At 72.6% G+C, this 42,221-nt stretch carries 34 protein-coding genes and 2 pseudogenes (1 of these 36 only partly in view); 23 read left to right on the forward strand and 13 right to left on the reverse strand.

Translation table 11 applies throughout. The features are described from left to right. The 3 genes from IE273_RS28470 to IE273_RS28480 form a co-directional block, all read right to left on the reverse strand. Positions 1-1,316: the 5' portion of a cytochrome ubiquinol oxidase subunit I gene (locus IE273_RS28470; RefSeq protein WP_189818028.1), read on the reverse strand. It extends 52 nt beyond the left edge of the window; only the first 1,316 of its 1,368 coding nucleotides appear in the window; the start codon lies at positions 1,314-1,316; its stop codon lies beyond the left edge, outside the window. A 120-nt stretch (positions 1,317-1,436) separates the two neighbouring features. Then, on the reverse strand, positions 1,437-2,012 hold the full coding sequence (locus tag IE273_RS28475) for a Dps family protein (RefSeq protein WP_189818029.1): 576 nt from the start codon (positions 2,010-2,012) through the stop codon (positions 1,437-1,439). A gap of 125 nt (positions 2,013-2,137) precedes the next feature. After that, positions 2,138-2,581, reverse strand: a complete 444-nt coding sequence (locus IE273_RS28480; RefSeq protein WP_189818030.1) for an SsgA family sporulation/cell division regulator — start codon at positions 2,579-2,581, stop codon at positions 2,138-2,140. 270 nt (positions 2,582-2,851) lie between these two features. Between IE273_RS28480 and IE273_RS28485 the strand changes: the two genes are divergently transcribed. The 8 genes from IE273_RS28485 (at position 2,852) to IE273_RS28520 (ending at position 12,285) form a co-directional block, all read left to right on the forward strand. After that, positions 2,852-3,841, forward strand: a complete 990-nt coding sequence (locus IE273_RS28485; protein ID WP_189818031.1) for a pirin family protein — start codon at positions 2,852-2,854, stop codon at positions 3,839-3,841. 20 nt (positions 3,842-3,861) lie between these two features. Next, complete coding sequence (locus IE273_RS28490) at positions 3,862-4,200, forward strand: GNAT family N-acetyltransferase (protein ID WP_189818032.1); 339 nt, start codon at positions 3,862-3,864, stop codon at positions 4,198-4,200. 264 nt (positions 4,201-4,464) lie between these two features. Then, positions 4,465-6,741 carry a xanthine dehydrogenase family protein molybdopterin-binding subunit gene (locus IE273_RS28495; RefSeq protein WP_189818033.1) on the forward strand — a complete coding sequence of 759 codons (2,277 nt, stop codon included), beginning with the start codon at positions 4,465-4,467 and terminating at the stop codon, positions 6,739-6,741. Then, a complete protein-coding gene (locus IE273_RS28500; RefSeq protein WP_189818034.1) occupies positions 6,738-7,670 on the forward strand; it encodes an FAD binding domain-containing protein in 933 nt (310 codons plus the stop codon). Before IE273_RS28495 ends, IE273_RS28500 begins: the two co-directional genes overlap by 4 nt. After that, the gene (locus IE273_RS28505) at positions 7,667-8,149 is read left to right on the forward strand and encodes a (2Fe-2S)-binding protein (RefSeq protein WP_014676904.1); all 483 of its coding nucleotides are present in this window, start codon (positions 7,667-7,669) and stop codon (positions 8,147-8,149) included. The genes IE273_RS28500 and IE273_RS28505 overlap by 4 nt, the downstream gene beginning before the upstream one ends. A gap of 66 nt (positions 8,150-8,215) precedes the next feature. Next, the gene (locus tag IE273_RS28510; protein WP_189818035.1) at positions 8,216-9,205 is read left to right on the forward strand and encodes an amidohydrolase family protein; all 990 of its coding nucleotides are present in this window, start codon (positions 8,216-8,218) and stop codon (positions 9,203-9,205) included. A gap of 20 nt (positions 9,206-9,225) precedes the next feature. Further along, the gene (locus IE273_RS28515; protein WP_189818036.1) at positions 9,226-10,464 is read left to right on the forward strand and encodes an XdhC family protein; all 1,239 of its coding nucleotides are present in this window, start codon (positions 9,226-9,228) and stop codon (positions 10,462-10,464) included. Between the two features lie 78 nt (positions 10,465-10,542). Further along, complete coding sequence (locus IE273_RS28520) at positions 10,543-12,285, forward strand: pyruvate dehydrogenase (RefSeq protein ID WP_189818037.1); 1,743 nt, start codon at positions 10,543-10,545, stop codon at positions 12,283-12,285. Positions 12,286-12,295: 10 nt separating this feature from the next. Here the strand turns inward: IE273_RS28520 and IE273_RS28525 are convergent, their stop codons facing one another. Further along, complete coding sequence (locus tag IE273_RS28525; RefSeq protein ID WP_189818038.1) at positions 12,296-13,948, reverse strand: MFS transporter; 1,653 nt, start codon at positions 13,946-13,948, stop codon at positions 12,296-12,298. Between the two features lie 288 nt (positions 13,949-14,236). On the opposite strand from IE273_RS28525, the gene IE273_RS28530 reads away from it, so the two are divergent. Next, on the forward strand, positions 14,237-15,133 hold the full coding sequence (locus tag IE273_RS28530; protein ID WP_229887638.1) for an AraC family transcriptional regulator: 897 nt from the start codon (positions 14,237-14,239) through the stop codon (positions 15,131-15,133). A gap of 8 nt (positions 15,134-15,141) precedes the next feature. On the opposite strand, the gene IE273_RS28535 is transcribed toward IE273_RS28530, so the two are convergent. The 4 genes from IE273_RS28535 to IE273_RS28550 all read right to left on the reverse strand — a co-directional run bounded on the left by IE273_RS28535 (position 15,142) and on the right by IE273_RS28550 (position 19,071). Beyond that, positions 15,142-15,879, reverse strand: coding sequence for a YoaK family protein (locus IE273_RS28535; protein WP_189818040.1), 738 nt, complete (start codon positions 15,877-15,879; stop codon positions 15,142-15,144). Further along, positions 15,860-16,384: a DoxX family protein gene (locus tag IE273_RS28540; RefSeq protein ID WP_189818041.1), complete on the reverse strand. Its 525-nt coding sequence runs from the start codon at positions 16,382-16,384 to the stop codon at positions 15,860-15,862. Before IE273_RS28540 ends, IE273_RS28535 begins: the two co-directional genes overlap by 20 nt. Before the next feature lie 52 nt (positions 16,385-16,436). Further along, entirely contained in the window at positions 16,437-17,099 is a 663-nt protein-coding gene (locus IE273_RS28545; RefSeq protein ID WP_189818042.1) for a hydrolase, read from the reverse strand. 103 nt (positions 17,100-17,202) lie between these two features. Further along, entirely contained in the window at positions 17,203-19,071 is a 1,869-nt protein-coding gene (locus IE273_RS28550; RefSeq protein ID WP_229887644.1) for an amidohydrolase, read from the reverse strand. 432 nt (positions 19,072-19,503) lie between these two features. On the opposite strand from IE273_RS28550, the gene IE273_RS28555 reads away from it, so the two are divergent. The 8 genes and pseudogenes from IE273_RS28555 to IE273_RS28590 all read left to right on the forward strand — a co-directional run bounded on the left by IE273_RS28555 (position 19,504) and on the right by IE273_RS28590 (position 26,792). Next, positions 19,504-20,475, forward strand: a complete 972-nt coding sequence (locus IE273_RS28555; RefSeq protein WP_189818044.1) for an alpha/beta hydrolase — start codon at positions 19,504-19,506, stop codon at positions 20,473-20,475. 20 nt (positions 20,476-20,495) lie between these two features. Continuing rightward, positions 20,496-21,212, forward strand: a complete 717-nt coding sequence (locus tag IE273_RS28560; protein WP_189818045.1) for an alpha/beta fold hydrolase — start codon at positions 20,496-20,498, stop codon at positions 21,210-21,212. A 77-nt stretch (positions 21,213-21,289) separates the two neighbouring features. Beyond that, positions 21,290-21,658, forward strand: a pseudogene (locus IE273_RS28565) (4-hydroxy-2-oxovalerate aldolase family protein); the annotation flags it as partial. Positions 21,659-21,920: 262 nt separating this feature from the next. After that, positions 21,921-22,859, forward strand: coding sequence for a chlorinating enzyme (locus IE273_RS28570; protein ID WP_189818046.1), 939 nt, complete (start codon positions 21,921-21,923; stop codon positions 22,857-22,859). A 14-nt stretch (positions 22,860-22,873) separates the two neighbouring features. Continuing rightward, on the forward strand, positions 22,874-24,520 hold the full coding sequence (locus IE273_RS28575) for an amino acid adenylation domain-containing protein (RefSeq protein WP_189818047.1): 1,647 nt from the start codon (positions 22,874-22,876) through the stop codon (positions 24,518-24,520). A 31-nt stretch (positions 24,521-24,551) separates the two neighbouring features. Further along, positions 24,552-24,827, forward strand: coding sequence for a phosphopantetheine-binding protein (locus IE273_RS28580; protein WP_189818048.1), 276 nt, complete (start codon positions 24,552-24,554; stop codon positions 24,825-24,827). Between the two features lie 4 nt (positions 24,828-24,831). After that, entirely contained in the window at positions 24,832-25,605 is a 774-nt protein-coding gene (locus IE273_RS28585) for a thioesterase II family protein (protein ID WP_189818049.1), read from the forward strand. After that, on the forward strand, positions 25,602-26,792 hold the full coding sequence (locus IE273_RS28590; protein ID WP_189818050.1) for an acyl-CoA dehydrogenase family protein: 1,191 nt from the start codon (positions 25,602-25,604) through the stop codon (positions 26,790-26,792). The genes IE273_RS28585 and IE273_RS28590 overlap by 4 nt, the downstream gene beginning before the upstream one ends. A gap of 24 nt (positions 26,793-26,816) precedes the next feature. Here IE273_RS28590 and IE273_RS28595 read toward each other — a convergent pair whose 3' ends face one another. Next, positions 26,817-27,995: an aromatic ring-hydroxylating oxygenase subunit alpha gene (locus IE273_RS28595; protein WP_189818051.1), complete on the reverse strand. Its 1,179-nt coding sequence runs from the start codon at positions 27,993-27,995 to the stop codon at positions 26,817-26,819. 289 nt (positions 27,996-28,284) lie between these two features. Here IE273_RS28595 and IE273_RS28600 point away from each other — a divergent pair, with 289 nt between their 5' ends. From IE273_RS28600 to IE273_RS28625, 6 genes and pseudogenes are all read left to right on the forward strand, one after another. Further along, a complete protein-coding gene (locus tag IE273_RS28600) occupies positions 28,285-29,793 on the forward strand; it encodes a peptide ligase PGM1-related protein (RefSeq protein ID WP_189818052.1) in 1,509 nt (502 codons plus the stop codon). 420 nt (positions 29,794-30,213) lie between these two features. Further along, entirely contained in the window at positions 30,214-30,642 is a 429-nt protein-coding gene (locus IE273_RS28605) for a hypothetical protein (RefSeq protein ID WP_189818053.1), read from the forward strand. A gap of 112 nt (positions 30,643-30,754) precedes the next feature. Then, positions 30,755-31,894, forward strand: coding sequence for a pyridoxal-phosphate dependent enzyme (locus tag IE273_RS28610; protein ID WP_189818054.1), 1,140 nt, complete (start codon positions 30,755-30,757; stop codon positions 31,892-31,894). Beyond that, positions 31,891-33,132, forward strand: a complete 1,242-nt coding sequence (locus tag IE273_RS28615; protein ID WP_189818055.1) for an MFS transporter — start codon at positions 31,891-31,893, stop codon at positions 33,130-33,132. Before IE273_RS28610 ends, IE273_RS28615 begins: the two co-directional genes overlap by 4 nt. Before the next feature lie 54 nt (positions 33,133-33,186). Then, positions 33,187-34,353 carry a MalY/PatB family protein gene (locus tag IE273_RS28620; RefSeq protein WP_229887640.1) on the forward strand — a complete coding sequence of 389 codons (1,167 nt, stop codon included), beginning with the start codon at positions 33,187-33,189 and terminating at the stop codon, positions 34,351-34,353. A 16-nt stretch (positions 34,354-34,369) separates the two neighbouring features. Then, positions 34,370-35,156: pseudogene (locus IE273_RS28625) on the forward strand (DUF6807 domain-containing protein); the annotation flags it as partial. Positions 35,157-35,259: 103 nt separating this feature from the next. Here the strand turns inward: IE273_RS28625 and IE273_RS28630 are convergent. The 4 genes from IE273_RS28630 to IE273_RS28645 all read right to left on the reverse strand — a co-directional run. Beyond that, positions 35,260-37,185 (reverse strand): glycoside hydrolase family 5 protein, encoded by a 1,926-nt coding sequence (locus tag IE273_RS28630; protein WP_189818056.1) that lies wholly within the window; start codon positions 37,183-37,185, stop codon positions 35,260-35,262. A gap of 136 nt (positions 37,186-37,321) precedes the next feature. Further along, the gene (locus IE273_RS28635; protein WP_189818057.1) at positions 37,322-39,241 is read right to left on the reverse strand and encodes a glycoside hydrolase family 97 protein; all 1,920 of its coding nucleotides are present in this window, start codon (positions 39,239-39,241) and stop codon (positions 37,322-37,324) included. A gap of 218 nt (positions 39,242-39,459) precedes the next feature. Then, positions 39,460-41,781, reverse strand: coding sequence for a glycosyl hydrolase family 95 catalytic domain-containing protein (locus IE273_RS28640; RefSeq protein WP_189818058.1), 2,322 nt, complete (start codon positions 41,779-41,781; stop codon positions 39,460-39,462). A gap of 279 nt (positions 41,782-42,060) precedes the next feature. Next, on the reverse strand, positions 42,061-42,221 hold a 161-nt coding region (locus tag IE273_RS28645; protein WP_308437065.1), incomplete at its 5' end, for a glycoside hydrolase family 19 protein.

The raw sequence follows: 42,221 nt of genomic DNA on the forward strand, positions 1-42,221 counted from the left end.
GGCTCGGGGCCGGCCTTGACCGTGCGGACGATGTAGCGGACCCAGATGGCCAGCAGGGTGACGTAGAGCAGGACGAAACCGGCCAGGGTGGTGGCGACTTCGAACACGCTGAGGTGGGAGACCGCGTCGGCGGTGCGCAACTGGCCGTAGACGACCCAGGGTTGGCGGCCGGTCTCGGCGACGATCCAGCCGCCGGTGATGGCGATGATCCCGGCCGGGGTCATCCACACCATCCAGCGCAGGAAGCGGGGTGAGTCGAACAGGCGCCGCCGCAGGCGCAGGACGACGCCGGCGAAGGCCGTGGCGAACATGAGCAGCGCGGTGAAGTACATCGCGCGGAAGCCGTAGAACGTGGTCCACATGTTGGGGCGTTCGTCGGGCGGGGTCTGGAGCAGTCCGGGCGTGTTCGTCTTCCCGCTGAGGTCCTGGGCGATGACCGAGCCGAGGTAGGGGACCTCGACGTGCAGCCGGTTCTCGCCCCGCTCGGTGTCGGGCACGACGAGCAGGTTGTAGCCGTTGTTGTCGCTCTTCCAGTTGCCCTCGAACGCCTCCAGCTTCGGTAGCTGGTGCTGACCCATGAAGACCGCGGTGCCGTCTCCGACGTAGAGCTGGATCGGCATCAGCACCCCGAGCACCCCGAGGGCGATGGACAGGCAGCGGCGCGCCATGGGCTGCGCGGTGACCCGGTTCTTGACCAGGTACCAGGCGGAGATCCCGCCGACGAACCAGGCGGCGCTGATCAGCACGGCCAGCAGCATGTGCGGGAAGCGGTGGGCGAAGGCCGGGTTGAGCAGCACGCTCACCCAGTCCTCGGCGTGGAACTGGCCGTCCACCTTCCGGTAGCCGACCGGGTCCTGCATCCAGCTGTTGGCCGACAGGATCCAGGTGGTGGACAGCAGGGTGCCGAAGGCGACCATCCAGCAGGCCAGGGCCATGGTGCGGGGGCGGATCCGCCCGTCGCCGTAGAGCATCAGGCCGATGAAGCCGGCCTCCAGGAAGAAGGCCGTGATCACTTCCATGCCGATGGTGACCCCGATGACCGGTCCGACCGCGTGGGCGTACGTCCCCCAGTTGAGGCCGAACTCGAAGGTCATGACCGTACCGGCGACGACGCCCAGGCCGAAGCCGACGGCGAAGATCTTCTTCCAGAACCGGAAGATCTGGAGGTACAGCGGGTTTCCCGTGCGGACGTACACCGTGTACACGACGGCGAGGAGCACGGACAGGCCGACGGTGAGCGCCGGGAAGGTCATGTGGAAGACCGCGGTGATCGCGAACTGCCAGCGGGACAGCTCGACGACGGCGGGCGAGGCCATGGGTACTCCGGGAGCGGGGCTGACGAGGGTGTGGGGCGGGCGGGGGCGCGCGGCCAGCGGGGTCAGGTCCGTGCTGACGGACGCCCCCGCCCGTTCCGCCGTGGGCGGTCCCCGCCAGGCTCAGGAACGGACGAGCGGGGTGTCCACCAGGTGCTCGGCCAGGAACCAGGCCTGGAGTTCGCCGGTGCGGATGATCTGCGACACCAGCAGGTCGTTGGTGCCGTCGTCACCGAGCTCGACGGTGCGGGCAGCCGCGTCGTGGGCCTCGGTCAGGATGGTCTCGTGGGCCTCCAGCAGCCGCGAGAGCATCGCCGGGACCTCTTCGACACCGTCCGGCGGGCGCGGGATCGACGTGATCTCGGCGACGTGCCGGGGGTCGCCCACCGCGACGCCGCCCAGGGTCTGGACGCGCTCGGCGATGGTGTCGACCAGTTCCAGCTGCTCGCCGGCGTGCTTGTCCAGGAGCAGGTGCAGCTGGTAGAAGGTCGCGCCCCGCATGATCCAGTGGTGCTTCTTGTAGAGGCCGTAGAGGATCTGGGTGTCGGCCAGCACCTTGTTCAGGCGCTGGCAGGAGTACATGCGCGCCTCGTAGGACAGGGCGATGGGGAACTGCTTGACAGTGCCGAACTCCTGGATGACCGCGCCCTTCTGGTGCAGCCAGGGCTGGCTGCTCGGGGGCTGGGTTCCGGTGGTCATGACGTGCCTCCTGCGGATGGCGTGCTTGCGTACGTGGTCGACGCTAGGTGCCGAACCGGGGGGCGCGTTGCCCGGGAGTGCACGCATTGGTGCTCGTCAGCGCACCGGGCGCTACATCGGGCGGGTCACTCGCTGCCGGCCGTGAGCTGCTCCACGACACGGTCGAGATCGATGTGGCGGTGTTCGGTGCCCGGCGGCACCAGTACCTCGGTACGGTGCAGGAAGGCCGTGACGGAGGCGCTCGCCAGGTCCAGGAGCGCCGATCCGGCCCGCGTCCTGAGCAGGACGCGGATCGATCCGGGCCGGCCCTGGTGCCGCGGGTAGACCACCACGTCCCCGGACCCAGTGGGCCGGCGCAGCCCCTGGGCGAGGAGGGAGCGGGCGAAGACCCACTCGACGCAGAGCGCGGAGGGCGCGCCCAGGGCCAGGCACACGGCGTAGGGATCCGCCGCGGAGTACCTCAGTTCGGCCGGGACCGGTATCGGCAGTTCGTCGGCCACGGTGACGCGGACGCTGGTCTTGCATACGATCGGGTCCTCGTCCGCGGCCCCGGCAGGATCGTGTCTCATGCCGTCCCCCTGTCTGCGACGGTTCGGTTCGGTGTGTCGGCCCGCGCTCTGACGGGCCGGGGTGCTGACGACGGTACGGCGGGTCCGGGGGAGTGGCTTGCCGACGAGCGCACGGGTTGTTGTCCGAAGAAGAAGCGCCTCGGCGCGGCCTGTGCGTCCGGCGCGCGGACGGTTCGCGGGGATCCTGGAGCCCTGTCCGCCTGGCTATCGGGCCGGTCCGGCCGGATGATGGTTGAATGTAGAACAATTACTGGTGGAGAGGTGATCCCGATGAGCAATGTCGAGACGGAGCCCGTCGAAGTACGCTGCGGCACCGAGGCGGACGGCGGGCCGTCGGCCGGGACGCCACGGGTCGACGTGCTGACCCCGCGTGACGTACCCCTGGGCGGCCCGCGCGCGATGACCGTGCGGCGCACCCTGCCGCAGCGCGCCCGGACCCTGATCGGCGCCTGGTGCTTCGCCGACCACTACGGCCCCGACGACGTCGCCGAGACCGGCGGGATGGACGTCGCCCCGCACCCCCACACCGGGCTCCAGACCGTGAGCTGGCTCTTCAGCGGGGAGATCGAGCACCGCGACAGCCTGGGCAGCCACGCCCTCGTACGGCCCGGCGAACTGAACCTCATGACCGGCGGGTACGGCATCAGCCACTCCGAGGTCTCCACCCCGCGCACCACCGTCCTGCACGGCGTCCAGCTCTGGGTGGCGCTGCCCGAGGAGCACCGCGCCACCGCCCGGGACTTCCGGCACCACGTCCCCGAGCCCGTACGGACCGACGGCGCCGAGATCCGGGTCTTCCTCGGCTCCCTCGCCGGCAGCACCTCCCCGGTGCCGGCCTTCACCCCCCTGCTCGGCGCCGAGATCGTCCTTGAGCCGCACGCGTCGGTCACGCTCGCCGTGGACCCCGGGTTCGAGCACGGTCTCCTGGTCGACCAGGGCGCCGTCCGCCTCGCCGACGTCCTGCTGAAGCCGGCCGAGCTGGGCTACGTCCACCCGGGCCCCGGCACGCTGACCCTGACCAACGAGTCGGACGACATCGCGCGGACGGTCCTCCTCGGCGGAACTCCCTTCGAGGAGGAGATCGTCATGTGGTGGAATTTCATCGGCCGGAGTCACGAGGATATTGTCAGGGCCCGCGAGGAATGGCAGAACTCCTCCGATCGCTTCGGCGCCGTCGAAGGATATCCGGGAGACCGTCTTCCCGCCCCCGTCCTGCCGAATGCCACCATCACTCCGCGCAGGAATCCGCCGCGTCACTGACGCCAATCGAAAGGCACCCCATGAGCCAGCCTTCCGCCACCCCGGTCGTCGAGCGTGTGGACGCCAGGAATCGCTACGAGATACTCGTCGACGGCAAGCGTGCCGGGCTGACCGCCTACCGCGACCGCGACGCGCAGCGCGTCTTCTACCACACCGAGGTCGACGACGCCTTCGCCGGACAGGGCCTGGCCTCCCAGCTCGTCCAGGAGGCACTCACCGACGTACGGGAATCCGGGAAGCGGATCGTGCCCGTCTGCCCGTACGTGGCGAAGTTCCTCAAGCGGCACGAGGAGTTCGCCGACCTCGTCGACCCCGTGACGCCCGACGTCCTGCGGTGGCTGGAGACCGAACTGGGCTGACCGCCACCCTCCGGCCGCCGGCCCTCCAGGGCCGGCGGCCGGCTGTCCGCGCAGCGCACCACCTCTGGCCCCACAGCGCACACTGCCCGTGTTCCTCTCGCCCCGCGACGCCTCCGCGGTTAGTGTCCGAGTAGTCGAATTCCACCGGCGTGGTGTTCCCCGTGAACCGCCACGCAGCGACGGGCCGAATATCCCGCACGCGTTCGCTGCCGGGTCAGGCCGTCGCCTGGTCAATTCCCGCCCCCACGCGAACGAGGTGTTGTTGTGGAGCGATGGACAAGGCGCGAGGACGAACGGCTGCTCACCGGCAAAGGCCGGTACGTCGCCGATATTCACGTGCCGGGATGCCTGGACGCCGCATTTGTGAGAAGCAAGGTCGCCCACGGCTCGCTGCGGAGCGTGGACTGTGCCGCGGCGCGTGACGTGCCCGGTGTCGTGGGCGCCTGGTCGGCCGCGGACCTGCCGGACCTGCCGCCGGTTCCGTACACCCTGCTCGCCCGGCTGTCGACGGAGGAAGCGGTCGCCGGCCGGGAGTGGCCGGCGCTGGTCAAGGACCGGGTGCGCTATCCGGGCGAGGCGCTGGCGGTCGTCCTCGGCGAGGACCGCTACCGGGCCGAGGACGGGGCCGCCGAGGTCACCGCCGTGGTCGATCCGCTGCCCGCCGTGGTCACACCGTCCGCGGCCCTGGACGACTCCGTCCGCCTGTTCGACGGCCTCAGTAACACCGCCCTGCGGGGCGAGGCCGGCGCGCCCATCGACCCGGCCGTCTGGCAGGACGCCGCCGCCGTGGTCGAGGCCACCTACCGGCAGCAACTGCTCATGCCCAGCCCCATGGAGTGCCGCACGATCCTCGCCGTACCCGAGGGGGACCGGCTGACCGTGTGGTCGGGGCACCAGATGCCGCACCGGCTGCGCCGCGAACTCGCCGCGCTGCTCGGCTGGTCCGCCGACCGCATCCGGGTCGTCGTCCCGGACACCGGAGGCGCCTTCGGCTCCAAGAGCGCCGCCTTCCCCGAGTTCGTGGTCGTCGCCTACCTGGCCGTCACGCTCGGCCGGCCGGTGCGCTGGATCGAGGACCGCCTGGAGTCCATGCTCGTCGCCACCCGCGGCCGGGGCCAGGACCAGACCGTCCGGCTCGCCGCCGACGCCGAAGGGCGCCTGCTGGCCTACGAGTTGACGATCAACGCGGACGTCGGCGCCTATCCGCACCTCGGCGTGGGACTGCCCATGCAGACGGCCTGGATGGCGCCCGGCGCGTACACCACCCCGCACGTCCACGCGACCCTGCGCTCGGTGCTCACCAACACCATGGTGACCTACCCCTACCGCGGTGCCGGACGCCCCGAGGCCGCCATCGCCATCGAACGCACCATGGACCTGCTCGCCCGGCGGCTCGGCGTCGACCCGATCGAACTGCGGCGGCGCAACTTCATCCCGCCCGACGCCTTCCCGTACGACACCCCCACCGGCCGCCGCTACGACAGCGGGAACTACGCCGCCGCACTGGACCTCGCGCTGGAGACGGTCGGCTACACGGAGTGGCGCGCGGAACAGGCCCGCCGCCGCAGCGACCCGGACGCGCTGCCGCTCGGCATCGGCGTCTCCTGCTACGTGGAACGCTCGGGCGGCGAACCCGGCGGACTGCACGAGTTCGGCAGCCTGGAGGTCCACGAGGACGGCACCGTCACCGCCCGCTGCGGCGCCGCCCCCAGCGGCCAGGGGCACGAGACGGTCTTCCCGGCGCTCGTCGCCAAGACCCTCGGCATCCCCGAGGCGCAGGTCCGTCTCGTCGAGGGCGACACGGACGAACAGCCCGAAGGACTGGGCTCCTTCGCCAGCCGGTCGGCACAGGTCGACGGCGCGATGTTCCAGCAGACGGCCGGCCTCCTGATCGAGCAGGCGCGCGAGCGGGCGGCGCGGCTGTGGGACCTGCCGGTCGACAAGGTCGCGTGGGCCGACGGCTCCGTCCACACGACCTCCGGCGATTCGGCCGTCCTGGGCCTGGCCGAACTCGTCAAGGCGACCGGGCCGCTTCGCGTCGAGAGCCGCTACGAGGCCGGCATGGCCTTCCCCTTCGGCGCGCACGTCGCCGTGACCGAGGTGGACCCCGACCTCGGCACCGTGAACGTCCTGCGGCTCGTCGCCGTGGACGACTGCGGTGTCGTCCTCAACCCCACCGTGGTGCACGGACAGGCGTACGGATCCGCCGTCCAGGGCATCGGCCAGGCCCTCTACGAAGGCATGACGTTCGACGCGGACGGCGTGCCGCACCTGGCGAGCGGATTCCTGGACTACCTGCTGCCCACGTACACGGAGATCCCGCCCATCGAGATCAAGGACACCTGCACCCCCAGCCCCAGCACCCCGCTGGGCGCCAAGGGAGCGGGGGAGTCGGGCTGCATCGGCACCCCGGCCGCCATTGTCAACGCCGTGGCCGACGCCCTGCGGATCGCCGATCCCGACCTGCTCCAGATGCCGCTCACGCCGGACAGCGTCTGGCGGGCGGCCCGCGCCCCGAAGCACGAGGAAGGTGTCCGGTGAAACCCGCGTCCTTCGACTACGCCGTCCCCCGCACGGTCGCCGAGGCCGTCCAGGCGCTCGGCGACACCGACCGCACGGCCCAGGTGCTCGCCGGCGGGCAGAGCCTGATCCTGGAGATGCACCTGCAACGCATCCGGCCGCAGCTCGTCGTCGACATCAACCGCATCCCGGAACTCGACGGCATGCGCGTCGACGGTGACGAACTGCGCGTCGGCGCCCTCGTCCGGCACGCGACCTTCGAGTCGGCCGACGCCGTCCCCGGCCCGCTCGGCACCCTGCTGTCCCGGGCCGTCGTCAACATCGCCCACCCGCCCATCCGTTCCCGGGGAACCATGGCCGGCAGCTTCGGCTGGGCCCACCCCGCCTCGGAGTGGTGCGCCATCGGCGTCGCCCTCGACGCCACCGTCGAGGTCACCGGTCCCGACGGCGCCCGCTCCATCCCGGCGCGGGACTACTTCCTCGGGCCGTACCGCACCGCGCGCCGGCCGCAGGAGCTGATCACCGCCGTACGCCTGCCGCTGCTCGGCGAGAACACCGGCGTCGGCTTCATCGAGCACCGCCGCACGCACTTCTGCTTCGCCCAGGTCGCGGTCGCGGCGGCCCTCACCGTGACCGACGGCGTGATCAGCGACGCACGCATCGGACTGGTCAACTCCGCCGACCGCCCCCTGCGGGCCCGCGCCGCCGAACAGGCCCTGATCGGCGCCGACTTCGCACCGCTCCCCGAGGGGCCCCGGCTCCCCGACGACCATCCGTTCGCCCGCGCCGGCCGGGCCGCGGCCCAGGAGGACGCCGCACCGCTCGCCGAACCGTACGCCGACGTGGAGTACAAGCGGCAGGCCATCGCCGTCCTGGTCGGCAGGACACTCACCGAGGCGGCGACCGACCTGCGCTCGCGTCTCGCCCCACGACAGGGAGGCCCCCGATGAAGATCACGCTCACCGTGAACGGCACCGCGCACGCCCTCGACGTCGAACCCCGCCGCCTGCTCGCCGACGTCCTCCGCGACGACCTGGGCCTCACGGGCACCCACCTGGGCTGCGAGCACGGCATCTGCGGGGCGTGCAGCGTGCTCATGGACGGCGAGGCGGTCCGCGCCTGTCTGGTACTGGCCGTACAGTGCGACGGCCGCTCGATCCGCACGGTCGAGGGCCTCGCCGGGCCCGACGGCGAACCCCACCCGCTGCAACGGGCGTTCTCCGCCGAGCACGCGCTCCAGTGCGGCTTCTGCACCCCCGGCTTCCTCATGGTGGCCGCCGGAGCGCTCGACGCCGACCCCGACCTCGCCGACAAGCCCGACGCCATCGAAGGCGTCGTCGGCTCCAACATCTGCCGGTGCACCGGCTACGAACCCATCCGGCGCGCCATCGCCCGCGCGGCCCGGGAAAAGCGGGAGACCACCGCCTGACACGCGCCGGCCCCGCGCGGACCGCCCCTCACCCGGGGCGGTCCCGGACCGACCGAGGAGACACACATGAACGGTGACATCCGTGCCGGAGTGATCGACGTGCACGCCCACTGGCTGCCCCGCGATCTGCTCCCCCTGCCGCCCGGGAACCCGCTCGGCGGCATGAACGACCGCGACGGCGAACTCTTCCTGGGCGACGTCCCGCTGTCGTTCCCGACCACCGCGATGACCGACATCGACACCATCGTCGCCGACACCCTGAAGGCCGGACTCGGCGCGCGCGTCATCTCCGCACCCCCCTTCGCCTTCCCCGTGCACGCCCCCGCCGAGGCCGACGACTACATCGCCGCCTACAACGAACAACTCGCCCACGCCGTCTCCCGCACGGAGGGCACCCTCGTCGGACTCGGACTGGTCCGGCTGGACGACGCCGACGCCGCCCGCAGGGAACTGACCCGGCTCGCCGCCGCCGACGGCATCGCGGGCATCGCGGTCCCGCCCGTGGTCGACGGCCGCTCCTACGACCGGGGCGTCCCCCGGCAGATCCTCGGCATCGCCGCCGAACTGGGCCTGTCCGTCCTCGTCCACCCGATGCAACTGCCGCGCGCCGAATGGGACCACCACTACCTCGTCAACCTCATCGGCAACCCGGTGGAGAGCACGACCGCCGTGGCCGGGGTCCTGCTCGGCGGCGTCCTGGAGGAGTTCCCCGGCCTGCGGATCTGCTTCGTCCACGGCGGCGGCTGCGCGCCCGCGCTGCTGGGCCGGTGGGGACACGGCTGGCGCACCCGCGACGACGTGCGCCGCGGCAGCAGCCGCCCCCCGGCCGAGTCCTTCGGCCTGCTCTACTTCGACACGATCACCCACGACCCCGAGGCCCTCGCGCTGCTGCGGGCCCACGCCTCGCCCGACCGGATCGTGTGCGGCAGCGACTACCCCTTCGACATGGCACAACCCGACCCGGTCGGCTTCCCGCTGGCGCACGGCATCGACGCCGCGACGCTCGAAGCGAACGGCCGCCGGTTCCTCGGGCTGACCACGGCGAACCACGGCTGACGGCAGATCGGAGAGATCCCATGCGAGACCTGGCACCCCGCCTGCTGGAGTGGCAGGCCGCCGGAGCCCGCTGCGCCCTCGCGAGCGTCGTCGCCGTCCGGGGCAGCGCACCGCTGCGCCCCGGAGCGGCGCTGTGCGTCCACGAGGACGGCACGGCCCTCGGCAGTGTGTCGGGAGGCTGCGTCGAAGGCTCCGTCTACGACCTGGCCCGTGAGGTGCTGGACTCGGGCGAGGCGCGGTGCGTGTCCTTCGGGTACGCCGACGACGACGCGTTCGCGGTGGGGCTGATGTGCGGAGGCGAGATCGACGTCTTCGTCCAGGCCGTCGACGACGCCACGGCACGGGTCCTCGGCGCCGCCGCACTGGCCGCGGCGGCGCGGCGCCCGGTCGTCGTGGCGCGCGTACTGCCGGGACCCGACGCGGACGCCGGCTCCCTCGCCGTGTGGCGGGACGGCCACCTGGGCAGCACCGGCGACCCCGCCCTGGACCTCGCCGTCCTCGCCGACGCCCGCCGCATGCTCGACCGGGACGGCACCGCCGTACGGACGTACCAGGCCGGTGCGTCACGGACGTACGAGGCCGGCGTGTCCCGTTCCCCCGAGGCCGGCGCGCCGAGCGAGTCGCGGGCCCCGCGCGTGCTGTTCGAGGCATGGACCCCGTCGCCCCGGCTGCTGGTGTTCGGCGCCAACGCCCACGCCGCCGCGGTGAGCCGGATCGGTGCCCTCCTCGGCTACCACGTCACGGTCTGCGACGCCCGGGCCACCTTCACCACACCCGAGCGCTTCCCGGACGCCGACGAGGTCGTGGTCGACTGGCCCCACCGGTACCTGGCGGCCACGGAGACCGACCACCGGACCGTGGTGTGCGTGATGACGCACGACCCGAAGTTCGACGTCCCCGTCCTCGCCGAAGCCCTCGGCCGCCCCCTGGCCTACGTCGGAGCGCTCGGCTCCCGCCGCGTCCAGGCACGCAGGCGGGAGGACCTCGTCGCGGCCGGCGTGGCCCCCGACGCCCTCGCGCGGTTGCACGCGCCCCTCGGTCTCGACCTGGGCGCGTCGACCCCCGAGGAGACCGCCGTGTCCTTCGCCGCGGAGCTCATCGCCGTCCGCTCCGGCCGCACCGCCCACCCGCTCTCCCTGCTGGACGGGCCCATCCACCCGACCGCCGCCAAGGAGCGCCCCGGCGTCGCCGAGGCCCGGTGCGCTGCCGGAACCGATCCGGTGCGCGGACGGACAACCACGGCGCTCCGCGCTCGCTAGCGTGGGCCGGGCGTGAGGCAGGCCCTCCGTGCCCCCGCCCGGAGGGTCGTGCCGCAAGGCCCGAACCCGAGGAGTCCCATGGCCAAGCAGACCATCGCCGAACAGTACGTCGACCTCATGGCGCGCGCCGGTGTGCGCCGCATGTACGGCGTGGTCGGAGACAGCCTGAACCCCGTCGTCGACGCGGTCCGGCGGCACGCCGACGTCGAGTGGATCCAGGTCCGCCACGAGGAGGTCGCGGCGTTCGCCGCCGGAGCGGAGGCCCAGCTCACCGGCCGGCTCGCCGCGTGCGCGGGATCGTGCGGGCCGGGCAACCTCCACCTGATCAACGGCCTGTACGACGCCCACCGCTCGATGGCGCCCGTGCTCGCGCTGGCCGCCCACATACCCAGCGGCGAGATCGGCACCGGTTACTTCCAGGAGACCCACCCCGACCGGCTGTTCGCCGAGTGCAGCCACTACTCCGAGCTGATCTCCTCACCGCGCCAGATGCCCCGCGTGGTGCAGACGGCCATCCAGCACGCCGTCGGCCGGCGCGGGGTCTCGGTCGTGGCCCTGTCCGGTGACACCGCCGCCGAGGACTCCCCGGACGCGGCACCCGAACTCGCCATGCCCCTGGACCTGCCGGCCATCCGCCCCAGCGACCAGGAGATCGCCCGGCTCACCGAGCTGGTGGACGGCGCCGAACGCGTCATGGTGTTCTGCGGCCGGGGCGTCGCCGGAGCCCACGCCGAGGTGATGGAGTTCGCCGGGAAGGTCAAGGCCCCGGTCGGCCACGCCCTGCGCGGCAAGGAACACATCCAGTACGACAACCCGTACGACGTCGGCATGTCCGGACTGCTCGGCTACGGCGCCGCGTACGAGGCCATGCACGAGTGCGACCTGCTGATCCTCCTCGGCACCGACTTCCCGTACACCGACTTCCTGCCCCGCCATGTGCGCACCGTGCAGGTCGACGTGCAGCCCGAGCGGCTCGGCCGGCGCACCCAACTCGACTTCGCCGTCTGGGGAGACGTCCGCGAGACCCTGCGCTGCCTGACGCCCGCGGTGCGGGAGAAGCAGTCGCGCCGGTTCCTCGACCGGATGCTGGAGCGGCACGCGCACGCCCTCGAAGGCGCCGTCAGCGCCTACACGCGCGACGTCGAGCGGCACACCCCCATCCACCCCGAGTACGTGGCCTCGGTGCTCGACGAGGAGGCCGCCGACGACGCCGTGTTCACCGTCGACACCGGCATGTGCTGCGTGTGGGCGGCGCGTTACCTCACGCCCAACGGCCGCCGCCGCATCCTCGGCTCCTTCGTGCACGGCTCCATGGCCAACGCGCTGCCCCAGGCCATCGGCGCCCAGTTCCTCGACCGTGGCCGGCAGGTCGTCTCGCTCTCCGGCGACGGCGGGTTCTCCATGCTCATGGGCGACTTCCTCACCCTCGTCCAGTACGACCTGCCGGTCAAGGTGGTCGTCTTCAACAACTCCTCCCTGGGCATGGTCGACCTGGAGATGATGGTCGACGGCCTGCCCCCGCACGGCACGACCTACCCGCACGCCGACTACGCCGCCATCGCCACGGCCGCCGGAGCGCGCGGCATCCGGGTGGAGCAGCCCGGTCAGGTCCGGGACGCGCTGCGAGAGGCGTTCGCCCATGACGGGCCCGCGCTGGTGGACGTCGTCACCGACCCCGCCGCGCTGGCCGTGCCCCCGAAGATCACCACCGAGCAGCTCACCGGCTTCGCCCTGTCCGCGAGCCGGACCGTCCTGAGCGGAGGCGTCGGCCGCATGCTCCACCTGGCCCGGACCAACCTCCGCAACATTCCCCGCCCCTGACCCGGCGCCCCTACGGGGCGGGCGCGGGGCCGGACCCGGCCGGTACGGCCGGCCCCGCCACGGTGTCGAAGGCATGGGTCACCTCGGGCACCGTCCCCGGCGCGAGCAGCTCACGGGCCTCCTCCTCGCGCCGGCGGTCGGTGTCCGTCCACCGGACGTGGTGCTGGGCGCGGTGTTCCGCCCAGGTACTGACCAGGTAGTTCTCGACGAAGCGCGCCGGGTCGTTGCCGTCCTGGTAGAGGCCCCAGGACAGGGCCCCCGTACGGCGCCGGGAGCGGGCGACCTGGCGCATGCGGACCGTGAACGCGGCCCGGTTCTCGGCGGGGACGCGGTAGACGACGGAGACCAGGACCGGGCCGTCGGCCTGCCCGGGCTCGAACACCAGGGGCGGAGCCGGCCAGTGGTCGGACGGCGTGGGGTTGATGCCCTCGGCGTCGTACAGCGGCCACCGGCGCACACTGGCCGCGCTGAGCAGCATCACCGCACCGGCGATCAGCAGGCACGCGCTGAGCCCGACCCAGTCGGCGACCGCGCCCCACAGCGGTGCCGCGAGCGCCTGACCGCCCTGGAACACCAGCAGGTACACGGCGAGGCCACGCGCCCTGACCCAGCCGGGCAGCCGCGTCTGCACGGCCGCGTTGAGCGTGGACAGCACCCCGATCCAGGCGAGTCCCGCCGGCAGCAGGGCGACCGCGACCACCCAGGGTGTGCGGACCGTCGCCAGCACGGCGAGCACGCCGGCGAACACCACGGCCCCGGCGGCGAGCGTGCCGTTGATGCCCAGCAGGGCGCGGACGCGCGGCAGCGCGAACGCCCCCGCCACGGCCCCCACGCCCACCGCCGCCAGCAGGACCCCGTACCCGGCCGAGCCGAGGCCGAGGGAACTGCTCGCGGTCAGCGGCAGCAGCGCCCACAGCGCGGCACCGCCGGGGATGAACAGGACCGTGCGCAGCAGCACCCGGCGGACGCCGGGCGCGTTCCACACATAGCGGCGGCCGGCGTACAGGGCCGCCAGCAGCCCTTCGTTCCCGGGGAGGGTCGCGGTCGCCGGCTCCGGGCGCCGCCATGCCATGAGGACGGCCGCGATGCCCAGGTAGGAGGCCGCATTGAAGGCGAAGACCCAGCCCGCGCCCGCCGCCGCGACCACCGCCCCGCCGAGCGCCGGGCCGACGGCACGGGCCAGGTTCACGTTCACCGCGCCCAGCGCCGCCGCCTGACCGAGCCGCCGGCGCTCCACCAGTTCCGGCTGGATCGCCTGCCACGCCGGGCCCATCAGCGCGGTGCCGCAGCCCAGCAGGAACGTGAGCACGAGCAGCACCGCCGGCGTCAGGGCGTCCAGGAACGCCAGCACGGCCAGCACACCGGACACGGCGAGCATCGCGAACTGCGCGGCCAGCAGCACCGAGCGCCGGTCGAAGCGGTCGGCGACCACCCCGGCGGGCAGGGCCAGCAGGACCACGGGAAGGCCGGCGGCGGTCTGTACGAGCGTCACCAGCGCGGCACCGTGCCCGACCAGCAGCCACTGCGCGCCCACGGTCTGCATCCAGCTACCGACGTTCGAGACCAGCTGTGCGATCCACAGGGCCCGGAAGACGCGCGCCGCGAGCGGCGCCCAGGGGGAATCGGTCGCGGCGGGTGCGGGGGCTGAAGGGGGGCTGCTCATGTCCGCGACAGTAGGGGCCGCCGCCCCGCGGCTCTTGACCATGAGCGCATGGGCTGTGATCCGGCAGCGCAGCCCCGGTCACTGTCTTGTCACTCTTTTCGCACATCCACCGGCCTACGCTCCCGGCGAGGCGGAGCCGACTGCGGATTCCCCGGCACGGCCGCTTCAAACACAGCAACGGTTCAGAGGCAAGGGCGGTTCATGTCCCGCACAGGCACATCCCTCATCGGCAGGCGCACGGTCGGCCCATCCACGGCCGGCACGTCACCGGGCAGCAGGATGCGGCGGATGCCCATGGGCCTGGACATCGTGATCAGGGACGCGGTACCCGCAGGCCTGCCCCGGGAGAGGCCGCCGAGCGCGCCGCCGGCTCCCGCCGCGGGTCCCCGGCGGCTCATCGCCCGGGAAGGCGGCGAGTACCTCTTCGTGGGGCTGCGCGGCGCCGGCGGCGTCTTACTCGGGCGGCAGTCCGCCACGGACACGGCCCTCGGCCCCGGCGACATCTGCTTCTACGACGTGCACCAGCCCCCGGTGCTGGACTTCCCCCGGCACGCCCGCCTGAAGGTCTTCCTGCTCTCGCGCCACCTGCTCGGGCTGGCCCGGTCGGACGTGCCCCGCCTCACACACGCCCCGGTCACCCCGACGTCCCGGCTGGGCGCCCTGTTCTCGCCGTTCCTGTCCGACTTCGCCGACACGGCGGCGGCCCGGTCCGCGGTCGGCGACATGCTCGCCTGGAACGCCGTGAGCCTGCTGTCCACCCTGGCCGGCGAACATCTGGCCGACCAGGCGCGGGGGCGGGAGCCGGACACCCGGGCGCCGCTGATGTCGGACATCCTGGACTTCATCGACCTGCGGCTCAGCGACACCGGCCTGTCCCCGAAGACGATCGCCCGCGCGCACCACATCTCCGTCCGCTACCTGCACAAGCTGTTCCGGGAGGAGGGCACGACGGTCGGCCGGCTCATCCAGCGCCGGCGGCTGGCCGAGTGCCGGCGCGTCCTCACCCTGCGTTCCGCGGAGAACCTGACCATCGCGGCTGTCGCGCACCGCTGGGGCTTCGCGAGCCCCACCCACTTCAGCCGTGTGTTCCGCGCCACCTACGGGATGTCGCCCAGTGAATGGCGGGAGTTGGCCGGGCGGGGCGACCGGGAGGCCGGGGGAATGCCCCGGCCTCCCGGTCCGTGACTCCTCCGTCAGGACGTCGGCTTGGTCCAGGCGGCACCGTCGGCGGACAGACGGTGGGTCATCACGGAGGTGACCGCCAGGAGCAGCAGGCACAGGCCCAGGGTGAACACGAGGTGCCCGTGCAGGACGAGTTCCGCGCCGACGAGGGCGCCGAGCAGCATGGCCACCACGGACAGGATCCGCCGGCCGGGCCTCGGCGCCGCACCGCCCGCCGCCGGCGAGTCCGCGGCCAGACCCGTGAGGGTCAGCGTCAGTACGGTCGTGGTGAGGTCCGGCACGCCGAGGCGCCGGGCGACCGCGTTCTGCAACCCCATGGCGAGCCCGAGGCACACGATGAGCGTGTACTCGACGCCGGTGGTGACCCGGCCGTCGGCGACCGCCGTGACGACGACGGTGACGGCGACCAGCACCGTCTGCGCGGCGGTGGCCGTCTTCAGCAGGTTCCCGCGGTGCCCCGCGAACCGGGTTCCCAGCCGGCCGCCGGTCAGCGCGCCGGCGAGGAAGGCCGCCAGCGCGACGACGGAGGCGAGCACGGACAGGGTCTGGGCACCTGCCAGGGCGAAGCCGAGGAACACCACGTTGCCCGTCATGTTGGCGACGAAGACGTGGCCCAGTGCCAGATAGCTCACCGCGTCGACCAGACCGGTCACCACGGTCAGGGTGAGCATCAGGGGAGGCAGCGGGCCGTGCCGGTCGCCCTTGGGCGGGACGAGCGTGTGGGCCGCGTCAGTCAGCAGGCTGCGCATAGGTCTTTCCTTCCGGTACCAGGGGCGGGCGGTGCAGCACGAGCCGGGTCAGCAGCCCGCTCGCCGGGCCGATCACGATCGCGGCGACCGCGACCCACACCCTCCACGGTGTGATGCCCAGCGCGTGGTCGAGGGACCACGCGCCGGGCCCCGTGAGGGCCAGCGCCGCGGAGACGACCACGAGGACCAGCGGGTACTCGTAGCCGTCGTTCTGCACCCACAGGCCCTTGGGCCGCTTGACGGTGCCCGCGACCGTCATCACGCCCATGGCGGCCATCGCCGCCAGGGGCGTGAGCAGACCGGCGGTCAGGAACAGGCCGGCCCCGATCTGGCTGACGCCCGCGACGACCGCGGTCAGCCGGCCCCCACGGAACCCGTCGTGCCGGAACTCCTCGGTTCCGCCTGCCAAGCCGTGGCCCCCGAGCCGGAAGCTCACCTTCTGCACCCCGTGGCCGGCGATGAGGAGTCCCGCCACCACCCGGAGGACCAGCAGTCCCGCGTCCATCTCTTCCTGCCTGTTCCTGACTCGGTCCTTGATCGCTGTGCTGGGGAGGGGATCAGCCGGCCGCGTGGCCACCGATGAAGGTCTGGGCGTACACCAGGCCGAGGCCGTAGGCGCCGCCGTGCTCCTTCACGACCTCCGTCACCGGCACGTACGTCTCGCCGCGGGCCCAGTCACGCTGGAGCTCCAGCAGCACCTGCACCCAGGTGACCGGCACGGCGCCGCCCTGGATCATGCGCTGGACGGCGTGCTCGTGGGCCTGCGGGCTGACACCGCCGGACGCGTCGGTGACGACGTACACCTCGTAGCCCTGGGCGATGGCGGAGAGCACCGGCAGCACGACGCAGACCTCGGTCCACAGACCGGCGATGACGAGCTTCTTGCGGCCGGTCGCCTTGACGGCCTCGACGAACGCGGCGTCCTCCCAGGCGTTCATCGTGGTGCGGTCGACGATCTTCTGGTCCGGGAACACGTCCGCGAGCTGCGGCAGGATCGGACCGGAGAAGGACTCGGCGGCCACGGTGCTCAGCACGACGGGCACGTCGAACACCTTGGCGGCCTTGGCCAGACCCAGGGTGGAGTTGATGATCGCGGTGCGGTCGCCGCTGCCGGTGCCGAAGAACATCTGCGGCTGGTGGTCCACGAACAGGACCGCGCAGTTGTCCGGGGTCAGCAGGTCGGGGCTGGGGGACGCGGTGACCTGGGCGATGTCGACCATGAGAGTGCCTTTCCATTCTTGAGTAACGGCGCGGACGGCGTCCGCGCCGGGCAACGACCGTCCTGGGGACGGGGTCTGTGGGTGTGGACGGAGCGGGGACCGCTCAGAGGACGAAGCAGGGATCGAACGGCATGTCGGCGGCGCCGGGGGCCAGACCGCGCCGTGCGCGCCAGGCGCGGTGCTGCTCCGACTCCGCGACGGCCTCGCCGAGGGCCTCGGCCTGGCGCACACCGGCCGGCCTGGACGCCTGGTAGCCGCCGAAGTGCGCCACCGGGCTCCACGCGGGGGTGACGGGCGGCAGTTCCTCGTCCAGGCCCTCGTACTCGCGGGCGGCGTAGACGATCCGGCCGCCGGTGACCGTGAGCAGGGACTCGATGTTCGCGATCTCCGGCTCCGGCACGGTGAAGTAGTCGTCGGACAGCACCGCGAGGTCCGCGTAGCACCCCGGCCGCAGCACGCCCTTGACCTGCTCCTCGCCGGTCAGTTCGGCGCCGGCGACGGTGAACATCCGCAGTGCGGTCTCCCGGTCGACGCGGTTGCCGGGGGAGCGGAGCACCAGGTCGCCGATGTCCCGTCCGCTCACCAGCCAGTGCAGGGCGACCCAGGGGTTGTAGGTGGAGACCCGGGTGGCGTCCGTACCGGCGGCCACGGTCAGTCCGCGGTCCAGCATGGCCCGGATGGGCGGGGCGTCCGCGGCGGCTCCGGGGCCGTAGCGGCGCAGGAACGCCTCGCCCTGGAAGTACAGCCGGTTCTGGACGGACATGGCACCGCCGAGCGCGGCGACACGGTCGAGGCTCTGCGTGGACACGGTCTCCGCGTGGTCGAACAACCACCGGTTCCCCGCCGGGAAGAGCCCCTCGGCGGCCAGCTTCTCGAAGACCGCGAGATCCCGGCGGATCGTCTCGTCGTACGTGGCGTGCAGCCGGAACCCCCAGCCGTTCTCCATGAGAAGACGCACGGCCTTCTCGAACTCGCCCTCGTAGTCGCCGAGTTCCGGGCGCGGCTGGCTGAAGTTCTCGAAGTCCGCCGCCGCCCAGGTGAGGTTCTCGCCCGCGCCGTTGAGACGCAGCCACGCGTCCCCGTCCTCCGGGCGGGCCATCTCGATCCAGCGCGTCAGGTCGGCTATCTCCTGGCCCGCGGTCTGCGGGAAGAGGTGGTACGCGATGCGCAGCGACAGCTGACCGGCCTTCGCCAGCTCGATGACGGTGCTGTAGTTCTCGGGGAAGTTCTGGAAGCCGCCGGCGGCGTCGATCGCCGAGGTCAGGCCGAACCGGTTGAGCTCGCGCAGGAAGTGACGGGTCGACACCTTCTTGTCCTCGCCCTCCAGGACCGGCGCCTTGGCCAGCGTCGAGTAGAGGATGAGGGCGCTCGGCGCGGCCAGCAGCATGCCGGTCGGCTCGCCGTCCCGGCCGCGGACGATCTGCCCGCCCTTCGGGTCGGGCGTGTCCTTGGCGAACCCGGCGGCCCGCAGCGCCGCCCGGTTGAGGACGGCCGACTGGTACAGGTGCAGCACGAACACCGGGGTGTCGGGGGCGGCGGCGTTCAGCTCGGCCACCGTCGGCAGCCGCCGCTCGGCGAACTGGTCGGCCGACCAGCCTCCGACCACCCGCACCCACTGGCCCTTCGGCGTCCGCGCGGCCTGTTCCCGCAGCATCGCCAGGGCCTGGCGGAGCGTCCGGACCCCGTCCCAGCGAAGCTCCAGGACGTAGTTGAGACCGCCCCGGATCACGTGCAGATGGGCGTCGTTGAGCCCCGGGATCATCCGTCGGCCGAGCGCGTCCACCACCTTCGTGGCGGGCCCGACGTGCGGGGCGACGTCCTTGTCGTCGCCTACGACCGTGATGACACCGTCTCGCACCGCGAGCGCCTCGGCACGCGGGCGGCGCGGGTCCCCCGTATGGATGCTGGCGTTGCGGACGACCAGCTCCGCGGCGTCGTCGATGGCCTGGGGAACAAGCCCGCCGACCGGCATGACAGACACGTGTGCGAGACCTCCTGCGTGGTGGGCGTCCTGGATGTCCGCCGCGCCCGCGCTCGGTGGCCGGGAACAGCGACGAGCGGGGCGACGGGAAACGCGATCAAAGACGCGGGCGAGAACAGCGGCGATGGCGTGGGAGTCCGCCGTCGTACCCGATGGGCGAAGCGCAACCGCTGTGCCCTCACGCTAGGGCCGGGGAACACCGCCGTGTATCCCCTCCGTGCACTGACCCGTACCCCACAGTGCACTCGGCGCGCGGCGGGCGGCATGCGTGCACTTTGAGGACGCCACGCGTGCACGGACGGGCAATCGCCCCGCCGGCAGCGGCTCTACTGTTGCCCTCAGCGGCGCCGGAGTGCCCAGCACGTCGTTCCGGCTCGTATGCCGGAACGACCGGTGCCCCCTATGCATGTCCAGGAGATTCACATGTCTGACGCCCAGGCCCCGGTGACCCCGGTGCTGGAGCCCGCCGCGGCCGAGTTCGTGGCGGCGACCGCCAACCCGCCCTACCTCTTCGACCTGGCCCCCGCCGAGGGTCGCAAGGCCGTCGACGAGGTCCAGTCCGGCGAGATCGACAAGCCCGCCGTCGACGAGGAGTGGATCACCGTCCAGGGCGGCCCCACCGGCAGCGTCCGGGCACGGATCGTCAAGCCCGCCGGCGCCACCGGCACCCTCCCCGTCATCTTCTACATCCACGGCGCCGGCTGGGTCTTCGGCAACGCCCACACCCACGACCGCCTGGTGCGCGAACTCGCCGTCGGCGCCGACGCGGCCGTGGTCTTCCCCGAGTACGACCTCTCTCCCGAGGTCCGCTACCCGGTCGCCATCGAGCAGAACTTCACCGTCGCCAAGTGGGTCGTGGAGGAGGGTGCCTCCAAGGGCCTGGACGGCTCCCGCCTCGCCGTGGCCGGTGACTCCGTCGGCGGCAACATGACCGCCGCGCTGACCCTGATGGCCAAGGAACGCGGCGGCATCCCGCTCGTGCAGCAGGTGCTGTTCTACCCGGTCACCGACGCGAACTTCGACACGCCGTCGTACCACCAGTTCGCCACCGGCTACTTCCTGCGCCGCGACGGCATGCAGTGGTTCTGGGACCAGTACACCACCGACGAGTCCGAGCGGGCCCAGATCACCGCCTCCCCGCTGCGCGCCACCACCGAGCAGCTCACCGGTCTGCCCCCGGCCCTGGTCATCACCGGCGAGGCCGACGTGCTGCGCGACGAGGGCGAGGCGTACGCCAACAAGCTCCGCGAGGCCGGTGTGCCCGTCACCTCCGTCCGCTTCCAGGGCATCATCCACGACTTCGTGATGCTCAACGCGCTGCGCGGCACGCACGCCGCCGAGGCCGCCATCACCATGGCGGTCCGCACGCTGCACGCGGCCCTGCACACCGCCTGACCGCGAGGAGACACACGGACATGAGCACCACTCCCACCGTCGTCCTGGTGCACGGCGCCTTCGCCGACGCGGCGAGCTGGTCCGGGGTCATCGAGGAACTCCAGAGCCACGGCGTTCCCGTGATCGCGCCGCCGAACCCGCTGCGTGGCCTCGCGTCCGACGCCGCGTACGTCGCCTCCGTCGCCTCCCAGATCGACGGTCCGGTCGTGCTGGTCGGCCACTCGTACGGCGGTGCGCTGATCACCGTGGCCGGCACCACCGAGAACGTCGTCGGCCTCGTCTACGTCGCCGCCTACGCCCTCGAAGAGGGCGAGAGCCTCGGCGAGCTCCAGGGCCGCTTCCCGCTCTCGCCGCTGGTGAGCAACCTCAAGCAGTGGACGTACCCCGTCCCGGGCGGCGAGCCCGCCGTCGAGGTCACCATCGCCGAGGACGCCTTCCCGTCGGTCTTCGCCGCCGACGTGCCCGCGGAGGTCACCAGGATCCTCGCGGCCGCGCAGCGTCCGCTGGCCGCCGCGGCCTTCGAGGAGACGGCATCCGCCGCCGCCTGGAAGACCAAGCCGTCCTGGGCCCTGGTGGCCGGCGCGGACAACGCCATCAACCCGGAGGTGGAGCGCTTCGGCGCGAAGCGGGCCGGGGCGACGATCGTCGAGATCGAGGGCGCCTCGCACGCCGTGGCCGTCTCCCAGCCGAAGGCCGTCGCCGAGCTGATCCGCGACGCGGTCCGCGCGACCGGCTGACCCGGCTCCACGAACGACCGCGCGGACGCCTCCCCCGTATCGCGTCCGCGCGGTCTCGCGTGCCCGCGCCGCACGTGGACGGCGTCCGCGCCTACCGCGACGTCCTCTCCGCGCGGACGGGTGTGCGCCACGCCCACCACGATCTCGGCCTGGGCGTGGCCCGTTCTGTCGTCGCCGTCGAGAACGGCGTCACCCGCGTCGACGTCTCGCCGGCCGGGCAGGGCGCCGGGGCGGGCAACGAGGTGCGGGCGGACCGCGAGACCCTCACCCTCGGCCACGCCGGCGTGTACTCCAGCTTCCTCCGCCGCGCCGGGGCCGCCGCCCGCCGGTACGGCGTCGACACCCGCGGGATCCTCGTCGAGACCGGCCGGCGCCAACTGGTCGGCGGCCAGGAGGACGTGATCACCGGCATCGCACTCGACCTCGCACACCCGGCCGTCGGGTGAACACAGGTGCATGAGGCCCTGAATGGAAGCGGTATCGGGAATTCCAGGATTCCGGGGCCCGGCGAAAAGGCGCCCCTTGATGGCGCGTTAGCGACTAGGCGAAACAGCACGAGAGCTGTCTCGCAGGTCAAAGGCACGCACGCGATCGTGACTCCGGCCGACGCGCCCTTCACAAGCGGGCTCGCCGCTGTTTACAGTCGGCGAGAGCGGGCTCGGGTGTTCTTCCACTGTGCAGAAGAGATGGCCGAAAGTCAGGTGACGCATGGTCGACTTCCAGCTCAGCCAGCAAGAGATCGAGCAGTTCCACCGCGACGGTTACATCGGCCCGTTCGACCTCTACGAGCCCGAGGAGATGGCGAAGAACCTCCAGGCCCTGCGGCCCAGGCTCCTGAACACCAAGCGGGCGATCTACGGGCGGGGCAGGGGGATATCGGGAGTCACCAATCTCGCCAACTACGACCGCCACCTGGACGTCGACTTCCTGGCCGAGCACATCACCCGCCCGGAGATCGTCCACCGGGTCTCCAGCCTGCTGGGCCCCGACGTCCTGTGCTGGCGCACCGAGTTCTTCCCGAAGTACCCGGGGGACGAGGGAACCGACTGGCACCAGGCCGACAACTTCTCCAATGTGGCCGGATCCAAGCACCCGCAGATCGTCTGGCCGGAGGACTCCGAGTTCGGCGGCACGATCACGGTCTGGTCCGCATTCACCGAGGCGAGCGTGGAGATGGGCTGCCTCCAGTTCATTCCGGGCTCGCACAGGACCATGAACTACGACGAGTCCAAGGTCATGGAGTACAACGCCGATTCCATCGGCAAGGTGGAGAAGGACGGCGTTCGACGGGGGTTTTTCGGCTACGACTACCGCCAGTTGCAAAAGGATCCGGACTGGAGCCCCGACGAGTCCAAGGCGCAGTCCATGGTCATGCGTCAGGGCCAGTTCATCATCTTCTGGTCGACGCTCATGCACGCCTCGCACCCGCACGCCGGGCTCACCCAGGACATGCGCCTGGGCTACGCCGCGCGATACCTGCCGACCCAGGTGAGGGTCTACCCGTACTCCGACGCGCTCTCCGAGTTCGGCGGCGAGGCCAGCCTGGAGAAGTTCGGGTGTGTGCTGGTCTCCGGCAAGGACGAGTACCAGCACAACCGGTTCGTCGACCGGACGGTCAACGGCACGCCCTTCCAGGTCGCCGGCTGAGCGGGCGGGAGCCGATGCCCCCGTCGTCACGGCCGCCGGTCCCGCCGGGTGCCGCGCCGCCGGGCGGCGTCCCGGAGACCGCCCGGCCCGCCCGGATCACCGGATCCCCGGCCGCCCTGGCCGTCCACCGCGACGTGAACCGCACCGCCGTCGCCTACCCGCGTGACCGCAGCGTCCCCGAGCTGTTCGAGGCCTGCGCCGCCCGGTGGCCCGACGCAACCGCGGTCGTCCACGGCGGGCTCACCCTGACCTACCGCGAACTGGACCGGCGGGCCAACGCGCTCGCCCGGCGTCTCGCGGAGCGGGGGGTGAAGCCCGGGGCCGTCGTCGGCGTCTGCGTGGCCCGCTCACCGGAGTTGATCGTCACGCTGCTGGCGGTGCTCAAGTGCGGGGGCGCCTACCTGCCCGTCGACGCCGCCTGGCCCGACGAGCGTCTGCGCCAGCTGCTCACCGGCGCCGAGTGCGCCTGGATGGTGACCGACCGGGCGCCCGAGCTGGCCCGCCGGCTGAGCGGCGGCTGCCGCGTGGTGGCCGTGACCGGTGACGACCCGGCCGGCCGGGACACGGGGCCCGGAGCGGCCGTACCGGCCGACGCCCTCGCGTACGTCAACTTCACCTCGGGCTCCACCGGACGGCCCAAAGGCGTCGCCATCCGTCACCGCAGCATCGCCCGGCTGGTGTACGGAGCACGGTACGCGCCCCTCGACCGCACCAGCCGGCTGCTGCAACTGGCCCCCGTCACGTTCGACGCGGCCACGTTCGAGATATGGGGCGCCCTGCTGCACGGCGGCACCTGTGTGCTGTACCCGCACGACTTCGTGCGCCTGTCGCGGCTCGGACAGGAGCTGCGCCGGCACCGGGTGACCGTCCTCTTCCTCACGACGGCGCTGTTCAACACCGTGCTGGACGAGGCGCCCGACGCGCTGGCCGAGGTGGGCACCCTCCTCACCGGCGGCGAGACGCACTCCGTACGTCATCTCGCCGCCGCGCTGGACCGCTTCGGCCCCGGACGGCTGGTGCACGTCTACGGCCCCACCGAAGCCACCACGTTCGCCACCTACCACCGCGTCGACAGCATCAGCGAGGACTCCGCGGTGGTGCCGATCGGCCGGCCGATCCAGAACACCCGGCTCTACGTCGTCGCCGGTGGCGAACTGTGCGCACCGGGCGCCGTCGGCGAGATCTGCCTCGCGGGTGACGGCCTCGCCGCCGGCTACCTCGGCATGCCGGAGCCGACCGCCGAGAAGTTCGTCGACGCGGTGGTGGACTCCGTTCCCGAACGGCTCTACCGCACCGGGGACTTCGGCTACCTCCTGGCCGACGGACGTCTGGTCTTCCACGGCCGGGAGGACGACCAGGTCAAGATCAACGGGTTCCGCATCGAACTGGGCGAGATCACGCACCAGCTCGACCGGCACCCGGCGGTGCGACGGAGCTACGTCACCGTGACCACCCGCGGCGAGAAGGCGCTGGTCGCCTTCGTCGTCCCGGACGCCCCCGTCACGGAGGCGGAACTGCGCGCTCATCTGCGGGCCCGGCTGCCCGGCTACATGGTGCCCCACCGCATCCACACCCGGGACCGACTGCCCCTGACCCCCACGGGCAAGACCGACCGTCACGCGCTGCTCGCCACCCACGAAGCGGCGCCACGGCCGTGCTGACGCCGCACCACGACACTCCCAGGAGAGCACGATGACGTCCCAGGAACCCACCGCCCCGGAGCCCGGCGCCCCGGCGCTCACCAGCACGGAGAAGGCGCTCGCCGACATCTGGCGCAGTCTGTTCGGCATCGACGAGGTGAGCGCGGACGACAACTTCTTCGCCCTCGGCGGCAACTCGCTGACGGCCATACGGTTCCTCGCGCGGGTCGAGGAACAGTTCGCGGAAGACGTCCTGCCGCCCGAGACCCTGTACGAGGATCCCCGCCTCGCGAGCCTGGCCCAGGCCATCGACACGGCGATGGCCTAGGACGGTGCACCTGTTCGCACCGTTCGGCGGTGCCACCGCGGTCAGCCGGGACGGCCGTGGCGGGACGGGCGCCGCCGACGTGCGGCTGTACTGCTTCCCGTACGCCGGAGGCGGCACCCAGGTCTTCCGCGGCTGGCAGTCCCGGCTCACCTCGCGCGTCCCGGTCGTCGGAGTACGGCTGCCGGGCCGCGAACAGCGCTTCCGTGAACCGGCCCACACCTCGTGGGACACGGCGCTGGCGGAACTGACCGCCGCCTTCGCACCGCTGAGCGATCAGGGGCCGTACGCGTTCTTCGGGCACAGCCTCGGCGCCCGACTGGCGTACGAACTGGCGCACCGGCTGGTCGACGACGGCCGCCGCCCTCCGGAGCTGCTCGTCGTCTCCGCCTGCCGGGGTCCCGGCAGACCCCCGCGCCACCCGGACATGCACTCCCTGGACGGCCCGGCACTGCGGGCCCGGCTGCGCGCGATGAACGGGGTGCCGCCCGAGGTCCTGGACAACCAGCCGCTCATGGATCTGCTGGAACCGATGCTCCGCTCCGACCTGCGGCTGGCCGAGACCTGGCGGCCGACCCCCGGCCGCCTCCCGGTCCCGGTCCTCGCCCTGTGCGGTGACCACGACGACGTCGACCCGTACGAGGACATGCTCGACTGGCAGCACCACACCTGGAAGGGGTTCGCCATCCACTCGTTCCCTGCCGGCCACTTCTTCCTGCGGGAGCAGGAAGGCGCCGTCGTCGAGGTCATAGCCGAGCGGCTGGGGGGAGGCACCCGATGACCACGCAGGCGGCGCCGTCGCCCGTCCGGTCCCCGTACCTCACCCCGGAGCACGACGCGTTCCGGCACTCCGCGCGCACCTTCCTCCAGCAGCGGATCGCCCCCCACGCGGCGGAGTGGGAACGCGGGCGGACCATGCCGCGCTCGGCCTGGCGCGCCCTCGGGGCGGAAGGACTCCTCGGCCTCAATCACCCCGTGTCGGCGGGAGGTTCCGGCAAGGACATCTTCCACTCGGTGGTCTTCCTGGAGGAGCTGGGCCGGCTGGGCTTCGGCGGGGTGCGATTCGCCGTCGCCCTCCACTCCTACATGGCCACGAGCTACCTGGCCGCCGACGGCTCGGCCGAACTGCGGGAACGGTTCCTGCGCCCGGCCGTGGCCGGCGAACTGGTCGCCGCCCTGGCGATCACCGAACCGCAGGCGGGCTCCGACCTGGCACGGCTGGCCTCGACCGCGCGCGAGGAAGGCGACGACCTCGTGGTCGACGGCGAGAAACGCTTCGTCGTCAACGGCGGGTTCGCCGACTTCTTCGTGACCGCGGTGCGGACCGGATCACCCGCCGCCGGCCGGTCCGCCCACCAGGACCTGAGCCTGCTGGTCGTCGAGCGGGACCGCGCGGGAGTGACCGTGCGCCCCAACGACTGCGCGGCCTGGCGGGCCTCGGCCGTGGCGGACGTCGGCCTCCGCGGCGTGCGCGTCCCCCGCACCCGCCTCATCGGCCGGCGCAACAGCGGCTTCATACAGATCATGAAGAACATGCAGCTGGAGCGCCTCGCCGCGGGCATCACGGCTGTCGGCGCCGCGCAGGAGTGCCTGGAAGCCACCTGGCGGCACCTCAAGGGGCGCGAGGCCTTCGAGTCGACCCTCAGCGGCAAGCAGGCGGTCCGGCATCGGATGGCCGACCTGCTGACCGAGCTGGAGGCGACCCGCCAGCTCGTGCACCACGCGGCCTGGAGCTACGCCCGGGACCCGCTGTCGATAACCGCGTGCTCGATGGCGAAGCTCAAGGCGACCGAGCTGTCCCGGACCGTCGCCGAGGAGTGCCAGCGTCTGTACGGGGCGGAGGGCTTCTGCGAGGACGCGGCCGTCGCCCGCGCCGTGCAGGACGCGCGCGCCGCCACCGTCGCCGCCGGGGCGAGCGAGGTCATGCGCGACATCATCGCGCAGGCGGGATACGACGAGCGGGGCTGAGCCCGGCGCCCACGCGGGACCTCCTCAACAGCCCGGCGGCTCCCCGGGCGCCCCGGGCTCTCCCGGGCCGAGGAGGTACCTCTCGATCGTGTCGTTGTACGTGCGCAGCGCGAACTCCTGCGTGCCGAAACAGTGTTCCTCGTTGGCTCCGGACGCCAGGCCCCGCTGGATCTCGCGGTAGATCTCCAGGTCCTCGTACTGCACCTGGTACGTCAGCTTCCGGTTCTCCTCCCAGCGCTCGGCGTCCTCTCCGGTCGCCGAACCGGGAGGCACCAGAAGACGGAGTTTCACCAGGGTCCGGGTCGGACCGAGCGGGTGCGAGGTGATCCAGAGGAAATGGTCCGACTGGTGCAGGACCGTCTCGTTCGGGAATACGGTGTGGATGACATTGGCCACCGACAGCAGTCGTCGCTCACCGCGTTCCGTTTCGGTGATGAAGTTGATGGAACGTTTCGGGAGGATGGACCGCAGGTGGGGCCCGAAGGAGTCGAAGAAGAAGGTGTGGGGCTCGAAGAGCGGATTGGCGCTCTTGGTGTGGAGGAAGGGGAAATGGTATCCCTCCAGCGTACCCTCGACGACCAGCTTCCAGTTGATGTCCCACTCGTGACTCTCGGCCCCGTACACGTCGAAGTCCGCCAGATCCAGGTCCGCGATGTCGCGTCGGAAGTCCCCGAGGAATTCGTCGAGATCCTTGAGCTCCGACCTGCCCTCCGGCATCAGCCACACGAACCCGTACGCCTCGACCGAGGGACACTCCCGCAGATTCCTCGTGCCCGGCCCGACCCCGGGAAAGCAGTGCGGGCTCGGGATGGCGCTCAGGGTGCCGTCCAGCTCGTAGCGCCAGGCGTGGTACCCGCAGGTGAAGTGGCGGCGCTGCCCGGACGCGTCCGGTTCCACCCGCGCACCGCGGTGGCGGCAGGCGTTGAGGAGGACCCGGGCCGTGCCGTCGTGGTCGCGGGTGACGATCAACGGCCGCCCGAAGTGCTCGAACGTGACGAAGCTGCCCGGCTCCGGGATCTCGGAGGTGTGGACGAGCATCGAAGGAAGACGGGTGAAGACGCGTTCGATCTCCGCCCGGTACCAATCGGGCGACCGATAACGCTCCACGCCGACCCGGGTGTCGCTGTCGGTGAGTTGTCTGCGCTTGTCGCGCAGGTGCTCCAAGGCCCGGTCCAGCAGGCGGAGTTCTTCCTTGCGATCCATGCGGCGGGCTCCCTCGAAGCGATGCTCACCTCAACCGGGCATGATGATGTGCAGCCGGCCCTGATGGACGGGAAACAAGACTGACAGACGGGTGAAGTCCGTGGCAGAGGGGATTTCGGCCAGACATCAGTGGATCTCGGCTTGTTCCGGGAGGGCCGGTCGGCGGGGCGGAGGACTCGGCGTCGGCAACGCCCGGACACGTCGGTGGCCGACTTGAGGTGCCTCGGGATTGGGCCGCGAGAACAGCGGGGAATGCTGACGTCGTACTCCACCGGGAAAGGCAGATTTCGTGGCGGGTAACGCAGACCTGAACACCGATTTCGACAGGCTCCAGAAGAACCTGGTCTCTCCCCTCGACGGCACGGGACGGCCGCGGGTCGTCGTGGTGCTCCCCAGCTTCACCCTGGACCAGGCGGGTATGACCAAGATCCCGGGCATCATGTACTACGAGGAGCGGTTGCTGTCCTTCCTGCATCTGCTGCGCCACCCCGACCGGCACCTCGTCTACGTCACCAGCATGCCGATGCCGGACCACGTGGTGGACTACGCGCTCGGCCTGGTGCGCTCGCTGCCGGCCGAGGACGCCCGCCGCCGGCTCACCCTGGTGGACTGCGCGGACCCCGGCCCCGAGCCGCTGACGCGGAAGATCCTGCGACGCCCTGAGGTGATCGAGCGGTTGCAGCGGTCCCTCACCGGCCCCGAGGACGCCTGCCTCCTCGCCTTCAACGGAACGCCGTTCGAGCGGGAGCTCGCCGTCCGGCTCGGCGTGCCCCTGTTCGCCTGCGATCCGGAACTGGCCCCCCTCGGTTCCAAGAGCGGGGCCCGGCGCGTGTTCGCGGAGGCGGGGGTGCCGACACCGGCCGGGGCGGAGGATCTCCGGGACGAGGACGACCTCGTCCAGGCCCTGGCCCGGCTGCACGCCACCCGGCCCGCTTCCGGGCGCGCCGTCATCAAGCTCAACGAGAGCTTCGGAGCCGGCGGCAACGCTCTCTTCGACTTCCGGGGGGCGCCCGGTCCGGGAGGCGTCGAGGCGTGGATCCGGCGGGTGCTGCCCGACCGCGTCGAGTTCGCCACCCCGCCCGACACGTGGGACCACTACGCGGCCAAGTTCGCCGAGATGGGCGGGGTCGTGGAGGAGTTCGTCACGGGCGCCGAGGTCAGGTCGCCGTCGGCCCAGGTGGGAGTCTCCCCCTCGGGTGACGTCCGGGTGCTGTCCACCCAGGACCAGTTCTTCGTGGGTGCCGCGGGGCAGACCTACGCCGGCGCCACCGCCCCCGCCCTGGAGGACTACCGACTCGAACTGCACGCCCTCGCGTCACGGACGGGACGCGCGCTGGCCGCCAAGGGCGTGGTCGGCATCTCGAGCGTCGACTTCGTCTCGGCGCGCGAGGAGGGCGGCGGCTGGCGGCACCACGCCCTGGAGATCAACCTCCGGATGGGCGGCGGAACGGCGCCGCTCAACTTCCTGGAGGGCGTCGCGCAGGCGCGGCTCGACCCCGCCACCGGCAGCTACCTCACCCCGGACGACGTATCGCTGTGCTACGTCGCCACCGACCGGCTCCAGCACGAGCGGTACCGGACGCTGACGGCGCAGCAGGTCCTCGACATCGCGTCCCGGGAAGGTCTCCTCTACCGCGACCGGGACCGTCGCGGCGTCGTCTTCTCCATGCTGGGCGCCCTGCCGGAGTTCGGGAAGATGGGCGCCGTGGTCATCGACCGCAGCCACGGCGCCGCCCGGGAGCGGTACCGCGCGGTGGTGGCCGCGCTCGACGCGGCGTGCGGAGCGGAGCGCGGCTAGCCGGGCACCGGGGGAGCGGTGAGGCCCGGAGCGCGGGGCCACCGGGCGCGTCGTAGACGCCGGCCAGGCTCTACCTAGGCCGCGGACCAGGTGCCGTCGGCGGCGCGCGCCGGGTGCGACCGGTGCTCGGGTGCTCGTCGGACGGGGCCCCGCCCCCGGCATAGGCGGCGGTGGGTGTCGGGGCCGTCGCGGGCGTGGGTGTGGGTGGGTGTCGGGGCCGTCGCGGGCGTGGGTGTGGGTGGGTGTCGGGGCCGTCGCGGGCGTGGGTGTGGGTGGGTGTCGGAGCCCTCGCGGGCGGAGTGGCGGCGGGCGTCGAAGCCCTCGCGGGCGTCGGCAGCGGGAGGCGCCGAAGCCCCCCTCGCGGGCGAATCGCGCCCCCGTCGATGTGACATGCAGTCACCGCGTGATTACTGTGGGGCTGTGATCAGGTCGTGGGGCAGCGGTGGCGGACGCGCGGGGCGCTCCCGTCGTGCCGCCCTGCTGGTCGGGCTGGTCCTGGTGATCGCCGCCCACCTCTCCGGCGCGGTGCACGCCTGCTCCTTCGCCGGACCGGACCCGAGTGCCCTGGTGACACAGGGCGTCCGGCAGATCGCGGACGGAGCCGACGAGACGGGTTCGAACGGACCGCCCCAGCACCGGCACGCGGCGGACGGGCACGTCGACCACACGGCGGACCGGCCGCGTGCAGCCCTGGACGACACCGCCCTCGACGGCGAGACGCACCAGCCGCTCCTTCCCGCCGGGCTCCGCGGACCCCTCACACACACCGCTCGGCACAGACCGCCCGGTGTCTCCCCCTCCTGTGCGCACGGCTCCTCGCTCGCGCTCGTCCGCGTGCTACGGCAGTAGGCCCGCGCCCGCACGCCCCCACCCCCGCGCGGACCGGGGCGTGCCTCGCGCGCCACCCCCCACCCGCACAGCGCCCGCCGCACGGCCGCCGGGCGTGAAGGAGCCGTACGCCATGCACCCCTCCCTGCCCGGATTCCTCCCCGAAGCCCTGCCCGAACCCTTCCGGACCCGCACCACCCGCCTCCGGACCGCCCGACGCCCCGCCCACCTCGTCGGCGACACCCCGGTCCTGTGGGTGGACGAACCCTTCGCCCCGCCCGGCCGCGGCTTCCACGCCAAGCTGGAGGGCGCCAACCCGGGCGGCCTCAAGGACCGGCCCGCCCTGCACATGGTCCGCGAGGCCCGCCGGCGCGGCGACCTCGCGCCGGGTGCGCCGATCATCGAGTCCTCCAGCGGCACGCTCGGCCTCGGCCTCGCCCTGGCCGGGCTGACCTACGGCCACCCGGTGACCGTCGTGACCGACCCCGGCATGGAACCGGCCATGGCTCGCCTGCTCACCGCGCGGGGCGCACGCGTCCTCCAGGTCGCCGCGCCGCACCCCGAAGGCGGCTGGCAGGAGGCGCGCCGCGCCTGCGTGACCGAACTGCTGGCCCGCACCCCGGGCGCCTACTGCCCGGACCAGTACCGCAACCCCGACAACGCCGCCGCCTACCGCCCCCTCGCGGCCGAGCTGATCGCTCAACTCGGCTGGGTGGACGTGCTGGTGACGGCGGTCGGCACGGGCGGACACTCCGCCGGCGTCTCCGCCGTACTGGGTGAGGCCTTCCCGCGCCTGACGCTCATCGGGGTGGACTCGGTCGGCTCGGCGATCTTCGGCCAGCCGGCGGGACCCCGGCTGATGCGCGGCCTCGGTTCCAGCATCCACCCGGACAACGTCGCCTACGCCGCCTTCGCCGAGGTCCACTGGGTGGCCCCGGCCGAGGCGGTCTGGGCCTGCCGCCAACTCGCCCGGCGGCACTACGCCTCCGGCGGCTGGAGCGTCGGAGCGGTGGCGCTGGTGGCCGGATGGGCGGCGCGGACGTACCCCGCCGGGACGAGTATCGCCGCGATCTTCCCCGACGGCCCGCACCGCTACCTGCACACGGTCTACGACGACGGCTGGTGCCGCGAGCACGGCCTCCCCGGGCGGACACCGCAGCCGGAGCCCGACGACATCGCCGAGCCGGACGCGCGCGTCGTGACCCGGTGGACACGCTGCGACCGGGTCCGCGACCCGCTCGCGCGCGACCTGACGAAGGCGGGTGCCCGGTGAAGCGGCTACGGCTCCCGCCGGCCTCCTTCGACCGGCCGGCCCGGCTGCTGATGGTGAACCAGTTCGCCATCAACCTGGGCTTCTACATGCTCATGCCCTACCTCGCCGACCACCTGGCCCACGGCCTCGGCCTCGCCGCCTGGGCGGTCGGCCTGGTGCTGGGGGTGCGCACCTTCTCCCAGCAGGGCATGTTCCTCGTCGGCGGCACCCTCGCCGACCGCTACGGCTGCAAGCCGATGATCCTCGCGGGGTGCGCCCTGCGCGTGGTCGCCTTCGGGCTGCTGGCGGTCGCCGACTCGCTCCCCGCCCTGGTGGCGGCGTCGGCGCTGACCGGCCTGGCGGGCGCGCTGTTCAACCCGGCCGTCCGCGCGTATCTCGCGGCGGACGCGGGCGAGGAGCGCAGGGTGGCGGCGTTCGCCGCGTTCAACATCTACTACCAGGCGGGCATCCTGGTCGGCCCGCTCGCCGGACTGGCCCTGCTGACCTGGAACTTCAGCGCGGTGTGCACGGTCGCGGCCACCATCTTCGGCGCCCTCGCCGTGGTGCAGTCCCGCGCCCTGCCCGCCCGGCCCCCCGCCGGCCGCGGCACCGGACCCGCCTGGCGGGCGGTCGCCGCCGACTGGCGCGCCGTCACCGCCAACCGCCCCTTCCTGCTCTTCGCGGTCGCCATGAGCGGCTCCTACGTCCTGGCCTTCCAGGTCTACCTCGCGCTCCCGCTGCACGCCCGCACGCTCTTCGGCCAGCGGACCGGATGGGTCACCGGCGTGGTCTTCGCCGCCTCGGCGCTGGCCGCGCTGGCGGGCCAGCTCAAGCTGACCGCGTGGGCGCAACGCACCCTGTCCGGACCGCGGGCCGTCGTGTGGGGGCTCGTGGTCATGGGCGTGGCCTTCCTGCCACTGCTGCCCCGCTCGTACGGCGCGCCGGCCGGGCTCTGTGCGCTGACGCTGTGCGCGGTGCTGCTGGCCTGGGGCGGGGCGCTGCTCTACCCCTTCGAGATGGACACCGTGGTACGGCTCTCCGGCGACCGGCTCGTCGCGACGTACTACGGCGCCTACAACACCGCCTCCGGCATCGCGATCTCGCTGGGCAACCTCGCCGTCGGCGCGCTGTTCGACACCGGGGTGCGCTGGCTGCCGTGGGCGGCCCTGGCCGCGACCGGCCTCGGCTGCGCCGGCCTGGTCGCCCGGCTGCACCTGGGCGGGCACCTCGCGGTACGGCCGGCGCCGGTGGCCGGATGACGTGTCGCCGGACAGAGGGGTGTGTCCACGTCTCGTCGGCGGCAGGATGGACGGATGGCAGCAGAGAGGCACCCCCTGTTCGACGACCTGGACGTCCGCGCGCTGTCCCGGCGGCCCGGAGCCAAGTGGAGCCGCGTCGAGCCGGACGTACTCCCGGCGTGGATCGCGGAGATGGACTTCCCGCCGGCCCCCGCCGTGCGTGCGGCCCTGGCGCGGTGCGTGGACGACGACCTCGGCTACCCCTCCTGGGACGGACGGTCCGTCCAGAACCCCCTACGGGAGGCCTTCGCCGAGCGGATGCGCGAACGCCATGGCTGGGTGCTCGACGCCGCGCACGTCAGGGAGTTCACCGACATCAACCAGGGCCTCCAGGCCGTACTGCACGTCGCCACCCGGCCCGGCGACGGCGTCGTGGTGCACACCCCGGCCTACCCGCCGTTCCTGGAGACGATCGCGAGCATGGGGCGGCGCCCGCACCCGGTGCCGTACACACCGGACGGCGACACCTGGACGTTCGACGCCGACCGGCTCGACCGGGAACTGCGGGAGAGGCCCGCACGGGTGCTGCTGCTGGTCAACCCGCACAACCCGACAGGACGCGCGCTGCGCCGCGAGGAACTTCAGGCACTGGCGGGGCTCGCCCTCCGCCACGGCCTGCTGGTCGTCGCGGACGAGATCCACTCCGACCTCGTCCACGCCCCGCACCGGCACCTCCCGTTCGCCTCCCTCTCGGCCGAGGTGGCCGCGCGCACGGTGACCCTGACCTCGGCCACGAAGGCGTTCAACGTGCCGGGACTGCGCTGCGCCGTCGCCCACGTCGGCGCGGCCGGGGTGCGCGAGGCGCTGGCGCACCCCACCCATCTGTACGGCGAACCGAACACCTTCGGTGTCGCGGCCACCCTGGCCGCCTGGCGGGACGGGGACGCCTGGCTGGCCGAGCTGAGGACGGTCCTGGCGCGCAACGCCGCGCTGGTCGGTGAGGAGCTTCCGCCCGGTGTGCGCCACCGCATGCCCCAGGCGACGTTCCTCGCCTGGCTCGACTGCCGTGAGCTGGACCTGGACACCGACCCGCAGACCTTCTTCCTGAAGAAGGCACGGGTCCTGCTCAACGACGGCCGCACGTTCGGAGTGGAGGGCGAGGGCTTCGTACGGCTCAACTTCGGGACGTCGGAGGGCATCCTGCGGGACATCCTGCACCGGATCCGGAACGCCCTGACCTGAGGCCGCCGGTGTGTCCGCCGGCCGCACCGTGACCGGGTACCGGCCGAGCGACCACCGCTGGCACAAGGGACTCCAGATGACGGCCAGTCACCTGTCCGGACAGAACTTCTGGGGCGGCAACAGCTATGTCCACGGCCAGGGGTACCTGGCGCTGCCCGACCGGGTCGGGTCCATGCGCCACGACGGCTTCACGGCACTGCGAGCCGAGCGCGAACGTCTGGCGCTCACCGAGGAGTTGACCTGGACCGAGCACGGCGGACGGGAATGGGCCCAGGAGGTACGGGGGGATCGAGGTGCACTCGGTGGACGAGGCGGCCGGAGCCTGGGCGCTGGACTGGTCGATCCGGCTCACCAACACCCGTGCCGATCCACTGGTGTTCGGCTCCCCGACCACGGCCGGCCGTGATATGTCCGGGTACACGGGCCTCCAGGGGCGCGGGCCACGCGACTTCACCGGCGGCCGTGTCCTCGCCCCCGGCACCGGGGACTTCGGCGCCGAGAAGCTGATGGGCGGTCAGGGATAGTGGCCGGCCTTCGCCGCCGAGCACGACGAGAGCGACGGGCACTCCACGCTGGTCTTCGCGCACGTCCCGGAGAACCTGGACGGGACGTCCGCGATCCACGAGTCCCACTGGTTCGTGCGCGCCGAGCCCGTCCCGACGGTCGCCTTCTCCTGGGCGTTCTTCGAGGAGTTCACGCTGGAGCCGGTGGAGTCCTTCGACTACCGCTACCGGGTGGTGATCGCCGACGGGGTCTGGGACCGCGACCGGATCGCCGCCCACCTGGAGGGCCTGCCGTGGTGAACGGCCCCGCCGCACCGGGCGGGTCGGAGCCGGGGCGCCGCCCGCGCCCTCGGCGGTCGCGAGGCCGGCCGTGCGGCGGGCTCGTGCGGGAGGGTTCCGGTGGTCAGGGCAGGGGGCGGCACAGCAGGGCCGCCGGGCCGGGGCGGCTGCCCACGCGGGTGGTGAAGGCGATCCCGGCGGCGTACTCGGTCGCCGCGCACTGGCCCTTGAAGGCGCCGTCCGCGAAGTCCCCGCCGGCGCCGTCGGCGGGACGGTTGTCGGACCGGTCGAACCACACCGTGCGCCCGGCGCCCGGCAGCGCGGTCCGCGCCGGGACGCACAGTGCCGCCGACACGCGCTCTCCCCGCAGGCTGTAGCCGATGAGGAACTCCCCGGCGGGACACTGGTACTTGGTGTACCCGGACGCCCAGTCCCCGCCGCCCGGCACGTACCGCTCATCGGTGACGACCGTCTGGCGGGCGTCGGCGGCGCGCAGCTCTCCCGCCCCGGCGTCGGTGCACAGACCACGCCCGCCGGTGTGGCTCAGCCCGGCCAGCCTCGTACCGTCGGGGCAGGCCGCCTTGTACGCTCCCGGATCCCAGTCGCCCGTGGCGCGCACCCGCGGCGACGTCACCGCGTCTGAGTGATCGGTGCTCAGCATGCGCCAGAGCGGGACGGACGCCACGGGGCCGGTCGTGCCCGGCGCGGACATCAGACGCTGCCACGCGGTGGCGCGCCAGTCCCCGGGGTCGAGGATGCCGGAGCGGTGCCCCGCCGTGTCGTAGCGCAGCAGGGCCCAGTCGTCGTGGCCCTCGAAGCCGACCAGCGGCCAGAACGCGAAGTCGGCGTCGTGGTCCGCGAAGTAGTCGGTGACATGGCCGAACCAGGCGCGGGCCGCCGTGTTCGTCTCGCCCGACCCGATGCCGAACTCGCTCACCCAGACGGGCGCGGTGTAGTGCCGGCCGGTCTCCTCCACGAAGAACGCCTCGTCGTCCAGCGCCGCGGCCAACTCGGCGGGGGACAGGTCCTGGTAGCGGGCGTCGTGGGTCTCGCCGATTCCCGTGGCGCCGCTGTGGCGGGGACCTGTGTAGCCGTAGAAGTGGGCGGAGTAGACCAGTTTGCGGGCGTCCACGAGGGTGTGCGACAGGGTGCGCGCGGGGGTGAGCACCGGCCGGCCGTGGGGGAGTCCGTCCACGGGCACACCGGTCCAGTTGATGCCCTCGATCACGATGAGGAGGCGCGGGTTCGCCTCGGTGAGGATGCGGTCGGCGGCCAGCCGGGCCGCGTCGTACCAGTCGTGGTCGTCCCCCAGGCCCCAGTTGGGGTCGTCCAGCACGTCACGCCGGACCTCGTTGTACAGATCGGCGCCGACCACGCGCGGCACGGAGGCGTAGCGACGGGCCATGAACACCCAGTCGTCCACCCACCGCGCGGTGGACTGCCCGCTGTTCCAGCGCTCGTTGCCGTCGATGCCGCAGCACCACCGGGAGGTGTTGGTGTGGTTGTTGAGCACGACGGCGAAACCGCTCTGGCTGAGCGCCTCCACCACGGCGTCGTAGACCTCCAGCGGTGTCCTGCCGCGCAGTTGGGGGTTGGCCGCGACCGCGCCGTCGGGCACGGGCGCCGTGCTGTGGATCATCTCGTTGGAGAACGGCAGTCGGATGGTGTTGATCCCCAACTGGCGGAAGTCCGCCATGAGCTGCGGCAGCGGTACGCGGTCCAGGCCGAGCGGTATGCCGTGCGAGTCCTGTCCGGCGTGATGGTTGGCCGGGTCGGTGGTGCTGCCGCTGCCGGTCCAGGAGCCCTGCGCGCCGTCCCAGTTGGCGCCCTTCAGCCGGAAGCGGTCGCCGTGCGCGTCGACGATGTACCGGCCCCGGGTCGACAACGGCGCGGACCAGGCGGCCGGGTCCGGCGTGTCGACGGCGACCCGGGCGGGCGCGGTGCGCGGCGGCACGGCGGCGAAGGCCGCGGCGCCGGCGCCGGTGGTGGCCGTGAGGAGGAGTCCCACGGCGGTGACGGCGAGTCGCAGCGCGGCTGGTGGCATCGGCATGAGGGCAGCCCCTGGGGGTCGGAGGTGGAGGAGCCGGGCGGTGACCGGTCGACGGCACCGCCCGGCCGGAGTGCCCACCACCGTGCCGGTAACGACCGAGAAGGTCCATACCCACGACGGCCGGCCGGCGTCGGCCTCAGCGGTGGCAGGTGGTGACCCCCGGGTGCCAGCGGCAGGCGATCCCGGCGAAACCGCCGCCCGCGACGACATCGACACCGAGCGTGTCGCCGCCGCGCACCACCCGCCTGTCCTGGACCAGCCCGTCGGCGCCGTCCCGGATCGTCTCGACCAGCCACCGTCCGGCCCCGAGGGACAGCGGCACCTCGGCCCCGCGCGCGGGACCGGCGTACACCCCGCCCAGGAACCAGCGGTCGCCGCCGCGCCGGGCGAGGACCGCCTCCCGCCCGGGTGCGCCCGCGAGCAGCCGCGTGTCGTCCCAGGCGGCGGGCAGTTGGGCGAGGAAGTCCCGGGCGAGCGGCCGGGCGTCGTACGACTCCGGGCTGCCCGCGAGCATCTGGAGCCCCGACTCGTAGGCGACGGCGAGACCCGCCTCGGCCGCGTCGGAGTTCGGGCGCAGGCCGACGCGCTGGAAGCCGCCGGGGGTGAAGTCCATGGAGCCGAGGACGTTGCGCGTGAACGGCAGGGTGGTCAGGTGGGCGGACGTGTTGGTGCGCTTCTCCTCGCCGCCGACGCCCTCCATGGTCATGACCTGCGGCCAGGTGCGCTGGATGCCCTTCGGGATCGTGGAACCGTGGAAGTCCACCATGAGGTGGTGTTCGGCCGTCTCCTTGAGGATGGCGTCGTACCACCGGAGCATGGACTGCGACTCCGAGTTCATGAAGTCGATCTTGACGCCCTTGACGCCCCACCGCTCCAGCGTGGGCAGCCACTGGGCGCGTTCCTCGGGCGTGTCCAGGTCGCGCTGGTGGATCCAGACGACGATCCCGACGCCCTTGGCCCGCGCGTACGCGGTGAGCCCCGGCAGCCAGCTGTTCGTCTGCCAGTCGGGGTCGGTGGTGTCCCACTGGTCGCTCTCGAAGTACCAGCCCGCGTCGACGGCCTCGTACGGCCAGTGCCGTGCGGCGGCGTAGTCGACGTACGCCTGCTGCGCGGTGAGGCTCTGGCCGGCCGCGCGGCCTCCGGCGAGCCAGGTCCACAGCACGGTGCCGGGCCGGATCCAGGAGGTGTCGGTGACCCGGGAGGCGGGGGCGAGGTCGTCGGTGAACGTGGACCGCGTGACGGTGGCCAGGCTGCCGGTGACCATCGCCCGCCACGGCGTGGCGAGCCGGCCCCCGGTGCTGTGGATCCGCTCGTCGGCGAGCGTGACCCGGTACGTGCCGCTGCCCTGGTCGTGCATGAGCCGGGCACCGGAGTAGGCACCGGTCAGGCCCGACTCGGCGAGCAGGGTGTAGCCGCCGTCGGTCGCGAACAGCGCCTGGTCCGAGTAGGAGCCGGTGGGCGCGGTGCCGGCGGAGTATTCGGCGAACTGGCCCTCGTTGTCCACCCGGTAGGCGCTGAGCCATGCGCGCGCGTCCGTCGGCAGCGTGAACGCGGAGGTCTCGCCGAGCACGTCGCCGTATCCCCCGGGCAGTACGTACCGGTAGGCGACACCGTCGGCGGCGGCGCGGACGACGAGGTCGAACCGGGCGCCCGCGGCGGTGCCGAACGACAGCCGCGTCTCGTTCATCAGGGACCGCCGGTCGAGCCGTTTGCCGGACTTCGTCCGGTACCGCTCGTCGACCAGCCGGTCCGTGCGGTGCAGGAACCGCAGGCCCTGGGAGAGATCCGCCCGCTCGGTGCGGATGCCGACGGCGGACGGCTCGACCACCGTCCGCCCGTCGCGGGACACCGACAGGTCCAGGGTGCCGGTGGCGTCGTCCAGGGACACGCGGGCGCGTGGTGCCTGTGCCGCCGCGCCGGGGCCGGGCGCGGACACGGTCCAGACGTGCGCGGCGGAGCCGGTGTCCTGGCCGGCCCGCGCCGGCCCGCCGCCGAGAAGAGAGGCCGCCAGTCCGGCGCACAGCGTGGCGACCGCGGTCCTGATCGGAACCGCCATGGGAACCCTCCCGGGTGATGGGGTGGAGGTGGGTGACGGGTACGGACGGCCGCGCGGTGCCCTGCGGGGAGGAGCGGGGCGTGGGACGGGTTGCGCGCGGCGTCCTGCGAGGCGGACGGGGCGGGGACGGGCACGCGGCGCCGTGCCGGCCGAACCGGCGAGGGGGGACGGCGGCACGGTCCCGTGCGGGGCGGGGCCGTAGCGAGGTTGGACGGCCGCTACGGCAACCCCCACGCCGGACCGGGTTCGCTGACGGCCACCGGGGCGATGACCAGGTCGGGGCGGGATCCGGAGTGGACCAGCACCTCGCGGCCCTCGGGCAGGTCGATGGCGAGGGTGCCGTCGCCGAGGTCCCGGGTGTGTGCCGGGGAGCCGTCGTCCAGCAGTACGGTGAGGGTTCCGCTCAGGCCGTGCCGGAGCTTCAGCGGCTCGCCGGCCAGGCTCCTGACCCGGATGAACCGGGTGACGCCCGCCGTGCGGACGGCGCTCACCAGGAAGGCGCCCTGCGTGCGGAAGTCGTGCAGGGTGACATCCGCCCACGCCGAGGGGACGGCCGGGAAGACGCGGATCACCCCGCCCCAGCTCTGGCAGAACATGTCGTGCAGCGACTGCGAGGCGGACAGCGGCGTCTCGATCACCGGACCGGCCTCGGTGTAGTGCGTGTTGGCCCGGCACGGGTAGCGGGTCGTGGGGTCGAAGAACTTCCGCAGGTAGCCGAGCGCGGTGTCACCGTCGCCGGTCATGGCGTGGATCGACGCGGCCCCGGTGTAGCTGTAGCCCCGGTGGGCGCCGGTGAGGGCGTGCCAGTGGGTCACCGACTTCGTGATGAGCTCGCGGTTCTCGGGCTGGTCCCAGTTGATCAGGTACAGCGGGTACACCATCAGCATGTGCGAGTAGTGCCGGTGGGACTGTGCGTACGGGGTGTCGGCGCCGATCATGAACCCGTTGTCGTCGACCGGGTAGGGCGTGAGCCGGGCCAGCACGTCCCGCCAGCGTGGCGCCGACTCGTCCTGGACGCCGAGGAGTTCGGCCGATTCCAGGAGCGTCCGGCAGCCCCAGCGGATCAGCGCCAGGTCGTAGTTGGTGTCCTGCGGCGGCACGACGGGGTACTCCGGCGAGAGCGTGCTCGGCAGGTGGAGCCTGCCGTCGCTGCCCGGGGTGAGGAAGTGCAGATAGTAGTTGATCGCCCGGCGCAGCACCGGATAGATCGTGTCCCGCAGCAGGGCCTTGTCCATGCTGTGCCGGTAGGACAGCCACACGTTGTGCAGCGCCCAGGTGAGGTCGCCGGTCTCGGCGCCGGTGCCCGGCTCTCCCACGGAGCGGTTCCCGAACATGTCGGAACTGCGGCCGATCCCGGAGCTGTCCTTGCGGTACGCGGCGGGGACGTTGGCGACGAGCTGTTCCTGGTTCTGCCGCAGCGTGCCGGCGAGCGCGTCGAGCTCCAGGTGGTTGGAGCCGTGGATGAGCCAGTACTCCAGCTGGACGTTGAGGTTCCACCAGACCGCCGGCCAGGGTGTCGGCTCCAGCCAGGGCCCGCTGGTGGCCATGACGGGCCCGCCCGCGCGGCTGGCGGAGGCGACCTTGTAGAGCTGGATCCAGTGGAAGCTCTGCAACCGCTGGTCGGGGAAGGACACGAAGCTCTTCCGGTAGAAGGCGTGCCACCAGCTCACGTGCCGCCGCCTGAGGGCCGCGTACGACGTCCCGCGCCGCAGGTTGCGCAGCGAGTCGGCCTCGGCGGCGGTCCCGGAGGGGAAGCTGTGACCGACGCTGAGCAGCAGTTCGTCGCCGGTGCGGCGGTAGGCGGTGGCCGTCTGCCCGCCCCCGGTGAGCGGCTGGAGCACCTGCTCGGTGCCGTCCGCGGTGGTCCGGGTGGTCCAGGGCGGGTTGCCGGTGTAGCCGGCGGGCGGGGCCTCCTGGATCCTGCGGGGGCTGACGGCCTCCTCGGGGTGGAAGGTCCAGGTGACCCGCTCGCCGCCGCTCGCCGTCACGCGGACCGCCAGGACCTCGTCGTGGATGAGGGCGGCCAGGGTGAGCGTGCCCGTGGTGGTGGTCACGGTGCCGGTCAGCTCGGCGTTCCACAGGCTCAGCCGCCAGTCCACGGCGGTGATGGTGCCGACCGGTTCGAGGGTGAGGTGTCCGACCGGCAGCCGGCAGGTGCCCCAGCCGCTGCCGAACTCGGGCCGGTGGTCCTGGACCCGGCCGTGCTGGACGGTGAACCGGATCTGATGGGCGTCCGGCTCCCGGTAGATCATGCTGCCGAGCAGCCCGTCGCCCAGGAAGGGGCCCTCGTGCCAGAGGGCGGGCAGCCGGCTCCACAGCAGGTCCTGGCCGCGCAGGAACGTCTCCCAGGCGCTGTCGTCGGCCAGGGCGGAGCGGAGCCGCCACGGCCGTCGGCCGCCCGCCGGGCCGGCGTTTCCGCCCGTCCCCGCCTGCTCCGCGTGCGCCGCCCCCGGCAGTGCCGCCACCGCGGCTCCGCCCAGCGCGGTACCGAGCACGGATCTGCGGGCCACCGGTGAGCGCTTGTCCGACTGTGAGGCCATCGTCGTCCTCCAGACCTGACGGGTCGTCAATACATCGGGTGTATCGGCGAACCTAGGCACCCCTCGTGCACCTGTCAATCATTCGGACGGTGAACGAACCGACCGGCTCTCGGGCAACACATCGGATGTCTAAGCGGTCTTTTCTGGGATGTGGCAGGTGAAAGGGGTTGCGTCCGGTGGCGTCCGGCTGGTTTCGGAACCGGGCGGCACAACGAGGAAACCCCTGGCGCGCGGCCCGGTTGGTGCCGGCCCGTGCGCCAGGGGCGTGCTGGAGGTCGGTCAGCAGTACAGGTTGCCGCCCGGGCTGACGCCGAGGATCTGGGTGAACCTCTGGTAGGCGTCGACTCGGCTCTGCACCTGGGCGGGGTTCTTGCCGTCGCACTCCAGGGAGCCGTTGATCGAGCGGATGGTCTGGCCGAAGCCGGCGCCGTTGACCATGG

This window comes from Streptomyces olivaceoviridis, from assembly GCF_014650115.1.
Lineage (GTDB): Bacteria > Actinomycetota > Actinomycetes > Streptomycetales > Streptomycetaceae > Streptomyces > Streptomyces olivaceoviridis.

Bases quoted from the DNA above. Each gene is read 5' to 3' on its own strand.
- IE273_RS28535 (WP_189818040.1), bottom strand. From the start codon at position 15,879: ATGCGCAGCCTGCTGACTGACGCGGCCCACACGCTCGTCCCGCCCAAG.
- IE273_RS28530 (WP_229887638.1), top strand. From the start codon at position 14,237: ATGCCCATGGGCCTGGACATCGTGATCAGGGACGCGGTACCCGCAGGC.
- IE273_RS28635 (WP_189818057.1), bottom strand. From the start codon at position 39,241: ATGGCGGTTCCGATCAGGACCGCGGTCGCCACGCTGTGCGCCGGACTG.
- IE273_RS28520 (WP_189818037.1), top strand. From the start codon at position 10,543: ATGGCCAAGCAGACCATCGCCGAACAGTACGTCGACCTCATGGCGCGC.
- IE273_RS28510 (WP_189818035.1), top strand. From the start codon at position 8,216: ATGAACGGTGACATCCGTGCCGGAGTGATCGACGTGCACGCCCACTGG.
- IE273_RS28640 (WP_189818058.1), bottom strand. From the start codon at position 41,781: ATGGCCTCACAGTCGGACAAGCGCTCACCGGTGGCCCGCAGATCCGTG.
- IE273_RS28595 (WP_189818051.1), bottom strand. From the start codon at position 27,995: ATGGATCGCAAGGAAGAACTCCGCCTGCTGGACCGGGCCTTGGAGCAC.
- IE273_RS28620 (WP_229887640.1), top strand. From the start codon at position 33,187: ATGGCAGCAGAGAGGCACCCCCTGTTCGACGACCTGGACGTCCGCGCG.
- IE273_RS28505 (WP_014676904.1), top strand. From the start codon at position 7,667: ATGAAGATCACGCTCACCGTGAACGGCACCGCGCACGCCCTCGACGTC.
- IE273_RS28590 (WP_189818050.1), top strand. From the start codon at position 25,602: ATGACCACGCAGGCGGCGCCGTCGCCCGTCCGGTCCCCGTACCTCACC.
- IE273_RS28540 (WP_189818041.1), bottom strand. From the start codon at position 16,384: ATGGACGCGGGACTGCTGGTCCTCCGGGTGGTGGCGGGACTCCTCATC.
- IE273_RS28560 (WP_189818045.1), top strand. From the start codon at position 20,496: ATGAGCACCACTCCCACCGTCGTCCTGGTGCACGGCGCCTTCGCCGAC.
- IE273_RS28570 (WP_189818046.1), top strand. From the start codon at position 21,921: ATGGTCGACTTCCAGCTCAGCCAGCAAGAGATCGAGCAGTTCCACCGC.
- IE273_RS28575 (WP_189818047.1), top strand. From the start codon at position 22,874: ATGCCCCCGTCGTCACGGCCGCCGGTCCCGCCGGGTGCCGCGCCGCCG.
- IE273_RS28490 (WP_189818032.1), top strand. From the start codon at position 3,862: ATGAGCCAGCCTTCCGCCACCCCGGTCGTCGAGCGTGTGGACGCCAGG.
- IE273_RS28515 (WP_189818036.1), top strand. From the start codon at position 9,226: ATGCGAGACCTGGCACCCCGCCTGCTGGAGTGGCAGGCCGCCGGAGCC.
- IE273_RS28630 (WP_189818056.1), bottom strand. From the start codon at position 37,185: ATGCCGATGCCACCAGCCGCGCTGCGACTCGCCGTCACCGCCGTGGGA.
- IE273_RS28555 (WP_189818044.1), top strand. From the start codon at position 19,504: ATGTCTGACGCCCAGGCCCCGGTGACCCCGGTGCTGGAGCCCGCCGCG.
- IE273_RS28525 (WP_189818038.1), bottom strand. From the start codon at position 13,948: ATGAGCAGCCCCCCTTCAGCCCCCGCACCCGCCGCGACCGATTCCCCC.
- IE273_RS28480 (WP_189818030.1), bottom strand. From the start codon at position 2,581: ATGAGACACGATCCTGCCGGGGCCGCGGACGAGGACCCGATCGTATGC.
- IE273_RS28550 (WP_229887644.1), bottom strand. From the start codon at position 19,071: ATGCCGGTCGGCGGGCTTGTTCCCCAGGCCATCGACGACGCCGCGGAG.
- IE273_RS28610 (WP_189818054.1), top strand. From the start codon at position 30,755: ATGCACCCCTCCCTGCCCGGATTCCTCCCCGAAGCCCTGCCCGAACCC.
- IE273_RS28580 (WP_189818048.1), top strand. From the start codon at position 24,552: ATGACGTCCCAGGAACCCACCGCCCCGGAGCCCGGCGCCCCGGCGCTC.
- IE273_RS28545 (WP_189818042.1), bottom strand. From the start codon at position 17,099: ATGGTCGACATCGCCCAGGTCACCGCGTCCCCCAGCCCCGACCTGCTG.
- IE273_RS28485 (WP_189818031.1), top strand. From the start codon at position 2,852: ATGAGCAATGTCGAGACGGAGCCCGTCGAAGTACGCTGCGGCACCGAG.
- IE273_RS28475 (WP_189818029.1), bottom strand. From the start codon at position 2,012: ATGACCACCGGAACCCAGCCCCCGAGCAGCCAGCCCTGGCTGCACCAG.